Here is a 57,471-nt window from a genome sequence, read left to right on the forward strand (position 1 = left end):
GGCGAAGAAGCAACGGAAACCAAGAAGAAGGCGCCTGCCAAGAAAAAGGCTGCTGCCAAGGTTGACGACGCCGCTGAAGGCGAAGAAGCCGCTCCGAAGAAGAAGGCTCCGGCCAAGAAGAAGGCCACTGAGGCCGACGCCGAATAATCTTGGCTGGCGAAAGCTGAATGAATGGAAGGGCCGTGGCGAAAGCTGCGGCCTTTTTTTATGTCGAAGTCTCCGGTCTTAAAGAATTTGGGACGTCCGTCCCCCAATCAAGCAGAATGTGCAGACGGGAACGGCCCTTTCGCTTCGCCCTCAGGGCGGGAGCTTCGAGGAGCCATTTAACGAGGGGCTCGATGAGGTCTTTCGAAATAGGCGGGAGATTGCTGTGATCCACCGAGTTATACTTAAGTGGGGGCAATTCGTTTACGATCTTCCGCCGCTGTGACCTAACGCATTTGTTGACTTGTATCCCTTGCGTCTAACGGCTTAGTTGTATCTTCAGGGACTGAGGGGACCAATTCATGCCGCAAACAGAGTTCGTAGAATATCCGCACCAATCTAAAACTATCTTTATCCACTTTGACGTAGTTGATCACCACATTGAGTTGGAGACCTTCCTTGGAACGGCCATTGGAGCAAGGAACGTTGTTGAAGCTCTCAACACTGCGGTATTTGGAGGTGGCCTCGAATTTCAGATTGTCGTGCTACCGGCACAAGAGGGAACGTTTTTACAATCTCTAAAGATCGTGATCCCTGCGCTCGTCGGTCTTGTCGTTTTCCTAGACAGCGATACCCCAGCTGCGTTCGTTCGTGGCCTCACTGGAAAGTCACCGTCAGAATGGGCATATCAAGCGGGCGTATCTACATTAGATCTAATCGAAATCACTGCCAAAAAAGCTGAAGGAGCCGAAACTGGGACGAACGGCAGCTTTAGTGAAAGCTCCGGTTTCGCCCTCAATGAAAGGATTTGCGAGGCAGGTGCTACTATGCTTGCTGCGATGGCGCGAGCAAGTCTTGAGAAAGAGACTGACGAAATCATCTTATTGGGCGACGGAAAGGTCGAAATAAATGAGATACTGGAAGCCCGTGCTGATTTTTATCGAGCCTGCGTGTTCGACCGTGAGATTAAGCGCATAGGGTTTACACCATTTTCTGATTTTCCCGTTCCTCGTAGCGCTTTTCCCGGCCGTGCACAGAGACCTGCAAAGCGCGACGGCGAGGGTGATGAGGGTACGTGGCACACGGCGATTGAAGAGGTGTCAGTTAGCTCTCCTAATTGGGATAAAGAGGATCAGCACAGCCGCCAATGGAAGGGCAAAGACGTCTTCAATCGCACATGTTATTTCGTGATTGACGATGAAGTTTTTTGGGAACTCGCTGATCGTAAGCACCTACAGGTCGGTGTTTTGGATACCTTGAAAGTTCAGTGGATTTATCAAACCCTAGAAGGAAAAGCAAAAAACCGACAAGTGCTTCGGGTGCTTGCGATCAACGGCGAGATGCTCTCACCGGCGATGTCTCTGGAAGCCGTCATTGAAATCTTGAAGGAGCGCTCTGCGACCCTTGGACGTCAAGGCGGGCCTACGCTTTTCGATGATCTTGAAGATTGGGACAAATAGCACCCGAAACCGCTTAAAGCGCTTCGACTAAGTCCACTGTTCTTTTTAGTCGCAACGAAATCGTCGCGGTCCGTGTTTCGACGACAAGAACGTCAACCTTTCGGGGAACCTTCGGGTTACTAGACCGAGTGTTTCCGTCGCGGCGTGTGTCTTCGTCATCAACCCGCCGCGAGACTGGCCAAGGTCCTGGGCATCCACCCCGTCTACGCTGCCGTAAAGCAATATTCGTCCACCCTTCGATCACAATGCAGTGCAGCATGATTTTTTGCTGCATCTGCTCTTGTTCATCTCCCGTTCATCTGGCACCCTGCGCAGCATGATTTGCCTTGGCTGCCGGTGCAGCCGTCAAGGAAACATGGCCGCCAACGCGCGGCTGTCATCGCTGCCAAAACCTTTGGCCTTAAGCTTTTACCGTGCCTGCCGGGTTCACCCGGTGCGCCCTTAATTTGCCAGGGGACAAGATATGTCGCCACGAACGGGCTTCGCCCTGTTGTTCTCTCTGTTCGCCGCGATTGGCACCAACGCCCGTGCCGATGAGCCGGAGTTGATCTGGAAGCCGGTCAAGAATTCCGACCGTTCCTATACGGCGCGTATCGGTGCGAAGCTGCCGGTCGAGACGCCGATCCGGGCGGGGCTGGAAATGGGCATGAATGCCTCCAAGACAGGGCAGCTTGTCGATACGCCGGTTCGGCTGTGGGGCAATGTCACGCTGCTGGCGGAGCAGCTGCCCGGCGTTTCGCTTGCCCGTGATGTCGGCGTCCTCTTCAACGCGTTGACGGGGTCGAGCAGCGTTTCCATGACGTCGCGACAGAAACGCATCGTTACGCCGGAACTGGATATCGAGGCCAACCGAAATTTCACGGTGCGTTATGACGGCACGGCGCAGCAATGGAACGGCCTGGATGTATCGCAGTCGCTGCGCCTTTCCCGCTCGGAAACCGGCACGGCCTTCGTGCTGACGGGGGCAAGCCGCAACAGCTTCAACGAGTTCAGCAGCGGCGTCGCCGTGGAGCAGAAGATCGGCGATCACCTGACAGTGCGCGGAACGCTCGATCAGGGATATGCGGATCATTTTCGGCCGGGTGTGAGTGCGCGGTATAGTATTCGATGGTGAGGGGCGTCACCGGTTATCGTATGGATGAGCAGAAAGTGATGGACGTTCTTGCGTCGCATTCGGCGTCATCCTTGGGCTTGTCCCATGGATCTAATCATGTCGCATAAAATCGCGACGTTGCAGAGGCTCGGGACAGGCCCGAGCATGACGGAGGAGAGGTTTGCGCACATTGCAAACGATCTCCACCCGCAACAGCCAACCTCAATCCTTCTTCAGCTCACCCATGCGGTTCCACGCGTCGAGACCGGCAATCTTGTAGGCTTCGGCAAGCGTGGGGTAGTTGAAGGTGTTCTCTACGAAATACTCCACCGTACCCTTCAGGTTCAGCACCGCCTGGCCGATATGCACCAGTTCGGTGGCACCTTCGCCGACGATGTGGACGCCGAGCAGACGGCGGGTTTTCAGCGAGAAGATCATCTTCAGCAACCCGCTGTCGAGACCCATGATATGGCCGCGTGAGGTTTCGCGGAAATGGGCGATGCCGCATTCATAGGGAATGTGGCGTTCAGTGACTTCTTCTTCCGTCAGGCCGCAGGTGGAGATTTCCGGAACCGCATAGATGCCGTAAGGGAAGAACTGCGGCGGTTCACCGGCCGGTGCACCGACCGCGTGGCGGGCGGCGATACGGCCCTGTTCCATCGAGGTGGAGGCGAGGCTCGGAAAACCGATGATATCGCCGGCGGCGTAAATGTTCGGCACTGTTGTCTGGAAGGTCTCGGGATTGACCTTCAGGCGGCCGCGGCTGTCGGCTTCCAGCCCACAGGCGGAAAGATTGAGCGTATCGGTTGCGCCGACGCGTCCGGCGGCGAACAACACCGTCTCGGCTTTAAGGACGCGGCCGTTGCTGAGCGAAACGAGGCATTTGCCGCTGTCGTCGCGCTCCACCTTTTCCGCTTTCTGGCCGAAGATCAGCTTCATGTTACGGTCGCGCAACTGATAGGTGAAGTCCTCGACGATTTCCTTGTCGATGAATTCCAGCATGGTTTCGCGCGGTTCAACCACCGTTACCTGCGTGTCGAGCGCACTGAAGATCGTGGCATATTCGATGCCGATGACGCCCGCGCCGACAACGACCATGGAGCGCGGCAGTTCCTTGATCTCGAGTATCTCGTCCGAATCGAGCACTGCCGCGCCGTCGAAGGGAATATGCGGTGGCCGGTAGGGCCGCGTGCCGATGGCGAGCAGAATGGAAGCGCCGGTGACGTTCATGACTTCACCGTCGTTCTTCACCACCTTCACCGTGTTGGCATCGACGAAGCTTGCCGTGCCGCGAATGTGCTGCACGCGGTTGCGGGCGAACTGGTGTTCCAGCACCTCGACCTCGTGGTCGAGCGTGATCAGCAGGCGGCGGCGCAGATCGTCCGCGTCGATCTCCTGCTTGACGCGGTAGGAGCGGCCATAAAAACCGCGTTCGCGCCAGCCGGTGAGATTGAGCGCGGTTTCGCGCAATGTCTTGGAAGGGATGGTACCTGTGTGCACCGAAACGCCGCCGACGCGGCTGCCCTTCTCGATGACCAGAACCCTCTTTTCGAGCTTGGCGGCCTGGATGGCGGCGCGTCTTCCCGCCGGACCGCTGCCGATAACAATCAGATCGAACTGGTACATGAAAACCCCGGAACAGAATGTATTGCAATGACCGGATGTCGCATCCGGGATGGCGCTGCCGCGAAATGGTCGTGATGCCATTTTGACCAGGGGAAGTGATTCCCTTGTCAGCCTTGCACACAAGAGTGCAATGCAACAAACGCCTGCGTCAATCTGTAGCGCAATAATCTGACGGATTCGTAACCGTTTTGCCCGCTTGTCGTTTTGCGACGCAAAGATGCGCCTTTGCGCCCGGCACGGCCTTCGCCGTCGGGTTTTCGCGGTTTCAGACGGGTTGTGCCCGGTCACGCGCTGATTGGGGTTGGAGTGGACGGATGCTTGCGCGACCGGGCATTCCAGAAAGCCGTATTTCGCAAGAGGCAGTGCACGGCCTTTTGCGAAATGGTCCTGTCACCATGAACGTGCCACCGTTCCCACCACCAGGACCGTCCTTCGGTTTACGCCACGTCTGGCGTCTACCCGGCAGGACTGCATTCAAGATAGCAGGGTAAGGCGGGGCGGGGAAAAGCGGGGATGGATTTTCGCGCGCCGGTTCTTTCTCGTCAGTCTTCTTTCCGGGTCACATGGCGGTGAAGGGCGGCGAGGTCCTGCCTGAGTGCTGCCGGTTCGGCCAGTACCTTCACGTCGATCTTTTCGTGCAGAGACAGCACCTCAAGCTCGGCTTTCAGGTTCACCTCATAATCTTTGGCGGCTTCGAAACGGTCACGAGCGGCCTGCCGGTTCTGCGACATCATGATGATCGGCGCCTGAATGGCCGCGAGCATGGAGAGCAGAAGATTGAGGAAGATGAAGGGGTAGGGGTCGAAGGCCCGCGTCGTCAGCACGATGGTGTTGATGATTGCCCAGAACACCAGGAAAAAGCAGAAGCTGAGGATAAATCCCCAGGAGCCGCCAACCCTTGCAATGCTGTCGGCCAGCCTGTCGCCCAGGTTTGCCCCGGCGGAAAATTCCGCATTGGTGTCGGTCGAGACCAGCTTTTTCTGGTGCGACAGTTCCAGAATACGACGCTCGACCTCGCCGATTTCCCGGGAGGAGCGCTTGAAGTGCGAAACGATATAGTCGGAGATGTCTGACACGGTGCTTCTCGTGGTGCTGATGGTTCGGTAAGGCCCTGTCGAGATAAACCCGCATGGCAATGGAATTCAAACGATTTCCGCTGCCATGCCGTTTAGGCATCCAGCCCCATCAGACGGAGGGTGTAGCGTCATTTACCCAGTTGAAGCCGGGGAAGAAGCGCTCTCGGCCATATTGCTCGCCGAACATCATGTCGAATTGCAGCAGACGATAATTGCGCACCACGTCCGGAATGGAATTGGGTGAAATCGACCAGTCGGGCAGGGCCTTGCCATCCGTTGCCACCAGCATATGCCGGTCGACGACGGAAAACGCATCCTGCACTTCACCCAAAGTCCCCGTATAGAAGGGGTCTGAGAAACCGGCTGTTTTCAGTACGTGATAGGGCAGCAGCGCCGGGCTGATGGTGCCGATATTCTTGCGCACGCCCGTCTTCGAGGACCAGACGACGAGCGGCGTCTCGTGTTCCTTTTTCATGATTTCCAGCGGCGCGCGGCGGCTGGCCACCATGCCCGGCATGTAGCCGCTTTCCACGAATGTCTGGCCAAGCGGCGGCAGGTGATCGCCGAAGAGCACGATGATGGTTTCGCGCTCGCGCTTTTTTGCCCAGCGCATCAGCTTCAGAAGGGCGTCGTCGGCCTCCGCCACGCCCTGCGCATAGGTACCAAGCGCCTGCGATGCGGAAGCGGAAAGATCGCCCTCTACGCCGATGGTGTCGCTGGCATAACGGCCCGCCTCGTAAGGTCCGTGTCCCTGCAGGGTGACGGCGAAGAGGAAGAGCGGGTTGCGCGCATCGTCCGCGGCCACCATGATCTGGTCCATCAGCGCGTCGTCGGAGGCGAAGTTGCCGCGCTTTTCCATGGGCGGCAATGTCTCTTCCGAGCGGAACTCCTCGAAGCCGAAATTCCTGTAGACTTCCTTGCGGTTCCAGAACCATTCCTGAAACGGATGCATGGCGATGGCCGAATACCCTTCGCCACGGAAGAAGCTGGCAAGCGAGGGTACCGGGCGGCGGATATATTGCTGGTAGGGAATGCTGCCATAGGGCAGGAAGGCGTTGGAAAAACCGGTCAGCGCCTCGAATTCCACATTCGCCGTCATGCCGCCGAATTCCGGCGAGAACACGTTGCCGGATTGCTTGGCGCGGATGTTGGGCATCGGATCGGCAGAGAGCTTCACGTTTTCAAGCCGTGTCGGATCCCACAGCGATTCGCTCATCAACATGATGACATCAGGGTAATCGCCCGTGTTGGCGGCAAAGGCGGCGGGTTCCGAGGTCAGGTCCGCAATGCTGTTTTCGCCGTAACCCTGCGGCGCCGAGACGTTGGCCATGGGAATATTGAAGGCAAAGGCCATCAGGAAACCGTTATGGCGGTAATTCTCCTGTTGATCCCACATCATGGGGATGATGTTGAGACGATCGCGCACCCACGAATAATGCGAATAGTCCATGAGCGAGGCGAGGCCGGCCAGAAGCGGCAGCGCCAGCACAAGACCTGCGGCGCGTTCGCGCCAGCTCAAGCCCGGCGAATAACGCCGCGCCAGCAGCCACAGGGTGGAAAGGGCCGCAACCGTGGCGCAAAGGCCAAGGCCAACCAGCATGGCCGTCAGCGGCTGGGCTTTCAGCATGGTGGGCAGAAGCTCGAGGATCTGCCGGCCGAACAGCAGGTCGGAGGGATAAAGCGGATCGGAGAGATAGGTCTGTTTCTGCGCGGAAATCAGCCCTGTCAGCGCGCAAAGCGGCGCAACGGCGATGAGCGACAGGTAACGGCGGCCGAGGATGGAATCCAGCGCTACGAGCAGCAGCAGCACGGCGGCGATGGTGGTCATGCCGGGGCGGGCGGATGAGGTGAGGAAGGTGCCGACATCAACTAGCGAACCGCGGGCGATCCATTCCAGCGCGACGACAAGCACGACCGACGAAAACGTCAGATTGGCAAGCGTGTAGGCCTTGCCCGAAAGCTTGGAAAGGCTCCGCGTCCATGCAGGCGAAAAGACAAAATCAGCCTTTTCGGAAGCCGTTGTTTTTGGCGCCGAATTTCTCAAACTCATACTCCGGTATTACGAGGCGACACCGCGCAATTCGGGGAGGTGAATCGGGGCGTCGCAAAACTGTCATGTAACTGTCACATAAGCGCGATGAACGCGACATGAACTTTGCGGAGTGTGGCCGGTGCGGTGATAACCTTAGCGTGAATGCCGGTTGCGGCTTCATCCTATCAAGGTGGTGCGGCATGCAATTGCCGCGTTGCGGAGCGGGCACGGGCGCGGTATTGAAAAGCCATGAGCGACAGACACGACATCAAAAACCATCTTCGAATTGCCGTCGGGCAGTTCAATCCGACTGTTGGCGACGTGGCGGGCAATCTCGCCAGGGCGCGCGAAGCACGGGCCGATGCGGCGACGCAGGGTGCCGATCTCCTGCTTCTGACCGAGCTGTTCATATCCGGCTATCCGCCGGAAGACCTGGTATTGAAGCCAGCTTTTCTGAAAGCGTGCCTGAAGGCCGTGGAAGAACTGGCGGCGGAAACCGCCGATGGCGGGCCGGGCGTTGTCATCGGTTTTCCGCGTCAGGGCGAAACGGGCCGGCACAATTCGGTTGCGCTTCTGGATGGCGGCAAGATCATCGCGCTGCGCGACAAGATCGACCTGCCGAATTACGGCGAGTTCGATGAAAAACGCGTTTTCGCCGAAGGTTCGATCTCCGGTCCCTATAATTTCCGCGGTGTCAGGATCGGCATTCCGATCTGCGAGGAAATCTGGAACGATATGGGTGTGTGCGAAACGCTTGCCGAAAGCGGGGCGGAAATCCTGCTGGTGCCGAATGGTTCGCCCTATTATCGCGGCAAGCTGGATGTGCGCCATCAGGTGGCGCTGAAGCAAGTAATCGAAAGCGGCTTGCCGTTGGTCTTCGCCAATCAGCTTGGCGGGCAGGACGAGCTGGTTTTCGACGGCGCGAGCTTCGGTTTTAATGCCGACAAGACCCTTGCCTTCCAGATGAGCCAGTTCGAGGCGACCCTTGCCGTTACCGATTGGAAACGCACCGCAGAAGGCTGGCGCTGCGAGAGCGGTCCTTTCTCGAAAATCCCTGAAGGCGAGGAGGCGGATTACCGCGCCTGCATGCTGGGCTTTCGCGATTACGTCAACAAGAACGGCTTCAAGAGCGTTGTTCTCGGCCTTTCCGGCGGTATCGATTCGGCGATCTGCGCTGCGCTCGCTGTTGATGCGCTGGGCGAAGAACGGGTGCGCTGCATCATGCTGCCCTATCGTTACACCTCCGAGGATTCGCTGAAGGACGCAGCCGATTGCGCCAGGGCGCTTGGCTGCCGTTACGATATCGTGCCCATTGCCGAACCTGTGGATGGGTTCCTGTCGGCGCTTTCGGAAATGTTCGAAGGCACGGAAGAAGGCATTACCGAAGAAAACCTGCAGAGCCGTACACGCGGCACCATTCTCATGGCCGTTTCCAACAAGTTCGGCTCGATGGTGGTGACAACAGGCAACAAGTCGGAAATGTCGGTGGGGTATGCGACGCTTTATGGCGACATGAATGGCGGTTTCAATCCCATCAAGGACCTCTACAAGATGCAGGTCTACGCCATCTCCAGCTGGCGCAATTCCCATGTGCCGCCCGGCGCGCTCGGGCCATCCGGCGAAGTGATCCCCGCCAATATCATCTCCAAGGCGCCATCCGCCGAATTGCGACCCAACCAGACAGACCAGGATTCGCTGCCGCCCTATCCGGTGCTGGACGATATTCTGGAGTGCCTGGTGGAAAAGGAAATGTCGGTCGAGGAAATCCTCGCGCGTGGCCATGATATCGCGACGGTGCACCGGATCGAGCATCTGCTCTATCTCGCCGAATACAAACGCCGCCAATCCGCGCCCGGGGTGAAGATCACCAAGAAGAACTTCGGCCGCGATCGCCGTTATCCGATTACCAACCGATTCAGGGACAGGTAGTCGAAGGAGGGCATGGAGGGAGCTTGCTGGACCCCGAATTTAGTTCGGGGTGACGGAGTGCGGATGCTGCGGCTTCGCCATATATCGATGGCGAAGAAGCATCCTTTTCCTCCAACGGCGCGGACACGCCGCGCCGTCTCCCTATCTCGTTAAATAACCTGCCCCACATCGATGCGGTTACCATCCGGGTCTTCGAAAATGAAGGCCCGTAGGCCATAATCCTTGTCCTGCAGACTTTTGATGATGCGAAGCCCGTGGCTTTTGCAAAGCGCGTGCAGCGCGTCGGCGTCGCTGACCAGCATATGCGCCACATTGAAGGGGGCCGGTTTGTGCGTCGACTGCAATGTCAGGTGCAACTCGGCATTACCTTGTTTCAGGATCATGAAACCGACAGGGTTGCCGTTTTCGAAGGTCTTTTCGAAGCCCAGCACACGGACATAAAAGTCATGGGCCTTCTCGATATTCTTGACAGGAAGCATTGCGGCGATCCGACCGAAGCGGATGCCGTGATCGGCGATGGTGTTCATCGCGGAACCTCGGATCTGGGAGAAACGGGCAGGGGTGCGGGCGGTGCCGGAACGCTGCTGTTTTTTCCTATTTGAATTTGCAGGGCGGTGCCTGCGGCAATAGGATCATAATCACGGCGGTGGCGGATGCAAACGGAATGTTTGCGCCATTCAACGCTCCACGCCAGACGATCGACAGGCCCGGGAGGCAGCATGCGCAGTTCCATCGAAATCTTCAACATCCGCACTCGGCAGATGCGGGTGGTCTGGCAGACGCCGGAGCTGTTCGAGGCTCCGAACTGGTCGCCGGACGGGAAATACCTGCTTCTGAACTGCGACGGTCTGCTTTATCGCCTGTCACTTGCCGGCGACCCTTCGCCGGAAAAGGTCGATACTGGCTTTGCGACAATCTGCAACAATGACCACGGCATTTCGCCTGACGGTTCGCTTTATGCCATTTCCGACAAGGTGGAGTTCGGCAAGAGTGCCATCTATCTGCTGCCTTCGACGGGCGGAACGCCGCGTCTGATGACTAAGAACCTTCCGTCCTACTGGCACGGCTGGTCGCCGGACGGGAAAGGTTTCGCCTATTGCGGCATTCGCGATCAGGTTTTCGATATTTATTCCATGGACATAGACAGCGGCGTTGAGACACGCCTTACCCATGGTGAGGGCCGCAATGACGGGCCGGATTATTCGCCGGATGGAGAATGGATCTATTTCAACTCCAGCCGCACCGGCCAGATGCAGATCTGGCGCGTGCGGGTGGATGGCTCGGCCGTCGAGCGCATCACCGACAGCGCCTACGGCGACTGGTTTCCGCATCCGTCTCCCAGCGGTGACAAGGTCGTTTTCATCTCCTACGACGCCGAAGTCTTCGACCATCCGCGCGACCTCAACGTGCGCGTGCGGCTGATGGATATGGATGGCGGCAATGCCGAAACGCTGTTTGACCTTTTCGGCGGGCAGGGAACGATGAATTCGCCCAACTGGTCACCGGACGGGGATGAGTTCGCTTATGTGCGGTATTTTCCCGTTGGGTGATGCGGTAGGGAGTGCTTCAGCCGGCGCGCGTCGGCGCGGCGGCTGAAGGCCGCAATACGCAGGTGAGGTGGCCACGGTCACATTGCCGCATCGCTGCGCAAGATACTTGTATTAGCAATCTTTGTTGCTCATAAGCTTCTTCGTCAGGTGCCTGCCCTTTAGGGCGGGAGAATCGGGAATCCGGTGCAAGACCGGAACGTGCCCAGCGCTGTGAGGCGGATGCCCTTTTTCTTGATGCCACTGAATCCATTCGGGAAGGCGAAAGTGGGCGGATGAAGCCGAGTCAGAAGACCGGCCTGACAGGATAGACCAGACCGCGTGGACGGCGGCAGGTTGTTGCAGCAGCGCGTCGTGCAGGTGAAAACCGGAGCCGGTTTTCGTGGCGGCGCGCCAGCATTGTTGGGGATAGACGATGCCGACCGATCCACTCGCGACCAGTTCGCTCGACGCCGATGCATTCGATCACGCGCTTTCGCCCGCCTATCCGTTTTCCGAGGGTGAGCGAGAGGCGATCTACCGTGCCATCGAAACCCGCCGTGATGTGCGCGACCAGTTCCTTCCGGATCCATTGCCGGAAGATGTGGTCGAGCGCCTGCTGAAGGCGGCGCATTCCGCGCCCTCGGTCGGTTTCATGCAGCCGTGGAATTTCACGCTCGTCACTGACGGTGCGGTCAGGCAGGCAGCCTGGGTTGCCTTCAGCCGCGCCAATGGCGAGGCGGCGGCGATGTTCGAGGGGGAGCAGCAGGCGCTTTACCGCAGCCTCAAGCTTGAGGGCATCCGCAAGGCGCCGCTCAGCATCTGCGTCACCTGCGATCCGACGCGTGGCGGCAAGGTGGTGCTGGGCCGTACCCACAATCCGCGCACCGATGTCTATTCCACCGTCTGCGCCATCCAGAACCTCTGGCTTGCAGCGCGCGCCGAAGGCATCGGCGTCGGCTGGGTCAGCATTTTCCACGATAGCGACATTCGCACCATTCTCGAGATTCCCGACCACATCGAGATCGTCGCCTGGCTATGCCTCGGCCGCGTCGATACACTTTATACCGAGCCGGAACTGGCGGTGAAGGGGTGGCGCCAGCGCGTGCCGCTGGAGGAGCTGGTGTTTCGCAATCGCTGGGGTGGACGGTAAAGAGAAGACGCGACCGTCTTGTGAGTGAGACAGAGCGTTGCCAACTCCATACCGTGTGCCTGATGGGAGCTATTGCTGCGGCTGAATGCCCTTCAGCGCCGGGTTCTTCAGGTCGATCCGGCCTGTCTGGTCGGGCAGGAATTTAGGGCCGATGACGCGGACCCTGCTGTTGTTCGGGTCATAGTCGCGTTCCGGAACCGGTTGTTCCGGCGGCTTTGCGGCCTGCTGCAGTTCGGTGGGTTTTTTGGAGGTGTCACCTTGCGGTGATGGAATGGTCGTGATGCTTGAATAGGGTTTCTCAGCTTCCGGCCGCGCAGCCTCCTGCTGCTTCATCTCCTCGTGATAGGCGGCCATGTTGCAGGCGCAGCCTGGGGCTTTGGTTGAGGCATTTCGATAGGCAAAGGCGGTCGGCAGGTCCTTATAGGGCTTTCCTGTTTCAGCCGAGACCATGTCAGCCGTTTCCTGCTCCGTCATGGAGTGGAAATAAAGCTCCGTCTGCGTACCCGGACACATTTTCTGGCATTGTTCGGCCTGCGCACGGAAATCGAGCGGCGAGGCATTGGAAGCGATGGGGAAGAACGAGCCGTCGCAGGTGCGCACGCACAGCGTCCTGAGCCCGCCTTCAGCAGCGGCATTGGGGTAGGGCGAAAGCCCTGCCTGTCCCGGCGGATTGCTCTGTTCGCCGAAGGCGTCGGGGTAACGTGTCACATCGGGTGCCGTCGGCTGGCGCGCTTCCGTTTCCGGAATGGCGCTGCAGCCATTGGCGTCGAGTGCGGCGAGAATGCGCTGGCGTCTGATGTCGCTATCATCGCTGCCCTGGGCCGCCATGGCATAGTCGCGGTCACGGATGATGGCATCGCGTTCGCTCTGCGCATCCGCCATCGCGTCGCTGATCTCTGCGCAGAGTTCGGCATTCGGGCTGCCATAAACGGTGACGCTTGCGGATGAACAGCCGTAACGGCGCAGATCGTTCCTGATCCTGCGGATCTCGATGTTCTGGCGGGTGAGCGCATTGGCGTAACGCCGTACCTCGGCGGTGTTGCCGATGACACGCGGCGGTTCGCGCAGCTGCGCATAAAGCGTATCGCAGACCTGATCCGCGAAAGCAGCGGCCGGGGCGATGAAAACAAGGGGAAGCAGGAGGCCGATAATGCTGCGGCGCCGGGTCAATGGTGCGATCCGTTCGATGTCCCCGGCCGGTGGCGAGGGTGTTATGCTTCGGGAAATCCGTGTTTCAGGAAGATAACATAAGCTGTTGCCGCAATGCGGCAACAGCATGTTCAAAACTGCGTTAATACGCCTTCATCACACCGAAGGGTGCGATGCCTGCACGACGGCAAAGGCCGCCATGTTGACAACGCCGCGCGAGGTGACGCTGGGCGACAGGATATGGGCGGGAAGAGCCGTGCCAAGCAGGATGGGGCCGACATGCAGGCCCTCCGTCAGCGTGCGGGTGACGCCGAGCGTGATGTTTGCGGCATCGAGGTTCGGGAAGACCAGCAGGTTCGCTTCGCCGGTCAGCACGCTGTTGGGCATGGCGCGCTTGCGCAGCGCTTCCGAAAGTGCCGAGCCGCCCTGCATTTCGCCGTCCACTTCCAGTTCGGGTGCCGCTGCCTGCACGATCTTCAGGGCGCGGCGCATCTTGCGGGCGCTTTCCGAATCGCGCGACCCGAAATTGGAGTGGCTGGCGAGCGCGATCTTCGGCGTGATGCCGAAGCGGCGGATTTCCTTTGCCGCGAGAATGGCCATTTCGGCCACTTCTTCGGAGGTCGGATCGTTGTTGACGAAGGTGTCGGTGAGGAACAGCGCGCCCTGCTGGGTGATGAGCAGGCTGAGGCCTGCGAAAGAGCGAACGCTTTCCTGCTTGCCGATGATCTGGTTCACGTCGCGCAGGTGCCGGTCGTAGCGGCCTTCCAGACCGCAGATCAGCGCATCCGCCTCACCACGCTTCACCGACAGCGCGCCGATGACCGTGGAGTTGGTGCGCACGATGGTGCGGGCCGCCTCCGGGTTGATGCCGGCGCGGCCGACCAGGGCGAAATAATCATCGACGTAGTCGCGGTAACGCGGATCGTCTTCGGGATTGACCACCGCAAAATCGGTATTCGGGCGGATACGCAGGCCGAAGCGCTTCAGGCGCGTTTCGATGATCTGCGGGCGACCGATGAGGATCGGGATGCCGGTGCCTTCTTCCAGAAGCACCTGTGCGGCGCGCAGCACGCGCTCGTCTTCGCCTTCAGCAAAGATGATGCGCTTCTTTTCGGCAACCTTGGCGGCGTTGAAGACCGGTTTCATGATGAAGCCGGAACGCCAGACGAAGCGGTTGAGCTGGTCGAGATAGGCTTCGAAATCGCTGATTGGCCGGGCGGCGACGCCGCTTGCGGCGGCAGCACGGGCAACGGCCGGTGCGATGCGCAGGATGAGACGCGGATCGAAAGGCGAGGGAATGAGGTAGTTCGGGCCGAAGATCGGCGTTTCGCCGCTATAGGCCTTGGCGGCGACTTCCGAGACTTCCTCGCGGGCAAGCTCGGCGATGGCCTGCACGGCGGCCATCTTCATTTCCTCGTTGATCGTGGTTGCGCCGCAATCCAGCGCGCCGCGGAAGATATAGGGGAAGCACAGCACGTTGTTGACCTGGTTCGGGAAGTCCGAACGGCCGGTGCAGATCATCGCATCCGGGCGGGCAGCACGGGCCACTTCCGGCATGATTTCCGGATTGGGGTTGGCAAGTGCCAGGATCAGCGGATTTTCCGCCATGCGCTCCAGAAGTTCCGGCTTCAGCACGCCTGCCGCCGAAAGACCGAGGAAGACATCCGCGCCGTCGATCGAGTCGGCCAGAACCCGCTTGTCGGTCTTCTGCGCGTAAACTTCCTTCCACTCGTCCATCAGCGAGTTGCGGCCGTCATAAACGAGGCCCTCGATATCGTGGACCCAGATGTTTTCTTTCTTTGCGCCCATGGCGACAAGCAGATTGAGGCAGGCAAGGGCTGCCGCACCGGCGCCTGACGCGACGATCTTGACGCTCGAAAGCGATTTTCCGGCCAGTTCCAGCGCGTTGGTGACGGCGGCGGCGACGATGATCGCCGTGCCGTGCTGATCGTCGTGGAAGACCGGGATGTTCATCTTCTCGCGCAGCTGACGCTCCACCTCGAAACATTCGGGCGCCTTGATGTCTTCAAGGTTGATGCCGCCGAAGGTGGGTTCCAGCGCTGCGATGGTGGAGACCATGTCGTTGATGCCGGGCGCATCGATCTCGATATCGAAAACGTCGATGCCGGCGAATTTCTTGAAGAGGACGGCCTTGCCCTCCATAACAGGCTTGGACGCAAGCGGGCCGATATTGCCAAGGCCAAGCACTGCCGTACCGTTGGAAATCACTGCAACGAGATTGGCGCGGGCGGTATATTCCGCCGCCATTTCCGGATTTTCATGGATGGCGAGGCAGGGGGCGGCGACACCCGGCGAGTAGGCAAGCGCCAGATCGCGCTGGTTGCCAAGGGGCTTGGTGGCCTGGATTTCCAGCTTGCCAGGGCGCGGGTAGCGGTGGAAAAAGAGCGCCTGTTCCTCGATGTCGGCCTTTGCCGTGTTGGCGGGCGTGTTGTTCTTATCGTGAGAGGTCATGTCTTCCACCGTCATGTCTGGTTCAATTCCGGCCCTCTGAATACAACAAACTTTCCCGTGGTACAGCCGTTATTTGCCGCCCCCTTATGCAAATGCGGGCATGGCTTATTCGCGTTTTCGTGATGCCATCAGTCATATTCCATACAAAAACCGGCCATTGTCATGTTGCTGCAACACGAGTCTGGTTCTGAGAGGGAAGAAAGCCGCAGGGACGCAACCGAACAAGGGGATTAAATCCGTGGCCGGTCAAATTGAAACCAGACAGTTCAGAACGCTTTTCATTTCGGATGTCCATCTCGGTTCCAAGGCGGCCAAGACGGATTTTTTGCTCGACTTCCTGAAACATCACGAGGCCGATACGATCATCCTGGTCGGTGACATCATCGACGGCTGGCGCCTGCGCCGCAGCTGGTACTGGCCGCAGGGCTGCAACGACGTGGTGCAGAAGTTGTTGCGCAAGGCCCGCAAGGGAACGCGCATCGTTTACATTCCCGGCAACCACGATGAATTTCTGCGCGAGTTTCCGGGCATGCATTTCGGCGGTATCGAAGTGGCCGAGCGCATGATCCACGAGGCGGCAGACGGCAAGAAATACCTCATCATCCATGGCGACGAGTTCGATGTGGTGGTGCGCAATGCCCGCCTGCTCGCCTATCTCGGTGACTGGGCCTACGACGCGGCGATTGCGATCAACATCGTCCTTGCTGCGGTGCGCCGCCGCATCGGTCTGCCTTACTGGTCGTTCTCGGCCTGGGCGAAATTGCAGGTCAAACACGCCGTCAACTTCATCGGCGAGTTCCAGCGCGTAGTGGCCGACGAGGCGCGCCGCAACAATGTGGATGGTGTGATCTGTGGCCATATCCACCACGCCGTGATGGAAGACATGGACGGCATCCGCTACATCAACACCGGCGACTGGGTGGAAAGCTGCACGGCGATTGCCGAAAATGCCGATGGCACTTTCGAGCTGATCACCTGGATGCAGACGAGCGATGTCCCTTCGCAGACATCGGACGAGATGGAGCCGGTGGATATTCCAGGTCTGATTGGCAAGCACGCGGCCTGATTGGGTTGGTTCAACAGGCAGGGCGATCCCTAAGCGCGGGATGTTTCAGCTCTCTGTCGTCATCCTTGGGCTTGTCCCAAGGATCTGCAACCGATTGATTTCGCGCGACGTGGATAGATCCTCGGGACAAGCCCGAGGATGACGTCGAGTGTGAGGCAAGGCTGGTCATACAGTTTACGTGATACTGCAAAGACTATTGCGATGTGCGGCGTAGTGCTTTCACACGAAACCCGAACGACGGCTCTTATCCCCACAACGCCGGCTGCGGCGGATAAACCAGCGAACCCTCGTAAACGAGGCCCGGCTGCCGGTCTTGCCTGAGAATCAGCGGGCCGTCGAGATCGGAGAAGGCAGCTCCCTGGGCGGCCAGAACGGCGGGAGCCATGCCGAGCGAGGTGCCGAGCATGCAGCCGACCATGATGATGAAGCCTAGCCGCTCCGCCTCTGCCTTCATGACAAGTGCTTCCGTGAGACCGCCAGTCTTGTCCAGCTTGATGTTGATCGCATCGTAACGGTCGCGCAGGTCGGCGAGGTCCTTGGTGGAATGCACGCTTTCATCGGCGCAGATGGGGACCGGGTGGTCGATGCGGGCCAGGATGGCGTCCTTGCCGGCGGGAAGCGGCTGTTCGATGAGCGCGATGTTCAGTTCCGCTGCGAGTTTCAGATAATATTCGATATTATCGTCGTTCCAGCCCTCATTGGCGTCGATGATGATGCGCGCGTCAGGTGCTGCGGTGCGCACGGCCCGCAGGCGCGCCTCGTCATCCGCCGTTCCGGTCTTGATCTTCAGCAGCGGGCGGCCAGCGTTTTCCGCTGTTTTAGCCGCCATGGTCTCGGGGTCGGCAAGCGAGATGGTATAGGCGGTAACGAGCGGTTTTGCCGCGTGTCCGAGACTATGTTCGGCAGCACTTTTGCCACTCATCTTGGCTTCGAGGTCCCATAATGCGCAATCCACTGAATTGCGGGCCGCGCCGGGTTTCATCACCTGCTGCAATTCATGCCGTGTCAGGCCGCCGGCAATTTGCTCAGCCATTGCTTCGATATCGGCGATAACGCCTTCGATGCTTTCGCCATAACGCGGGTAGGGCACACATTCACCTCTGCCGGTAAAGGAACCATCGCGGATGGTGCACGTTACGACATCCGCATGTGTGCGAGTGCCGCGTGAAATAGTGAAGCTGCCAGCAACGGCGAAACGTTCTGTTGTGGCTTGAAGGTAACGGGGCATGTTTTTTCACTTCCTGACAGGCGTTAAAAGACACATGACGCCAAATTTATCGCGAATTGTCGGCTGTCACTGTGGCTTGCCGAAGGCCAAACCGTTATGAAACCTTTAAGAATCTCGTGACGGCTGCACTCGCTCGGAGCATTATGCAAGAACAGGATATACGGCAACAGGCGAACCCGGCCGCAATCACCGAAGACGGCGCCGTCTCCGGCGGCGGCCAGCGGTATGCCTTGAGCGGTTCCTGGCGCAACAGCAATCTTTCCGGCATTTTTGCACGCCTCGAAAACATCGAGAAAAGCGGCCCTGCCGGTCCGGTGGAGATCGATCTTTCCTCGGTGGAGGCAATCGACACGACCGGCGCCTGGGTCATCCGGCGATTGCGCGAAGATATGGAAGCGAAGGGCGTTACCGTCACGCTTACCGGAAACGAGCGAATCGAGGATCTGATCGGCCAATTGCCGGATAAAGCGGCGATGGAGGGCGAGCCTGCCGCCAAGGTGGGACTTGCCGAACGCTTCTTCTCGCCGATCGGCCAGGCTGTCGTCCAGAATGGTGCGGATTTCCTCGCGGGCATGTATATTCTGGGTTCTGCCGTGCGCGGCGCGCAGATGAAGCTCGGGCGCGGACGCGGCGTCTCGCCGGCGGCCATCGTCAACCAGATCGACCATATGGGCGTGCGCGCCGTGCCGATCATCATGCTGATGTCGTTTTTGATCGGCGCCATCATCGCCCAGCAGGGCGCCTTCCAGCTGCGTTACTTCGGCGCGGAAGTTTTCGTCGTCGATCTCGTCGGCATCCTGCAATTGCGTGAAATCGGCGTGCTTCTGACCGCGATCATGATCGCCGGTCGCTCCGGCAGTGCGATCACGGCGGAAATCGGCTCGATGAAGATGCGCGAGGAAATCGACGCGCTGAAGGTGATCGGTCTCAACCCCGTTGGCGTGCTGGTGTTTCCGCGTCTCGTGGCGCTGACAATCGCACTGCCGCTTCTGACCATCCTTGCCAATTTCGCCGCACTTTTCGGCGCCGCCATCGTCACGCTTCTGTATTCCGGCATCACCTTCGAAGTGTTTCTGTCGCGTCTGCATGGCGCGGTCGAGGAATCGACCATCGCCGCCGGCATGATCAAGGCGCCGTTCATGGCGCTGATCATCGGCATCGTTGCGGCGGTTGAGGGTATGAAGGTCGGCGGTTCGGCGGAATCGCTCGGCAAACACGTCACGTCGTCGGTGGTCAAATCGATCTTCGTCGTCATTCTGGTGGATGGCCTTTTTGCCATCTTCTACGCAGCCATCGATTTTTAAGGAGGGCGCGTTGGAAACTTTGGACCAGAAGCCGCAAGAGACAAAAACTGCAAAGGACGGTCGTGAGACGGTTCTTTCCGTCGAGGGCGTGACTGTCGGTTTCAACGGCAGGAACGTGCTTGAGAATCTCGATCTGGATGTCTATCGCGGTGAAATCCTCGGCTTCATCGGCCCATCCGGCGCGGGTAAATCCGTCCTGATGCGTGCGATCTTGAGGCTTCTGCCACGCCAGGCGGGTGCAATCCGCATTCTTGGCACCGATTACGACAAGGCCAGCGAAGACGACCGCATGATGCTAGACCAGCGGCTCGGCGTGCTGTTCCAGCAGGGGGCGCTATTTTCCGGCCTGACGGTGAAGGAAAACATCCAGCTGCCGATGCGGGAATATCTGGACCTGCCGAAAAAGCTGATGGACGAGCTTGCCTATCTCAAAATCGAGATGGTGGGCCTGAAGCCCGATGCGGGCGACAAATACCCGTCGGAGCTTTCCGGCGGCATGATCAAGCGTGCGGCGCTTGCGCGCGCGCTGTCGCTCGATCCCGACCTTGTCTTCCTCGATGAGCCGACATCCGGCCTCGATCCCATCGGGGCGGCGGAATTTGATATGCTGATCGCGCGCTTGCGCGATTCGCTCGGTTTGACCGTGTATATGGTGACGCACGACCTCGACAGCCTGTTCTCCGTCTGCGACCGCATTGCGGTGCTAGGGCAGAAGAAGGTGCTGGTGGAAGGGACCTTGCAGGACATGTTTGCCTGTGACGACCCCTGGGTTCAGTCCTATTTCCGTGGCAAACGGGCGCGCTCTGTCGTTCTTCCGGACGACAGACACGAAAATCCGGTGGAGTAACAAGAAGCATGGAAACCAAGGCGAACTACACCATAGTCGGAATTTTCACGCTGATCGTGATCGCCGCCGCATTCGGCTTCGTTTACTGGATGGCGGAATTCGGCCGGGGTGGACCGACGGCCCAGCTCGTGGTGCGTATTCCCGGCTCGGCAAACGGCCTTTCCGTCGGCTCTCCGGTACGCTTCAACGGTATTCCTGTCGGCACGGTGCGCGGTCTTGCGATCGACCGTGACGATCCGGCCTATTCCATCGCCTTTACCGAAGTGCAGGCGGACGCGCCGGTTTTCCCGTCCACCCGCGCCGTGCTTGAAATTCAGGGCCTGACGGGCGCTGCCTATATCGAGCTCTCCGGCGGCAACAAGGATGGTGAGCGCATTCTGCAGAAATCGGTGGAGAGCGGCGTTCCCGCCGAGCTGACGGCCGATCTTTCCAGCGTCACCAACCTTCTTGCCACCGCCGACAAGATCCTGAAACGCGCCGATGGCGCCATCGGCGAATTGCAGGGTTTCGTGCAGGATGCCCGTGGGCCGCTGACGCAGACGGTGCGTAACGCCGAGAAATTCTCCGATGCGCTGGCCGCAAATTCCGATGGTATCAAGAGTTTCATCGCCAGCCTCAGTTCGCTTTCCACCACCGTCCAATCGGTCTCGGTGCGCCTGGACGGCACGCTGACCGCTGTCGAAGATCTGGTGAAGGCGGTGGATGCCGGCAAGATCGATTCCATCCTGTCTAATGTCGACAAGGTGACGAAGGACGTCGCTTCCGCTTCGAGCGATATTCAGGGTATCATGGAAACGGTGCAGAGCACGGCGCGCAACTTCGAGGCGGCGAGCACGGAAGTGCAGACGGTGGTGAAGCGCGCGGATGAGCTTTTGGCGTCGGTCGATCCCGCAAAGGTCAGCACTGTGGTGGGTGATGTTTCCGCAGCGACTGCCGATGCGCGTGATGCCGTGGCGAACTTCAAGCGAATTGCCGACGATGTCGGCGCGCGCCGGGCCGATATCGACCAGGCGGTCTCCGATTTCACCGACATGGGCCGCAAGCTGAACCTTGCCTCAAGCCGTGTCGATGGCATTCTTGCCAAGGTGGACGGGATGCTTGGAACCGACGATGCCAATTCGCTGTTTGCAAAGGCGCGCGAGACTTTGACCTCGTTCAAGGCCGTGGCCGACAATCTCAATGCCCGAATCGGGCCGATTGCCGATAATCTCACGCGCTTCTCCAGTTCGGGCCTGAAGGATTTCCAGGCGCTTATCGGCAGCACGCGGCAGACGGTCGACAATCTCAACAATGCGATCACCAATATCGACCGCGATCCGCAGCGGTTGATTTTCGGCGGCGAAACCGTGAAACAATATGACGGCAGAACAAGGCGCTAAAAGGGGTATGGGCCAATGACACGATTGATGAACGGCCATAAGCGCCGTGCCCTGCTTCTGGCTCCGCTGCTTGCGGTTGCGATGGCGGGCTGTGCGGGAACCCCATCGAACGATACGTTCGACCTTTCCGTCTCTTCGGCGACTGTGACGCAGGGGCCGTCGCTCAAAGGCCGGCAATTGCTGATCGCCGATCCGACGGCGCTGAAAGCGCTTGATAGCGAAAACATCGTGGTGCGCCTTTCCGGCTCGGAAGTGCAATATCTCGGCAATTCGCAATGGAGCGACCGCCTGCCGCGCATGGTGCAATCCAAGCTGGTGCAAGCCTTCGAGGATACCGGCAAGCTCGGTGGCGTCGGCCGGCCGGGGCAGGGGCTGGCGATCGATTACCAGGTGGTCAGCGATATTCGCACCTTCGAAATCGATACGGCAAAAAACACCGCCGATATCGAGATTTCGGTGAAGCTCTTGAACGATCGCAACGGCACGGTAAAGGCGCAGGAAGTATTCCGCGCCAGCGCACGCGTCAGCGGTTCCGGAAATGCCAATTTCGTCAAAGCGCTGGATCAGGCTTTCGCCGCCGCCACCCGCGAAATCGTGGCGTGGACGCTGAAGTCGCTCTAAGTCTGACGACGGTCATTTCCGCTACAAGAGATTGCTCTATGCTGCGGGCGAGGCCTGTTGGTGACGGCCTTGCATTCAATGTTTCCGATCCGCGGGTCCGTCATGCGATTTCTGGTGTTGCTTTGCCTTTCCCTTGTTTCCGCCATGTGCGGAACGGGCACCGTTCTGGCAGCCGGTCTTCGGTTGATCGAGATTCCCTCGGCAGGCGGAAAGCCTTCCATGAGGGCGGCGGTGTGGTCGCCCTGCGCGGCGACTCCGGTGGAGACCCGCATCGGCCCCTTCGCTCTGCAAGCGGTGCGTGATTGCCCAGTTGTCGATGGGCAATATCCGCTCGTCATCATCTCCCACGGTTTCGGCGGTACGTATTTCAGCCATCGGGATACCGCGGCGGCGCTGGCGGATGCCGGTTTCATCGTCGCGGCGATCAATCATCCCGGCGATAACGCCATTGACATGAAGCGGGCAGGCGATCTTTCCGCGCTGACCGAACGACCGGCCGATATCGTCCGCCTGCTCGACCATATGCTGGCGAACTGGAACGATGCCCGTTTTATCGATGCCGGAAGGATCGGGGTGTTCGGATTTTCGCGCGGCGGTTATACGGCGCTGGTACTTGCCGGCGGCGTTCCGGATTTTCCAAATACCGGATTGCCGTGCCCTGATGGGCAGGCGGCGGTGTGTGCTCAGATGCTGGAAAGGTCTGCTTCGCCTGAGGACCGGGTCTACGATGCGCGGGTGAAGGCTGTGGTTGTTGCAGACCCCCTCAACGCCTTTCCAGGGCGGGCCGATCTGCGAGATATCAAAATCCCCGTTCAGCTCTGGAGTTCAGAGCGCGGCGGCGACGGTGTGGCGCCGGAGGATATTTTAGGGCTGCGCGACGACCTGCCGGCAAAACCGGACTATCAGACGGTGAAAGGGGCAGGGCATTTTTCGTTCATAACACCTTGCCCCGCCGAGATGGAAAAAGCCCTGGCCCAGATATGCGGCGATATTCCGGGGTTTGACCGGGCGGAGTTTCATCGTCGACTGAACAGCGAAGTCATCCGCTTTTTCACGGCTTCGCTACGCTGACGCACACGCCGGTGCCGCCGCCGATCAGACGGCGTCCTGCGACTGCCATTCCGGCAGCGGGAAAAGCCGGTCGTAGCCCCAGTTGAAGACGAAGGCATAGACTACGTAGAACAGCGCAAACGAGATATCCATCACCAGCGCCTGGGCAAGGCTGATGCTGAGATACCAGGCGATGAAGGGCATCAGCACGATCAGCAGACCCAGTTCGAACAGCAGGGCATGGGCGACGCGGATAGCGGGCGTCTTCAGCGTCGTGCCTTTCAGGCGCTGCATGGCATGGTCGAAGCCGAGATTGTAAAGATAGTTCCAGGCGGTGGCGAGCGTGGCGCTGACCAGGCCGACAATGCCGATATCTTCCATGGGCATGTGAAATACTAATGCACCCAGCGGCACGACCAGCAGAAGGCCGATAATTTCGAAGCTGAGAGCGTGACGGATACGATCGGGCAGGGAACGCAATTTATTCTCCGGTATGTGACCGGGCCGTCCCGCATGCTGTCGCCATAATGGCCGAGGTCGTCCTCTCGCAAAGCCATATAGCGGTTTCGGGCAAAATTTCAAGCCTTGGGTCATGGTTGGGTTTGGGAGCGCTCTTCTCAGCGGGAGCGGGATGAGGCGGCGAGGCCGGAGTTATGCGGCGAGACTTCGCCTTCATGCGACTATTCGTGCCACCATCTCACCGGCGTGGAGACGAAGCACGCGGCGGTGCCTTATCTTTTCAATTGTCCGCCGTTTCGCCGCTGCGGAACAAGAGCGGTGTTTTTTCGTTATCGCTCATGGAAGGAGGCGTGCCATGCAGCATAATTCTCCAGATGGACGAACGATAAAGGCCGCCAACGCGGCACAGGCCACGACTTACAAGCCTAGCCTCATTTCCCTGAAGGGAAGTTATGTGGCGATGATATTCCGCAGGCCGCTTTGCCAAAATCCGCTGGATTTGCGGAAAAAATAAAGCGGCACGCCTCACCCATTGCCACCGATGACGACTGCCGCAATGACAGAGAGCTTTAGATGTCTCTAAAGTGTGATTTTCAATCCGGACCGTCTCCCCTTAGATTGGGAGATCGCCACGAAAGCGAAGGGAGAATGACATGAAATCAGTTCTCATTATCGCCGCTGTACTCGGTTTTTCCGCCAGTGCAGCGTTGGCGGAGTGCGCAGGTCATGAAAAGATCAACGCTTCCGTTCCTGCTGTCGACCGTGAATTCAAAACTGCAAGCATCGTTCCGCCGACGGATCCGGTGGACAAGCCCATCGTCATACTGAAAAAGACCGATCGCCTTCCGGCGGCAACGGTTGCGACGACTGGCGAACCCGAAGCAGCAATGCAACGCATGCAATAAGACAAGACAATGATCGTTTCATTCTGAAAATCCCGTGTGTGAGGTAATCCGCACGGGATTTGCTTTTTGCCATCTAGCTGTCGAGTTTCAGCGACAATTGCTTCGGGCCTTCATTCTTTTTCAGCACGTAGAGCGGCCGGGCGATGATGACTTCCGTTCGCCGCTGCAATTCCCGTCTCCTCTCGAGCGCGCGCTCGCGCATATCGCGGGAGCGAGCGACCACGGACAGGGCATTTTCTATGGTTGCGTCTGCTGCGTTCATCGCTGACCTCCATAATGTTCACTTTATGTTCTCATTATCGGTCGCTTATGTCAACACTGTGGCAGCGATACTTAAAGGGCAGCTGAAATGCCCTGGAGATGGTCTGTGACGGGGACGCTACCGGCTGCATTGAGGGGGCAGGGCTTTGCCTGGAGCGTTTTCTCCCCTCGCGCTTGCGACGGAGCATCGAAGGCCCGTGCGGGCGCGACGGGGGATACTCCGGCCTGCTCAATCAATTTTCGGGATGCTTTGGCAATCATGCCGGGTGCCGATCGGCTCCGGCGGGCGGGAGGCTGTCAGGACAGGGGGCGTTGATCGGGTGCGGTGAGGCCGGGAAGCAGGTCACTCAGATGTTCACTGGCGAGCGCGACGATGGCAAGCGCGGCTTGCTGGCGGTTCCAGCCAGCGTCTTCCGCTTTTTCGATCAGCCCTTGAATGGAGGGCTCCAGCGCGAACTGGCACTCGGCCTGATAGTCCATGGTATCGATAGAAAGCGATGGAGAATTAATTGCGGCCCGCATCGTTTGGTCTCCCTGTTTTCCGCCATGCACGTCGTTAAGCGACGCACAAATCGGAAACATGCACATTCAGAGGCCTATGATATCGGGCAGGCCCGTATATCAATGGCAGCGAATCCCCCAGCAGGCGGGACGTTAACGGCAAGTCTCGATGGCTGTCAACGAACGTCCGGTAGCGACGGCGTCGTCTTACCTATTTCAGAGCCTTCCGTTCCGGAAAGGTTTTCGTCTCCAGACCAGCAATGCCATGACATAAAGCGCAAAAAGCACGAACCATGTGACGGGCAGCACCATGAAAAGCGCCGCATAGGCACAACTTCCCTCGAAACAGGAACCGAGAAATCCGGAATCGGCAAGCGTACCCGACAATAGAAACGCACATACGCCGCTTCCGACTGCGCCGAGGGCGAAAAGCAATATGTTGACGATCAATCTCATCACGCCAATCATAGGCATGATTAAGACCGCTTTGCGGAGCGGGTGGCACTGCCGCGCTGATATTTCGTCGTTTCAGTAGATGTGTTGCAAAACCGGCGTTGCCGGAGCGGCTGATTTTTTTGAAGGCCGCTTGTTGGTGCAGGCCCCGCCATGATCGGGCAGGGCCGTTATTGCCGGATTCTTACTCGGTGATGGTATACTCGCCGAGTTCGCACAGGTTCTGCGTATCCTCGAGGTCTTCCAGCTCATCGCCCTGGAATTCGAAACGCATGTCGTATTTGCACACGCGGCGGCCATCGGCGATGGTGATCTCCATCGTTTCGCCCGGACCAAGCGCCTTCTTTCCGAAAACGTCGTCTTCCCAGTCATCGACGCCGACTGGCGAGGTGTAGAAGGCATTGAGAACGGAGTTCGTTCCGTTCTTCAGCGAAAAGACGAGGTCGTCCGCCTGCGCCGCACCCGCAACAGTCAACGTAGCCGCGAAAAACACCGCCGTTACCCATTTTGATGTCATAATATCCCCCTTTTGCGCCATCGTTCTGGCTGGGCAATGCATACAACCAAACCAGTGGCTTGCAATGCAAACTGCGGGTTTTGGTTAAATTGCGAAGGGTTCGTTATGGGTAACTTTTCGAGATATCCAGTCTATTTTAAATATTACAAATATATATAAATAAATATTTCCAATTTTTTTCCTTTATTTGTAATTTTATTTTTATGAAACCAATATATTATTTTTATATTCCGAAACTGTTTTTTTATTTTCAATTGTTTTGTCATTTATTTTGAGGTTTATTTTGATTTATTTATGATTTTTCTGTGTGTATCGTGGACTTTATTATTTTGTATATATCGATTGCTGAATCAGCGAAGAGTTTTTACTGACAAAAATATTTTTTCAAAAATGGCGTTAATTGGTGGATGGGCCAGGCTGATCGCTTTCCGACAGAGGATAATGGATTTGATCAAGCGCTCGTTTTTATTCTTCTGCGGCCTCAAGCTGCCGGGTATCGTGGCACTGGCCACCCTGTACGCGGGTTTTCTGACGCAGGCTTTGGGCCAGTCGCGGGTCTGCAACGATCCTGCTCCGGTCAGCAACCTCAAAGAAATGTTCGATGCGATTTACGCATGCTGGATGCCGCCGGAAGACACGGAGGGGCTTGTCGTGACGCTTCAGTTCATTCTGCATAAGGATGGGCAGATAAGGGGCAAGGTGGTCGTCACAGCCGCGCGCCCGCAGGAAGACAGTCCAAGACGGCAAGCCTTTATCGATTCCGCCATCGACGCGGTGAGGCGGGCAACGCCTGTTCCTTTCACCGAGGAATTCGCAAGCCGTATTGCCGGGCGGCCCTTGGGGCCGCGTTTTATCGGGACAAAAATCATACCCGAAACGAAGTTGTAGGTTTTCTTGGGAGCTAGGTCCGCTGTCGCGGCCGCATGTTTAGGCGCGCCGAATGCGAACTGTTTTATCAGTGCCCGGCGCCGAAGGCGATGCTTTAACTTAGCACCGCAACGTCTTGTCATTTTTGAAGAATTTGGTGGGTGATGTAGGGCTCGAACCTACGACCCGCTGATTAAGAGTCAGCTGCTCTACCAACTGAGCTAATCACCCGACCGACACCGTGTGGCGGTGTGAGGGGGGCTATAAAGGGGAAGTTTCGGCTTGTCCAGCGCGGAAATGAAATTTCTTCGATTTTTGTGACGAAAAAATTTCAGTCGCGCTGGAAAAGGCTGGAAATCCGGGATTTTACGGATTTTTTTCTTTTGCTATCCTCGCCGGAAGGCTCTGCCGATAACGATGAGGATGCAGGCGCCGATGAAGCCGGCGATGAGATAACCGATCCATCCGGTCAAAACGATTCCGAATACCGAGAGAATGGCGTTGGCGACGATGGCGCCGACGATTCCAAGTAGGATGTTCATGAAAACACCCATATTGCTTTTCATGAATTGTTCGGCGAGCCACCCGGCGACACCACCGATGATGATAGCTGCGATCCAGCCAATACCAGCAGATTCCATGATTTCCTCCCATGATTGCTGCACTATTGAAGGTGATGATTCTCCGGGTGAAAAGCAAGGTAAACTCCCGAAAACCTCGCTTTTTGCGGGTGGTTTTCCGCGCGGCAGGCGATAAATAGCCTGATGCTGGGTGAAGATATGAAAGGCATGGATGTGCGGTTGATGTTTGGCGGAATGATTGACGGTAGGCGGATGTTCGGCGGGCCTTTATCCGGCCGGCGGCGAAAGGCCGCCATGGCTGCAATAATGGTCGCGGTATTCACCCTCCTTGGCAGCTTTCTGTCGTCCGCAACCTTGGCGTCGGCGCAGGATGCGCCAGCGGCCGCACCAGTCGCTATCCAGGCTTCCATCGTCGAGCAGGCGCGCACGGATCTGGAAAAATGGAAGGCCGATATTTCGGCAATCGCCAAACAGGTGGAGGCGGGCGGCAGCGATGACGTGCAGCTGGTGGACCTGAAGGGACGCGCCGATACCATTGCAGCCGATGCTGCCGCCGCCAACACCAAGCTGCGGACCCGTCTGGACCAGATCAAGACGCGTCTCGACGCGCTTGGTGCTGCCCCGGCGGAAGGACAGCCGCCCGAAGCGAGCATGGTGACGGAGGAGCGCTCCCGGCTGACTGCGGAGCGCGCCGAGGTGAATGCCATTGCCGGCGAGGTGGAGAGCACTGCCACCAACGCCGCGCAGATTTCCAACAACATTACGGCGGTTCGGCGGGCGCTTTTTGCCGCGACCCTGTTCAAGCGCACCGAAGTCTCTTCCCAGACGCTGGGCGACGCCTCTTCCGCCTTCGTGAGCGAGCTGACCAATCTCAACAACGCCTTCAGCAGCTGGGCGGGTTTCGTCTGGAACTACAAACGCCTGCCGATGTTCGGGGCGGTGATGCTGTCGATCATGGCGGCGCTGTTGTTTCTGGTGGGCGGTTACCGCTTTTTCGGCAGCCGCATGGAACGGCGGGCCTTTTCCGGCGAGCCTTCCTATCTGCGGCGGCTTTCGGTGGCCTTCTGGTCAACCATGGTGCAGTCGCTGTCGCTTTTCCTGTTTCTGGTAACCTCGGCGTTTTTCCTCGATAATTTCAACGTGCTTCGTTCCGATATCGCGCCGATCCTGTTTGGCGCCATGGCAGTTACGGGCTTCGTCTATTTCGTGTCGCGGCTGAGCTACGCTATCTTTGCGCCGACGCAGCCGGAATGGCGTCTGTTGCAGGTTTCCAATCGCGGAGCGCACACGCTGTCCTCGGCCGTGCTTTTGATGGCGCTCGTCAACGGTCTCGATTATCTGTTCGGCACGATCAGCGAGACGCTCTATTCGCCGCTGATCGTCACCGTTGCCAAGAGCTTCATTGCCTCCATCATCATTGGCATCATCCTGCTCACCGTGTCGTTCCTGCGCCCGGTGATCGGTGAGGGGCAGGACTACGAGACCGGCAACCAGCGCCTGCCGCGCTGGCTGGTCATTCTGCTCAGGGTCGGCGGGCTTGTTCTCATCGGTGCCTGCCTGACGGGTTATGTGGGGCTGGCGCGGTTCCTTGCCACGCAGATCGTCGCCACCGGTGCGGTGCTCGCAACGATGTATATCGGCATTCTTTCCGGCAAGGCGATTTCGCGACAGGGCGCCTTTTCCGAATCCCTGGCCGGTCGTTATCTCGGGCGGCGCTACGGTCTCGGCCCGGTTGCGCTGGATCAGGCCGGTCTTGCGGCGGGGCTCGGCATCTATGTCATCGCACTCGCCTTCGGCGTGCCGCTCATCCTGTTTTCCTGGGGGTTCCAGCCGGGCGATATCGAAAGCTGGGCCTATCGTCTGCTGACCGGCATCACCGTCGGCAATGCCTCCATCTCGCTGATCGGCCTGTTCGGCGGCGTCCTTGTCTTTGCCATCGGCTACATCATCACACGCTGGTTCCAGAAGTGGCTGGACAACAACGTCATGGCGCGCGGACAGGTGGATGCGGGCGTGCGCAACTCGGTCAAGACCGGCATCGGTTATCTCGGTATCGCGGTTGCGGCCATTTTCGGCGTCTCTTCCGCCGGTCTTAACCTCTCCAGCCTGGCGCTGGTGGCGTCTGCCCTTTCGGTCGGTATCGGTTTCGGCCTTCAGAACATCGTCTCGAACTTCGTCTCCGGCCTCATCCTGCTGGTCGAGCGTCCCTTCAAGGTGGGTGACTGGGTGGTGACAGGCACGACGGAAGGCACCGTCAAGCGGCTTTCGGTGCGCGCGACCGAGATTGAAACCTTCCGCGGCCAGTCGATCATCGTACCGAACTCGGAATTCATCAATTCCTCGGTCGGCAACTGGACACACCGCAACCGTATCATGCGAGCGGAAATTCCCGTCTCCGTTGCCTATGAATCCGATCCGCAGCAGGTGATGGATATTCTGCTGGAACTGGTGCGCACCCAGCCGCCCGTACTGCGCAACCCCGAACCGCACGTGGAATTCCTTCGTTTCGGCGACTTCTCGCTGGATTTCGAATTGCGTTTCCACCTCGCCGATCTTTCGAATGGGCTTGGCGTGAAAAACGCGCTGAGGATCGCAATCCTGAAACGCTTCCGCGAAGAGGGGATCGCCATCCCGTTCCCGCAGCGTAACCTCAACATCCACGTGGAAGGCGATGCAAATCCGCAAATGCTGGCGGCGCTGCTTTCGGAAGAGGGTGACAAGGCGGTGGCGGCGCATACGGGCGCGGCGGCGCCTGCCGCGGCAACTGCACCGGAAAAGGACGCGGGCAAGGCGGGTGACAAAACCGTGGTGGAGCCGAAGGCGACGTTGAAGGCGGCCGGCAAGGACAGTTAATCTGCGGCTACCGCGGCTGCGGCGACGCAGCCGATACGGGCGTTGACGGGCGCGGGGAGTTATCCTCGCGCCCTATTTGCATTGTGGCGGATGAGACGCCGGGGGGAAACAAGGGTGACGTCCAGAAGACTGTGGATGGTGCGGACGTTGCCGCGACCACAGGCCCGCAGGGCCAGCAGCCGGCGGCCGAAAACATGGCCGGCAATGACAACACCATTCGCAGCACGAACAGTTCCGGCCTCTTTTCCGATAGCCAGTTTGCGAGGCCGCTCGTCATAGGCTTCAACAGCGTTTCCATCGGTATGCGCAACAGCACGCCCGCATGGCTGGACGCCGCGGCAAAAGCTGCCGCTGGCAAGGACGTAAAAGACCGCGCCAAGATTTGTGCATCTTCGCAGGAGGTTGCGAAATGAGACTGGCTATTTTTCTCTTCGGTATGTTTTTTCCGTTTCTGGCAAATGCGCAGGATGTGGTTCGCCCGTCTGCGAGTGGAGATATTGCGCAATTCAACGATGATTGCATTTATCGTATTCCACCTTGCAGCAAGGATGATGGTGGCGGCGTTTTTCCGCCGCCACCACCTCCGCCCGGTGGCGGCGGCGGGATACACAATCTGCCAGGCGGTCCTGTCCTCAAGAACTCGATTATCGTTCCCGGCAATGACGTTATAAAGGGGTTAAACTTGGACGGCCCGGATGTGCGGGGAATGCAATTGCAGCTTCAGACCAGATAGACGGTTTATCCGGCGCTTCAGGCTCCAATCCGTCTTGGCTGACACTTGATCTGTTCCGGTTGGTATTTTCCCATATGTGCGCCACCGTCGTCTTCAAAAGGCGACGGTGGTTTGAATCCCGCCTCCAGCGACGGCATTTTCGCCCCTGTCGCAGCACCCTATGGCCATGTCGCAATCAGGCGGCTGAACGGCCGCCGGGCGCTTCATATTCCATCCCATCGATTTGGCAGCACGACAGGCAATGCCGGCGCTTTTTAGGGGTTCTGTAAATGAAGACACATGCACGGGCGGTGGTGATCGGTGGCGGCGTCGTCGGCGTTTCGACGCTTTATCATCTTGCCAAGAAGGGCTGGAGCGACAGCGTCCTTATCGAGCGCAAGGAACTGACCTCCGGTTCCACCTGGCACGCAGCCGGTCTTTTGCCGCTGTTCAACATGAGCTACTCGGTCGGCCAGATCCACAAATATTCGGTGAAGTTCTACGAGGAGCTTCAGGAAGAGACCGGCATGAATGTCGGTTTCTCCAAGGTCTCCAACATTCGTCTCGCCCGCACCAAGGATCGCTGGGACGAATATATGTATTATGCCGGCATTGCCGAGACCATCGGTGTGCGGGTCAACATGCTGACGCCGGAGCAGGTGAAGGAAATCTGGCCGCTTTGCGAGACGGACGGCCTGCTGGGCGCCATCCAGCACCCCGATGATGGTTATATCCAGCCCGCCGACCTGACGCAGGCGCTGGCGAAGGGCGCGCGAGACCGTGGCGCCACCATCTATCGCAACACCACCGTCACCGCCATCGAGCAGCTGGAAGACGGTCACTGGAAGGTCACGACGGATAAGGGCGAGATCATCGCCGAACATATCATCTCCTGCACCGGCTCCTTTGCCCGCAAGACCGGCGAGATGGTCGGCATCAATATTCCGGTCATCCCGGTTGAGCACCAATATATCGTCACCGAGCCGCACCCGGCCATTCTGGAGCGCCGCCGTCAGGGTCTGCCGGAAATGGGCGTTCTGCGTGAATCGGATTCGGCCTGGTACATGCGCGAGGAGGCCGGCGGTCTGATCCTCGGCCCTTACGAAGTCGGCGCTCCGGTCTGTTATGTCGACGGTCCCTCTGACGATAGCGAATATGAGCTGTTCCAGGAGGAACTCGACCGGCTTATGCCGCATATCGAAACGGCGATGGTGCGTGTTCCGGCTTTCGGCGAAGTCGGTATCAAGAAGGTCTATAACGGCGCTATCGCCTATACGCCTGATGGCAACCCGATCGTCGGTCCGGCACCGGGCCTGAAGAATTTCTGGCTGAATGAAGGCCACTCGTTCGGCATCACCGCTGCCGGTGGTGCTGGCTGGCAGCTTGCCGAATGGATCGTTGATGGTGAGCCTACACTCGATCTGATGGGTGTCGATCCGCGACGCTTCGGCCCTCACGCGACGGAAGGTTACCTCATTGCCAAGAATGAGGAAGCCTATGCCAACGTCTTCACCATGCATTACCCTGATGAAGAACGTTCCGCTGCCCGTCCGCTGAAGACGACGCCGGTTTACGACCGTCTGAAGAAGCTTGGCGGCGTGTTCGGTTCCGTTTACGGCTGGGAACGTGCCAACTGGTATGCGCCGGAAGGTTATGCGCTGCGCGAAGAGGACCTCGGCGTCGGTGCGGATGTCATCACCAGCCACAACTATGCGCCGCCACTGGATGATGGCCGTATCGTTGAGAAGTGGTCGTTCCGCCGCTCGAACTATTTCGAACATGTCGGCAACGAGGTGAAGAACGTCACCCAGAATGTCGGCGTGCTTGACATGTCGGCCTTCGCCAAGATGGAAGTTTCCGGTCCCGGCGCGCGCGCCTGGCTGGACAGCATTCTCGCCAATATCGTTCCGAAGAAGCGCGGCCGTATTGCGCTGACGCACCTTCTGACGCCGAATGGCGGCGTGAAGGTGGAGTTCACCGTCTATGAATGGGCGCCGGGCCGCTTCTATCTGGTGTCCGCCGGTGGTCTTGAGGCGCACGATCATGACGTGCTCCAGCGCCTTGCGCCCACCGACGGTTCCGTCGTGCTGCAGCCCATCACCCAGAAATACGGCGTGCTGGTGCTTGCCGGTCCGAAGTCGCGCGATCTCCTGAAGAAGCTGACCCGTACCAGCCTCGAGAACAAGGATTTCCCGTGGCTGACGGCGAAGCAGATCTCCGTGGGTGTGGCGACGGCGCATGCGCTGCGCGTCAACTTCGTCGGTGAACTGGGCTGGGAGTTGCACCATCCTATCGAAATGCAGAACTACATCTTCGACCGGCTGATGGAAGCGGGCGCCGAATTTGGCATCAAGCCATTCGGTATTCGTGCGATGGTGTCGATGTCGCTTGAAAAGTCGTATCGCAACATGGGTCGCGAGCTTTCGGTCGAATATAACGCCTATGAATCCGGTCTCGACCGTTTCCTGCGTCCGGAGAAAAACTTCATCGGCCGCGACGCGCTGGTGGCCTACAAGGAAGCCGGATTGAAATCGGTGTTCTCGACGCTGACCGTTTCGGGCAATACGGATGTCGATGCGCGTGGTTCTGAAGCTATATTCGATGCAGATGGCGCACTTGCCGGCCGTGTGACGAGCGGCGGCTTTGGCTGGCGTATCGGAAAATCGATTGCCCTTGCCATGCTGAAACCCGAATATGCCACGATTGGCACAAAGCTGAAAATCCGCATTCTTGGCACGCTTTATGACGCCGAGGTGGTGGAAGAAAGCCCCTTCGATACGGAAAACGCGCTGCTGCGCGCCTGAGGGATTTTCCTGGAAGCATTCGAAACACGGCCCTCCCTCGGGGGCCGTGTTTTCTTTTGGGTAAGCATGTATGCCGACTGTTTTCGGGCAAAAGTGTTATTAATGATTCTGAAAAATACGCCTGCTAATTTCCCGTGAAAGACGACGGGGGACTGGGACAAAATGAATTTTCTGGGCATTACGGGCATGCAATATTCGGGTGTGCCATTTACCAATTGCCGCATTTTGCTTGCGGAAGATACCAATGTGTTCACCCAGATGGTGAGCATGCGCCTGAAGGAATTGCTGGGCGTTTCCGTGGAGGTGTGCCGCAACTTCGAGGAGTTGCAGGCGTGCTACGAACACTCGGCCGAACCCGTGACGCTTGCGATTTCCAACATCAATCTTCCGGGGGCGGAGAATGGCGAGGCGCTGGAGTATCTGATCGATCTCTCGATCCCGACCATCGTTTTCACCAGCACGTTCCATGAGGCGACCCGCGAAACGCTGATCGCCAAGAATGTGGTCGACTACATTCTGAAAGACAATATCTTTGCCGTGGACATGCTGACGGAATCCATCTGTCGGTTCCTCACCAACCACCGCCACCATGTGCTGATCGTGGATGACAGCCCAACGGCGCGGGCGCTGCTTTCCAGCCGCCTCAAGCGTTATAATTTCCGCGTCAGCCTTGCCGATAGCGGTGCGAAGGCGCTCGAAATCCTGAAGGCCAATCCCGATATCGGGCTGGTGGTGACCGACTACAATATGCCCGATATTGACGGTTTCGAACTGACACGGCGCATCCGCACCGTACGCGGTTCGCACGAGTTGCGCATCATCGGCGTTTCCTCTTCCACCAACCGGCTTTTGTCGGCGCGGTTCCTGAAGGCGGGTGGCAACGATTTCATGCTGCGGCCCTTCATCGACGAGGAATTTTATTGCCGCGTCAACCAGAACCTCGACACGCTGGTGCAGATACAGCTGGCCAAGGCTGGCGTGAGACCGGCGGCCTGACCGGACTTTTCGTTGTCAAAGCCGCGATAAGTCAAAGCTGAGACTCGAGCGGCAGGAAACGCATGATGCCCGCGACGATCCGGCGGCTGATGGCAGCGTCCGGTTCACGCCTGTATGTCTTCGGCTGGCCGTGTTCTTCGGTCATCCAGACGATGCGATTGCCGTTGTCTATATCCAGCTCGAAGCTCATCGAGCGGCGGATCTCTTCGCTGAATATCTCGTCCATGCGCGCAACCAGCGGGGCTGAGGTGAAAACGACGCCCATTTCCGTGTTGAGAGACGCGGAGCGCGGATCGAAATTGAGCGAGCCGATATAGCCGGTCTTGCCGTCGCGGGAGAAAGCCTTGGTGTGGAGGCTCGCCTGTCCTGAACCGCGAAGCGTAAAGCTTGGCTGGTCCGCCTGTGCACGCAGTTCATGCAGTCGCACCCCGCCCAGCAGAAGCGGCTTTCGATACCGTGCGTAACCTGCGTGAACGGCGGCAACATCTGTTGCAGCCAGCGAGTTGGTGAGGATGGCAACCGAGACGCCGCGCTCGGCAAGGTTTGCAAAAATGTCCAAGCCCTGTTTGCCGGGAATGAAATAAGGGGAGGTGATGTGCAGGCTGTCATTTGCCGCCTGCATCAGCGGCAGCAGGCTCTCCATCAGGAAGTTGTGGCCGTTGCGGCGTTTTCCTGCTGCTTTTTCCGGCGGGTCGGCAAGCACGTCGGCTTCATCGACCCAGTGCAGACGGTCCGACATCAGGAAATGTCCGCTGCCATATTGGTTTTCGACGCGCTCGAGATAGGGTTTGGCAGCCTCGCTTTTCGGCAGCGCAGCAAGCTCGCGCCTCAACCTGGCAAGCTTGCTCGGCCTGCGCGCCAGAAGCGAGCGCACGGGAACGGAAACGGCGCTGTTCCAGTAGTCGTCGAAGATTTCGGTGGCATCCGCAACGATCCTGCCGAAACCAAGAATGTCGAAATCATGGAAATTGGCCCGTTCGGCGGCATCGAAATAGGCGTCGCCAATATTACGGCCGCCAACGATCGCGGCGCGTCCATCGGCAATCCACGCCTTGTTGTGCATGCGCCGGTTGACGCTGCGGAAACGCAGCACCAGTTCCAGGCTTCGATACAAGATGTTTTCCCGCGCCCTGGTTGGGTTGAAGAGCCGCAGCTCGATATTGGGATGGCTGTCGATGGCGTGGAAGATGCGGTCGGACATCGAGACGCCGAGATCGTCCAGAAGCAGCCTCACGCGCACGCCGCGATCAGCCGCGGCAATGACCTCGCGCATCATCAGCCGACCGGTCAGGTCGGCATTCCACATGTAATACATCAGATCAAGGCTGCGCCCAGCCGCCCGCGCCGATGCCATGCGCACTGCAAAGGCATCCAGATTGGAATGCAGCAGGCAGAGCGCGTTTTTCTCGTTCCAGCCATTCCTTATCGACTGCCAGTGGCGGTCGAGCCCGGTCGCATCCTCGGCAACGGGCAGGGCAGTTGAGGGGCGTTTGGGAATGGCCTTTTCCCGCTGCTTGCTGATGACAACAAACAGGGCTGGTCCGACGACCAGCAGCACCATGGCGATAAAGACCGTAAATGCAGTCACTTGTTTTGATCACTCCCGGCCTGAAGATTATCAGGCCGGGTGAAAACGCGCGAGCACATAAAGCGTTCACGGCAGAAGAGGGTGCGGGAGAAAAAGCCTGCCTTGCGAAGCGAATGCAGGAGGCGGGACTTGTGAATCACATAAGTCTATGCTTATCTGTTGTCATGACAGAGAATGATATTTTCCGGGCGCTGGCCGATCCGACACGCCGCGCTATTTTCGAAAAGCTCGCGGATGGTGCCCAGAACGCTTCCGCCTTGCGTGAGGGTTTCGATATCAGCCAGCCGGCCATGTCGCAGCATCTTGCTGTGCTGCGGGGGGCGGGGCTGGTCGTCGAACGGCGGCAGGGTCGTTTCGTCAATTACGAGGTCGATCCGGATGGGCTGACACGGATTGCGACATGGCTTGGCAAATACCGCGCCTACCGGCCGCAGCGCGTAGAAGCACTGAAGCTCTTGCTGAAGGATATGGATCAATGAACAGGGAACTGCCCGCAGCACCGAAACCCGGTATCGAGCTGGAATATGATCTCGATGAGCCGCCGCAAAAAGTCTGGCGTGCGATCAGCATTCCGGCCTTCCGTGAACACTGGTTGCCGAAGGAGGCTTTAGCTGAACCCGAGGCGATCAGGATCACCCCGGGGAAGGAGGTCTGTTACAGGATGCGGGATGACGTTCCGCCATTTCTGGAAAGCACCGTCACCTTCAGGATTGCACCCAACGCGAGCGGCGGCACCAGCCTGCTGGTCATTCATGAGTTGCCCATCACCGGTTCCGGTCGGATGACAAAGGCCGCCGCAAACCACAACCGTTCGCCCATCAAGCTCGCCGCCTGATCCACCACATTTCCTTACATTTTCAAACGACAGGAGTTCGCCGATGCGCGAAGCGATGCAACTCGTCCCTATGGTAGTTGAACAATCCGCTAGGGGAGAAAGGTCCTTCGACATCTATTCCCGGCTGTTGCGGGAAAGGATCATCTTTCTCAACGGTGAGGTCAACGACGCTGTTTCTGCGCTTGTCTGCGCGCAACTGCTGTTTCTGGAGGCGGAAAACCCGAAGAAGCCGATCCATCTCTACATCAATTCTCCAGGCGGCGTCGTGACCAGCGGTCTCGCAATGTATGACACCATGCGCTACATCCGCGCGCCGGTTCATACTCTGTGCATGGGGACCGCCCGTTCGATGGGCTCGTTCCTGCTTATGGCGGGCGAACCGGGCGCGCGGGCGGCATTGCCCAACGCCAGCATCCTCATTCACCAGCCGTCCGGCGGGTTTCAGGGGCAGGCGTCGGATATGCTCATCCATGCTGAAGAAATCAGGCAGACAAAGCACCGAATGACGCGGCTTTATGCCGAGCATTGCAAACGCAGCTATGACGAGTTTGAAGCGGCAATGGATCGCGACCGTTTCATGACGGTGGAAGAGGCACTGGAATGGGGTTTGATAGACCGCGTTCTGGACGTTCGCGAAGATGTGGCGGCGGCATGACTCAAATCGTCCCGGTTGGCGCATGGCTGGCCGGGACGGTTGATCAGATATCCAGATTATCCGCGAAGGCAGCGCGTTCCTGAATGAAGCGGAAGCGGGCATCCGCCTTGGTGCCCATCAGATTGTCGACCGCCTCGCGGGTGCCTTCGAAATCCACGTCGTCGATCTCGACGCGCAGCAGGGTGCGCTTTTCGGGATCCATGGTGGTTTCCTTTAACTGGGCCGCCATCATTTCGCCAAGGCCTTTGAAGCGGCCGATTTCGACCTTCTTGCCCTTGAAGACGGTTTCCATCAATTCGGCGCGGTGGGCGTCGTCGCGGGCATAGGCGCTCTTGGCACCCTGACGGATGACGTAGAGCGGCGGCACCGCGAGATAGAGGTGGTTGCCACGAATGAGTTCCGGCATTTCCTGATAGAAGAAGGTGATGAGCAGTGAGGCGATGTGAGCACCATCGACGTCGGCATCCGTCATGATGATGATGCGTTCGTAACGCAGATCCTCTTCACGGTACTTGGTGCGCGTGCCGCAGCCCAGCGCCTGGATGAGATCGGCGATCTGCTGGTTGGCCGAGAGTTTTTCACGGCTGGCACTGCCGACGTTGAGGATCTTGCCGCGCAGCGGCAGGATGGCCTGATTGGCGCGGTTGCGCGCCTGCTTGGCCGAGCCGCCAGCCGAGTCACCCTCGACGATGAAAAGCTCGGCATTCTCAGCCGTGTTCTGCGAGCAGTCCGCCAGCTTGCCGGGCAGGCGCAGCTTGCGCACCGCCGTCTTGCGGTTGACTTCCTTTTCCTTGCGGCGGCGCAGGCGTTCTTCGGCGCGCTCGATCACCCAGTCCAGCAGCTTCGCCGCTTCGCCCGGATTGCCGGTGAGATAATGGTCAAAGGGATCGCGTAGCGCGTTTTCGACGATGCGCTGGGCTTCGACGGTCGCGAGCTTGTCCTTGGTCTGGCCGACGAATTCCGGCTCGCGGATGAAGACGGAGAGCATGCCCGCTGCCGAGATCATCACGTCATCGGTGGTGATTTCCCTGGCTCGTTTGTTCTGGGTCAGCTCCGCATAGTTCTTCAGGCCCTTGGTGAGCGCGATGCGGAAACCGGCCTCATGCGTACCGCCTTCAGGCGTCGGGATGGTGTTGCAATAGGAATGGATCTGCGTGTCGCCGCCATACCAGGTCACAGCCCATTCCAGCGCGCCGTGGCCACCGGTCTTTTCGGTGCGGCCGGAGAAAATCTCGCGGGTGACGGTGAATTCCTTGCCGAGCGTGGCGGCCAGGTAGTCCTTCAGACCACCGGGGAAATGGAACACGGCCTTTTCGGGGATTTCGCCGCCGGCGGGCACCATGCCGGGATCGCAGCTCCAGCGGATTTCGACGCCGCCGAAGAGATAGGCCTTGGAGCGGGCCATGCGGAAAATACGGGCCGGTTCGAATTTTGCGTGATCGCCAAAGATCTGCGGGTCCGGATGGAAACGCACGCGGGTGCCACGACGGTTGTGCACGTCACCCAGTTCTTCGAGACCGCCGATCGGCGCACCGCGCGAAAAGCGCTGGCGGTAAAGCTTGCGGTTACGGGCGACTTCCACTTCCAGAAGATCGGACAGCGCATTGACCACGGAAACGCCGACGCCATGCAGGCCGCCGGAGGTTTCATAGGCCTTGCCATCGAACTTGCCGCCGGCATGCAGCTTGGTCATGATGACTTCGAGCGTCGACTTGCCCGGAACCTGCGGATGGTTTTCCACCGGAATGCCGCGTCCGTTATCGGTGACGGTGAGGAAACCCTCGGTATCGAGATGGACCTCGATGAAATTGGCGTGGCCTGCGACGGCCTCGTCCATGGAGTTGTCGATGACTTCGGCAAAGAGGTGGTGCAGCGCCTTCTCGTCGGTGCCGCCAATATACATGCCGGGCCGCATGCGCACCGGTTCCAGCCCTTCGAGCACGCGGATCGACGAGGCACCGTAGTCGTCACCGGAGGGGGACACGGGCGCTGGGGGCGGGGGCGTCGTAACGGCCGCAACGGCTGCTGGTTTCGGCTGCACGTTCACGTTCGCGGCTGCGGACACCGGGGCCTTCACGGGTTTTGCCGTGTCCTCGTTCTTTTCCGTTTCGCTGTTTGGTGCCACCGGAAGACCGGAGAAGAGATCGTTGCTATCGTCCATCATGTCCAAGGTTCAAAAAAGCGTGTCGTCAGAATTTCGCCAAGCGAATCAGTATGCCAATAGGGGCGAGTATAGCGCCAAACGTGCAGGGCGTGTGGCCTAACGCGGCGCACCCTATGCCACGACTATGTCAGGGTTTCGCAACAGGAGGATTGCGCTGCCGCCCTGGCAATGGCAAGTCTCGCAGCCACGAATGAACGGTTAACCAAGTCATGTCCACAGCTCATTTCACGTTTTGTACTCTTTTCTGCCTGACTGTTGCGGCGATGCCGGGCGGTGCCGGGGCGGCGGACGGGCCGCTGCGGCCGTTCAAGGACGAGCTGTTTTCCAGCCAGACAGTGCTTTCCACGGCCGATGGCGGCGCATCTGAGGTGATCGATTATCAGGAGATGCGCGATATCAACGGCCGCGACGAGGTACCGGAACGCCGGGTGAAGCGGCAATATGTGGATATGGCGCCCAAGACAGCGCAGGCGATGGAATCCGTGGCGGTTGAGGGCAGGGCGCTTGAGGTGGGCCGCGTCGGGCCATCATCCGGGCAGGCCTTCACCGTGATCTTCATTCACGGGCGCGGCGGCGACCGGCGGCTTGGCATGAACGACTATACGTTCGGCGGCAATTTCAACCGGCTGAAAAATCTGGCTGTCGCCAATGGCGGCACCTATTATGTGCCGAGCGTACGATCCTTCGATGCCAATGGCGTTGCCGACGTTTCCGCGCTGATCGCCTATGCTGCTAGCAAATCCGGCGGCAAGCCGGTGGTGTTGGCCTGCGCCTCCATGGGCAGCTTCATCTGCTACGGCATCAGCCGTGATAAGGCGACGGTCGGCAATCTCAAGGGCATGGCGATCCTTGGCGGCGCGGTCGATCCCGATTTTCCGAAGAGCGCCTTTGCGAAAGCCAAAAAGCCGGTGTGGTTCACCCATGGCAGCGCCGACAAGGTCTATTCCGCCGACAGCCAGGCGACCATCTTCCGCACCTTGCTGAAGGCGGGAGAGCCGGCGCGCTTCACGCTTTTTGAGACAGGCACGCATGGAACGCCGGTGCGCATGACCGACTGGCGGGCGGTTTTGAACTGGATTTTGAGCCGATGAGGTCCAGTTTTGGTTCGACAGGCGCGAATCTCGGCAAATTGACCGACGTTTTGAAGCTTATGACTGCTTTTTTGTACCAATTGTCATCAGCTGCGTTTAAGGAAATATTCCGGGATTTCCGGCAGGGTTTCTGTCGCGATTAGGGGCCGCCTGGCGGCTGAGGTAGGGGGTGTTCGCGCAAGCGGCTCTCCGAGACAAAGGGAATGGGATACGCATGACGCCGAATGTTCGACCGCTTGTAGCCGGAAACTGGAAGATGAACGGCACCCGTTCGTCGCTCGATCAGATCAAGGCCATGGCAGAGGGCGTCAAGGGCGCGCTTTCCGAAAAGGTGGATGCGCTGATCTGCCCGCCATCGACGCTTCTTTATGTGGCAACCGCGCTCTGCGACGACAGCCCGCTGATGATTGGCGGACAGGATTGCCACCAGAATGTTTCCGGCGCGCATACGGGTGACATTTCCGCCGAGATGATTGCCGATTGCTTCGGCACCCATGTCATCGTCGGCCACTCCGAACGTCGCACCGACCATGCCGAGACGGATCATCTGGTCCGTGCCAAGGCCGTTGCCGCCCATCAGGCCGATCTTATCGCGATCGTCTGCATTGGCGAGACGGCGGATGAGCGCAAGGCGGGCCAGACGCTCGATATCCTCAAGCGCCAGCTCGCCGGATCGCTTCCGGACGAGGCAACCGCCGAAAACACCGTCATCGCTTATGAACCGGTCTGGGCCATCGGCACGGGTCTGACGCCGACCACGCAGGATGTGCGCGAGGCCCATGCCTTCATGCGCGACGAGCTGGTCAAGCGCTTTGGTGATGAAGGCAAGACCATGCGGATTCTTTACGGCGGCTCGGTGAAGCCTGCCAATGCGCTGGAACTGATGGGTGTCGAGAATGTCGACGGCGCACTGATCGGCGGCGCGAGCTTGAAAGCCTCCGACTTCCTTTCCATCTATGCGGCATACGAGCAACTGACGGCTTGAGACACGCTTTCCTGCCACAGTGGCGGGAAAGGGGCTTGGAATAAGCCTTCGCCTCATGTAAAGAGCCGCGAAACCTTCTTTGTAGTGCTCCGCGCGGGGCATGGAATGGATTGTCATGCAGACCGTTTTGATTGTTATTCACCTCATGATCGTGCTGGCGCTTGTCGGCGTGGTTCTGATCCAGCGTTCCGAAGGCGGCGGCCTCGGCATCGGCGGCGGTTCGGGCTTCATGTCCGCGCGCGGAACGGCCAATGCGCTGACCCGCACGACGGGTATCCTTGCCGCGCTGTTCTTCGTGACGTCGCTCGGACTTGGTCTTCTGACCCGGTACGAATCGCGCCCGACGGATATTCTGAACCGTATTCCGGCCACGCAGGGTCAGGGCAACGGCATTCTCGACACGCTCGGCCCGGCACAGACGCCGGCAACGCCGGCTCCGGCTGAGAATGGCGTTCCGACCAACAGCGGCGCTGCAGCACCTGCGCAGACCACGCCTGCACCGGCCACTGCTGGTGAAGCCGCTCCGGCGCCGGCCAAGCCCGCCGATCCGAACGCAGTTCCGACCGGTCAATAAGCCCGGTTATGATTTAACGCTCCGGCAGGCCAAAAGCCTGCCGGTTTTCTTTTGTTCGCATTTCGACACATCCCATTGCCAATTCGTCAACAGCGAATTTGCAACAGCATGAAATTTGGGCTGGCGGAATCAGAGGTAAAAAGGTATCCGGTGAATCCCATGGCGCGATATGTATTCATCACAGGCGGCGTGGTCTCCTCTCTCGGTAAGGGCATCGCAGCTGCGGCACTCGGAGCATTGCTGCAATCCCGTGGTTATCGGGTGCGGCTTCGCAAACTTGACCCCTATTTGAACGTCGATCCCGGCACGATGAGCCCGACACAGCACGGTGAAGTGTTTGTGACGGACGACGGTGCCGAGACGGACCTCGACCTTGGCCACTATGAACGCTTTACGGGGCGTTCGGCGACCAAGACCGACAACATCACCACTGGCCGCATCTACAAGAACATCATCGACAAGGAACGCCGCGGCGACTATCTCGGCGCGACCGTTCAGGTCATTCCGCATGTCACCAACGAGATCAAGGATTTCGTGACCGAAGGTAATGACGAGTACGACTTCGTCATCTGCGAAATCGGCGGCACCGTGGGTGATATCGAGGCGATGCCGTTCATGGAGGCGATCCGCCAGCTCGGCAACGATCTGCCGCGCGGCACTGCAATCTATGTTCACCTGACGCTGATGCCTTATATTCCGGCAGCCGGCGAATTGAAGACCAAGCCGACCCAGCATTCCGTGAAGGAGCTGCAGGCGCTTGGCATTCATCCCGACATTCTGCTGGTGCGCGCCGACCGGGAAATCCCGGAAGCGGAACGCCGCAAGCTTTCGCTGTTCTGCAACGTGCGTCCTTCCGCCGTCATTCAGGCGTTGGATGTTGCCAACATCTATGACGTTCCGATCGCCTACCACAATGAAGGTCTCGATTCGGAAGTGCTGGCCGCTTTCGGTATCGAACCGGCGCCGAAGCCGCGTCTGGAACAGTGGGAAGAGGTCTGCAACCGTATCCGCACGCCGGAAGGCGAGGTAACGATTGCGATCGTCGGCAAATATACCGGCCTCAAGGACGCCTACAAGTCGCTGATCGAGGCGCTGCATCACGGTGGTTTTGCCAACCGCGTCAAGGTCAAGCTGGAGTGGATCGAGTCGGAAGTCTTCGAAAAGGAAGATCCGACGCCCTATCTCGAAAAGGTCAACGGCATTCTGGTGCCGGGCGGTTTCGGCGAGCGCGGTTCGGAAGGCAAGATCATGGCGGCGCAGTTCGCCCGTGAGCGCAACGTGCCCTATTTCGGGATCTGCTTTGGCATGCAGATGGCAGTCGTGGAAGCGGCGCGTCATCTGGCCGGCATCGAGAATGCCTCCTCCACCGAATTCGGTCCGACGGCTGAGCCCGTCGTTGGCCTGATGACCGAGTGGGTAAAGGGCAACGAGCTGGAGAAGCGCTCCACCAAGGGCGATCTAGGCGGCACCATGCGTCTCGGCGCTTACAAGGCAGCGCTGAAGAAGGACACGAAGATCGCCGAAATCTACGGTTCCACGGATATTTCCGAGCGCCACCGCCACCGTTACGAGGTGAATGTGGACTATAAGGACCGGCTGGAAGAGTGCGGCCTCGTCTTCTCGGGCATGTCTCCTGATGGTGTGCTGCCGGAAACGGTGGAATATCCTGACCATCCCTGGTTCATCGGTGTGCAATACCACCCGGAACTCAAGAGCCGCCCGCTTGATCCGCATCCGCTGTTTGCCAGCTTCGTCGAAGCGGCGGTGGAGCAGAGCCGGCTGGTTTGACGGTTTGAATGATACGGGGAGGGCCGCTTTTGCGGCCCTTTTTTATTGGGGTGCGCACAGAAAGCGTCAGGCCAGAAGGTTGTGCTTCCTCAGCCATGCCTCATACCATCCAGGCCATTCTTGCGTGGGGGTTCCGGGCTTGCCCATGCTGAAGCCGTGGCCACCAGAAATGATTGGGTGAAATTCGACATTCACATCCGCCTTCTCGCACGCCTGCTGCATGATACGGCTATTGGCGGGATTGGAAATCCGGTCGTCATCCGCCTGCGTGAGGAGGACCGGAGGGCAATCTTTGCTCACATGGCTTTCCACTGACCACTCTCGTGTTGCCTCGTCTGTCGGGTGCCTGCCGATAAGTGACCTCCGGGTCGATGTATGTTCATAGGGCGCTGCAAGCGTGATGACCGGATAGATCAGGGCCGCAACATCCGGCCGGGCTGATTGCCTGTCGATATCATCGACTGCTTCGTAAGACGCAAAAGCCGAGCGGGCGGCGGCCAACCCCATCAAGTGCCCGCCCGCAGAAAAACCAAGTGCGCCGATCCTGTACGGATCGATCCGCCGGTCCGAAGCGCGTGCACGCACCAGACGAAATGCGCGCTGCGCATCCTGAAGCGGTGCCAGCGGTCCAGCAGCCCATCCTTCAATCGGCAGACGATAGGTGAGGACAAAAGCATAAATGCCTCTGGCCGCGAGCCAGCGTGCGGCGGGATAGGACTCCTTGCCTTCCTCGATGCGTTTATATCCACCGCCACCTGCAATGATCATTGCGGAACCATTTGGCTTTGCGGGAGCGAACACCTCCAGGCTCGGTACGGCAATGTTGGTGACAGCGCCTTTTTTGCTTATATCCGGGACGCCGTTCGGACCACCGCCACCCGGAGGCGGGCCGGGCCAAAGTGAAATCCATTGCCTATCGCCTTGCGCAAGCAGACTTGGGACTTTCATGGCCGTGGCGAGGAACGCACCACCAAGAAGCAGGCTGCGGCGGCAGATCATGATGTCATCCTCAATCGTGCACCTGGTTTCGGCATTCTCTGCGGAAGAACAGCTTACGGGGACGATTTTAAAACACCAAGAGTGGTCAGTACCGGGACATCCCGATGCTTTGGCCCTACACCACGGTCTCATCGCTCATCCGTCAATCGAACAAACAAAAAACGGGCCCGAAGGCCCGTTCTCTATTCCAGCGATAATCTCGACCGGCTTACTTCGGGCCGATCATGTTTTCCGGGCGCACATACTGGTCGAATTCCTCGTTCGTGAGGTATCCGCCGCCGACGGCCTCGTCGCGCAGTGTCGTGCCGTTCTTGTGCGCGGTCTTGGCGATCTTGGCGCAGATGTCGTAGCCGAGCTTGCTGTTGAGAGCCGTGACGAGCATCAGCGAGTTCTCAACGCCCTTCCTGATGTTGTCTTCGCGGGCTTCGATGCCGACGACGCAGTTGTCGGTGAAGGAGACGGCGGCATCGCCCAGAAGCTGGACCGACTGCAGGAAGTTGTAGGCCATCATCGGATTATAGACGTTCAGTTCGAAGTGCCCCTGCGAGCCTGCGAAGGAGAGCGCTGCATTGTTGCCGAAGATGTGGGCGCAAACCTGCGTCAGCGCTTCCGACTGCGTTGGGTTCACCTTGCCCGGCATGATCGATGAGCCGGGTTCGTTTTCCGGCAGCGACAATTCGCCAAGACCGGCGCGCGGGCCGGAGCCGAGGAAGCGGATGTCGTTGGCGATCTTGAACAGGGCTGCTGCTGCGGCATTGATCGCGCCATGCGAGAACACCATGGAATCGTGCGAGGCAAGCGCTTCGAACTTGTTCGGCGCCGTCACGAACGGCAGGCCGGTGATCTTGGAAATCTCTTCGGCAACCTTTTCAGCGAAACCGACGGGGGCGTTCAGGCCCGTGCCGACCGCCGTGCCGCCCTGGGCAAGCTTGGAAAGTGCAGGCAGGGTGAGTTCGATATTGGCAATCGCCGAGGCGACCTGCGCGGCATAACCGGAAAACTCCTGGCCGAGCGTCAGCGGCGTGGCATCCTGCGTGTGGGTGCGGCCGATCTTGATGATCTTTTCGAACTGCTTGACCTTGGCTTCCAGCGCCGTGTGCAGGTGCTTGAGGGCCGGCAGCAGGTGGTGAACGATCTCTTCCACGCAGGCGATGTGCATCGCCGTCGGATAGGTGTCGTTCGAGGACTGGCTCATATTGACGTGGTCGTTGGGGTGAACCGGCTTCTTGGTGCCCATTTCGCCGCCGAGCATCTCGATTGCGCGGTTGGAAATCACCTCATTGGCATTCATGTTGGATTGCGTGCCGGAACCGGTCTGCCAGACGACCAGCGGGAAATGCTCGGTCAGCTTGCCGTCGATGACTTCCTGTGCAGCTGCGATGATGGCGTCGCCTACCTTGTTGTCGAGGCCTGCAAGCGCCATGTTCGCACGGGCGGCGGCCTGCTTGACGATGCCGAGCGCGCGAACGACAGAGGCGGGCTGCTTTTCCCAGCCGATCTTGAAGTTGCCGAGCGAGCGCTGCGCCTGCGCGCCCCAATAGCGATCGGCCTGAACTTCAATGGGTCCAAATGTATCGGTTTCCGTCCGTGTGGCTGTCATCAATCTTGCCTTTTTACTCGTTTTCCTCCGCCAAAACGGCACTTCGCCCGCCTTGCGCGCGCCGATATATAGAATCATCGCGCTGGCAATGAAAGCGTTGCGAGGCATGCCTGGCAGATATTTCCCTTGGGACAGGGCGATTTTGGCGCTCATCCTGCCCGGTTAAGAAAAAGACCTTGGCGTGTCATTTTTACTACGTCGATAAAAGCCTGGAAAACTCGGGTTTCATCGGCTTGGAACGGCTTGGCCAACCACGGCAAAGTGAATGAAATAAATAGAAATTTAACCATTCTCGCCAATTCTGGAAATTACGTTTTTACGGTTTTGGCCGTAATATGAGGTTCATTTCGGGTGCGTTCTGGACTTCGGCGTTTTCTTTTCAACGAGCCGTCTATCGGCTAGACAAGCATGAAACTGGATGCTCCGTCTTCGTTGGCGGCGCTGGGTGCTACGAGGATCAAATTGCAAGTCACATCTGGAAAAACATCGGCAGCGCTGGTGCTGGCTCTCGGTCTTTCCGTTTCCACCGCTCTTCCCGGCAGCGCCGGCGCGGTAACGCTGATGGACCTTTTGCGTGGCGGGCCTGGCAAGGTTGCGCGCGATCGCGGGGAAATGCCGCCAGCCGGTATCGTCACCTCGCCGCCGACGGTCGGACCGAGCGCCGATGCATCCGATCCCGAGCCTCTGCCGCGTGTTTCCGGTCCACGTTATTACGATTACAAGGCCGATACCGCACGCGCTGTGAACACCGCCAATTTCGGCGAGGGTCTTGCCAATGTGAAGTTCAGCGCCACCCCCGAAATCGGCAAGGCTCTGGAAGCCTATTACGGTGCCGGCGGCAAGGCGCTCTGGGTTTCGGAAGGCGAGCTGACTGCCCGCGCGAACGCCGTCATGGCGTTTTTGGAGACTGTTGGCGAAAGCGGCCTCGATCCGGCCGATTACAGCATTTCAGTACCCGCAAAGGACGTGACCGCCAGCATCAGCGCAGGCGCGAACGCATCCGGCACGCCGGTGGAAGTGGCTTCCGCATCGACCTCCGACGCCTATCAGCGCGCGCAGATGCAGTTCGAGCTTGCGCTTTCCGCCAAGGTCCTGGCCTATGTGCAGGATACGACGCGTGGCCGTGTCGATCCGAACCGGCTGTCCGGTTACCACGATTTCAAGCGCAAGACGGTGAACCTTGCGCCCGTGCTGAAGCTTGCAGGCCTCAGCCCCGATATCGCAGCCTATCTGCGCAGCCGTGAACCTTCGAACGCCGAATATCTGGCGCTGAAGGCCGAACTGGCCCGGTTGCGCAGCGAGGGTGATGCGGCCAACACGGTCAAGGTTCCCGCCGATCTGGTGCTGAAACCCGGCAACAGCAGCGGCGACATGGCGAGCGTCGTCAAGGCAATCGAACATCGCGCTTCGCCTGCCTTCAAGGCGGAACATGCGGCGATCATTTCCGGCTACCAGCAGACGCCGGATTATACGCCTGATCTCGTTGATCTGGTGAAGGCATTCCAGAGCGAAAACGGCCTGAAGGCCGACGGCGTCATCGGCCGCGCGACCGTGCGTGCCATGGTCGGCGAAAGCAACGACGCCCGGATTGCCAAGGTGCAGGTGGCGATGGAGCAGATCCGCTGGCTGCCGGCCGATCTCGGCCAGCGCTACGTCTTGATCAACCAGCCCGCCTTCATGGCCTATTACCACAATGACGGACAGGAACAGTTCGGCATGAAGGTGGTGGTCGGCTCCAAGGCCAACCAGACCTACTTCTTTCAGGACGAAATCCAGACCGTCGAATTCAACCCCTATTGGGGCGTTCCGCAGTCGATCATCGTCAACGAGATGCTGCCGAAGCTGCGCCGCGATCCGTCCTATCTCGACCGACTTGGTTATGAGGTACAGGTGGGTGGACGTGCGGTTTCTTCCACCAGCGTCAACTGGTTCGGCTCGACCAATGCCGTTTCGGTGCGTCAGCCGCCAAGCAGCGACAATGCACTGGGCGACCTGAAAATCCTGTTCCCGAATGCGCATGCCATTTACATGCATGATACGCCTGCCAAGAGCTTCTTCAACCGCGACATGCGGGCGCTGAGCCACGGCTGTATCCGTCTGGTCGACCCGCGCCGCATGGCGGCGGCGGTTCTTGGCACCAGCGTCGACAAGGTCAACGAGCAGATTGCAGCGGGCAAGAACCGCGCCGTGCAGGTGCCGGTGAAGATACCGGTCTACGTGGCCTATTTTACCGCCTGGCCGGACAAGGCCGGCAAGGTGCAGTTCTTCGACGACGTCTACGACCGTGACAGCTACGTCCAGAAGGCGTTTGCGGTAACGACGAAGGCGCGGGCCGCGTCGATTTGATAGAAATCTCATTGAGAAAAAGAAAGCGCCGGAAACGGCGCTTTTTTTGTTTCTGCGACTGCCAGTTACTATCGTAGCGACGATGCCGTAAAAAGCGTGAATGCCAGTTCGCCATCGCCGTCGAGCATGTTTGCGCTCAACAGCGCATCTTCCAGCGATGATTTGCGGATGAGGAGTTGGTAAAAGAATAGATGAACGAAAAGCGGCGTTGCCGCACCATCGGGATAGCCGTGTGAGGCTATGTAGGCGTGTGCTCGACCTTCGATGAATACTTTGGCGAAATCCTGCGAACCCGTGCAGCAGGCGGTGCTGAACACCACTGTGTCCCGCAGGTCGATGTTACCAGAGAGAATGTCGGCGTGCATGCTGCCGTCTTTCAGTTCTGTTCGGGTTATCTCCGGGTCGCACTCGCCGACGACTAGGCCGTTTTCATCGCCATGACCGCTGATGATGAGGTAGGGCGGCGGGCTATCGGGCTGTTTCAGGCAGACCAGAATGTCTTCCGGCGTGCCGGGGAGATAAAGCCTTACCGATGCGCCTAGGCTTTCCAGCATTGCCCTCAAAAGCAGGGCCTCGCCAGAATCGCCGACGGCGACAATGCCGACGGCGGTGCGAGGGAAAAGGAAATTGCGATCGACCATGGCGAGCCTGAGAGTGTTCCGATTTATGCAGCGGCGTTGCGTTCTGTCAGCAGCCTTCCCACTAGATCTGGCGTTAGCGTTGCAAAATCATCTATCACGACATCTGGTTCGAGTTCGGCCATCGGCACATCCGAATAACCGAAGGTGACGCCGATCGATGGGACGGCCGCATTTTTGGCGGCGAGAATGTCGTTGATGCTGTCACCCACCATGACCGAGCGCTGCGGGTCGCCGCCAGCCTTTTCGATGGTGCCGAGAATATGGCGCGCATCAGGCTTGCGGAAGGGGAAGGTGTCGCCACAGGTGATGGCGGCGAAATATCGGGTGAGATCCAGTTTTTCGAGCAGTGGAATCGCAAGGATTTCGGTCTTGTTGGTGCAGACCGCGAGCGTGATGCCAGCTGACGAAAGCGCATCCAGTACGCTGACGATGCCGGGGTAGGGGCGGCTGTCGCCGGGCATTTCCTCGCGATAATGGTCAATGAAACGCTCGTACAGCGGCTCCAGTTCGGCTTCCGGCAATTCTACCTGACGCAGCGCGAAGGCCCGCTTGATCATCACGCGCGCGCCCTGGCCGACGAGATGCGTCAGGTCGTCATAGGTAACGGGGGCAAGACCGGCTGCGGCGATGGTGTGGTTGAGGCTCGAAACGAGATCGGCGGCGGTGTCGACGAGCGTACCATCGAGGTCGAAGATGGCGAGCGGGGAGAGCGGGCGGGATGTCACGGGAACTGGCCTCTTGAGAGAATGCTTTTGGCGATGATATCGGTGCGTTCGTTGTGGCCAAGCCTAGGCAAACGGCTTTGTCTTTGCAACCGCACCACAACGTTCTGTTCGTTGCCTGCAAAAATGCTTTCGTTTGGCTTTCGACCCGTGTAAACAGCACGGCGACGACAAAGCTACCGGAGTTTCAGGCACATGGATGCCCGCCAGATGAAGATCAAGGCCGCCGAGGCCGCATTGTCCCATGTGCAAGACGGGATGCGACTTGGTATCGGCACGGGCTCGACAGCTGAGGAATTCGTCAGGCTTCTGGCGGAAAAGGTTGCTGCAGGCCTGAAGGTCGAAGGCGTGCCGACATCCGAGCGTACCGCGCGCCTTTGCGTGGAGCTTGGTGTGCCGCTGAAATCCCTCGATGAGTTACCGGAACTGGACCTTACCATCGATGGTGCGGACGAAGTGGATCACGGCCTGCGACTCGTCAAGGGTGGTGGCGGTGCGCTTCTGCGCGAAAAGATCGTGGCGGCGGCATCCGCCCGCATGATCGTCATCGCCGACCAGAGCAAGGTTGTGGAGACGCTTGGCGCTTTTCCGCTTCCCATCGAAATCAATCCGTTCGGTCAGGTGGCGACACAGATATCCATCGAGAAACTGGCGGCGCGGTCCGGCCTCTCGGGCGACCTGACGATGCGTTCGTCGGGCGACGGCGCCTTCATGACGGATGGTGGACACCTCATTCTCGACGCATCTTTTGGCCGTATTCCTGATGCAGAAGCGCTTGCACGCGAGCTGAACACTATCCCCGGTGTTGTCGAGCACGGACTTTTCATAAATTTGGCATCGCTTGCCATCATTGCGGGTCCTGAAGGCGCCCGCGTGATGCAGGCAGTATAACAGGAGCGAGATTTTCATGATCAAACTAGCGGGACTGGGCAAAGCTGCCGCTGCTTCGATCCTCATTTCCGGCATCGTGTTCGGTACTGCCGCACGCGCTCAGGAAATTTCGGAAGCGCATATCGCTGCCGCACGGCAGGCGATCGCCTCTCTTGGCGTTACTGACCGTTTCGATGATATCCTGCCGGGTCTGGCGGAACGTCTGAAGGCCGAACTCATTCAGGCATCGCCGAATGTGCAGGACGCGATCACCGCGACTGTCGACGCCAAGGCACTTGAGCTTGCGCCGCGCCGCGCCGATCTGGAACGCGAGGCAGCACTCACCTACGCGCGCGCCTTCTCCGTCGAAGAGCTGAACGCCATCTCCACCTTCTACAGCAGCGAAGCCGGCAAGAAGCTTCTGAAGGACGGCCCTATCGCCACGCGCGAACTGATGAAGGCTGCCGACATCTGGGCCGCGGGCATCAACCGCGATCTGAACACCTCCAGCATGACCGAATTGCAGAAGGTGGCCGGCGCTGATCTGAAGCCGCTTCCGGCCGATCAGGGCAACACCGGTGGCGCTCCGGCTCACAAGCCCTGAGTGAAATAGATAGAGCGTCGGGTCCCAAAGCTCACGTTCAGAAATATTCAAAGCCCGGCCGCAAGGTCGGGCTTTTCATTTGTGCGTCGCAGCACCTATATGTGCCATGAATACGCCACAGCCCGCCTTGAGGCCGATGGCACGTGGTTTTGATCAGGGGTTTTGACTATGACAGCTTATGACTACGATCTTTTCGTTATCGGTGGCGGCTCGGGCGGGGTGCGCAGCGCTCGCGTTGCCGCCTCACTCGGCAAGCGTGTGGGAATTGCCGAGGAATACCGTTACGGCGGAACCTGCGTCATCCGTGGTTGCGTGCCGAAGAAGCTGTTCGTTTATGCCTCGCAATTTCCTGAGCATTTCGAGGACGCCGAAGGTTTCGGCTGGAGCGTTGGCGAGCGTCGTTTCGACTGGAAAAAACTGATTGAAGCGAAAGACAGGGAAATCACCCGTCTCGAAGGGCTGTACCGCAAGGGTCTGGATAACGCCAAGGCCGATATTTTCGACAGCCGTGCAGAGCTTGTCGATGCGCATACCGTGAAGCTGACGAAGACTGGTGAGACCTTCACGGCCGAGCGTATCGTGATTGCCGTTGGCGGTACGCCGAACGAACACAAGGCGCTGCCCGGCCACGAGCTGACGATCTCCTCCAACGAGGCTTTCGACCTGGAAGAGCTGCCGAAATCGATCCTGATCGCTGGCGGTGGTTACATCGCCGTGGAATTCGCCAATATCTTCCACGGACTCGGTGTCGAAACGACGCTGATCTATCGCGGCAAGGAAATCCTTTCGCGCTTCGATCACGATATGCGCAAGGGCCTTCATGAAGCGATGGAAGCCAAGGGCATTCGTATCATTCTTGAAGACGTCATTCAGGAAGTGAGCAAGGACGGTGCGGGCGGCTTTGTGGCACGGACGAAGCAGGGCAACTCGCTGCATGTCGGCTTGGTGATGCTGGCGCTCGGTCGCGATCCGAATACGCCTGGTCTAGGCCTTGAAAATGCCGGTGTGAAGGTGGATGCGCGCGGCGCAATCATCGTCGATGAGTATTCGCGCACGAACGTTCCTAGTATCTTCGCACTGGGCGACGTCACCGATCGGGTACAGCTGACGCCGGTGGCGATCCACGAGGCCATGTGCTTCATCGAAACCGAGTACAAGAACAACCCGACCAAGCCGGACCACGAGCTTATTGCCACTGCGGTGTTCTCGCAGCCGGAAATCGGCACGGTTGGACTTTCTGAAGAGGAAGCGGGCAAGAAATACCCGGAACTGGAAGTCTATCGCGCGCAGTTCCGTCCGATGAAGGCAACGCTGTCCGGGCGTCAGGAGAAGACGATCATGAAGCTGATCGTCAATGCCGCCGACCGTAAGGTCGTCGGCGCGCATATTCTCGGCCACGAGGCGGGCGAAATGGCGCAGCTTCTCGGCATCACGCTGAAGGCCGGATGCACCAAGGACGATTTCGATCGCACCATGGCTGTTCATCCAACAGCGGCCGAGGAACTGGTGACGATGTATTCGCCAAGCTACCGCGTGGTGAACGGCGAGCGCGTGTAACGCCGTCGCTTGCGCGACGTGATCACGTCTCCGCTTGGCTCGCCACCACTTGAAAACCGTTGTTTTCCGGGTGGTGGCGGGTTTGTTAAATCGTTTGAATTGACTTTTATGCACGTTAAACGCCCAAAACGGGCGGAATGGGCCCGATGGCCCTGACATCGGCTATGCAAAGCCTGTGCTTGGAGCTATAAGCCGCTCAATTTTTCGAGGCGGTCGTGCACAAATGCGCGGGCGAGAAAAGGGTAAGGACATGGCACAGAATTGGACACCCGGCAGTTGGCGGCAGAAACCGATCCAGCAGGTTCCCGAATATCCTGACGCGGCAGCGCTTGCGGCGACGGAAGCCACGCTTGCGACCTATCCGCCGCTGGTTTTTGCCGGTGAAGCCCGCCGCCTGAAAAAGCAGCTTGCCAATGTGGCAGACGGCAACGCCTTTCTGTTGCAGGGCGGCGATTGCGCCGAAAGCTTCCTCGAGCATGGCGCGGATAATATCCGCGACTTCTTCCGCGCTTTCCTGCAGATGGCTGTCGTCCTGACCTATGGTGCGCAGCTGCCGGTGGTGAAGGTCGGTCGTATTGCCGGTCAGTTCGCCAAGCCGCGCTCTTCCAACGTGGAAGTGCTCGATGGGGTGACGCTGCCGTCCTACCGCGGCGACATCATCAACGGCATCGAGTTCAATGAGACCTCGCGTGTGCCGAACCCCGAGCGACAGCTCGACGCGTACCGCCAGTCGGCGGCGACGCTTAACCTGCTGCGCGCTTTCGCAATGGGCGGCTACGCCAACCTTGAAAACGTTCACCAGTGGATGCTCGGCTTCATCAAGGACAGCCCGCAGGCGGATCGTTACCGCAAGCTGGCTGACCGGATTTCCGAGACCATGAACTTCATGCAGGCAATCGGCATCAGCGCAGAAAACAATCCTAGCCTGCGCGAAACCGATTTCTTCACCAGCCACGAGGCTCTGCTGCTCGGTTACGAAGAGGCGCTGACCCGCGTCGATTCGACCTCCGGTGACTGGTATGCCACGTCTGGCCACATGATCTGGATCGGCGACCGCACGCGTCAGCTCGACCATGCGCATGTGGAATATTTCCGCGGCATCAAGAACCCGATCGGCCTGAAGTGCGGACCGTCGCTGACGCCTGATAATCTGATCGAGCTGATCGACGCACTGAACCCGGCAAACGAGGCCGGCCGTCTGACGCTGATCTGCCGTTTCGGCCACGACAAGGTTGCCGACAGCCTGCCGAAGCTTATCCGTGCCGTGGAGAAAGAGGGCCGCAAGGTCGTCTGGTCGTGCGATCCGATGCATGGCAACACCATCACGCTCAACCACTACAAGACGCGTCCGTTCGAGCGCATCCTGTCGGAAGTCGAAAGCTTCTTCCAGATCCACCGCGCCGAAGGCACACATCCGGGCGGCATCCACATCGAGATGACCGGCAAGGACGTGACGGAATGCACCGGCGGCGCGCGCGCCGTGACGGCAGATTCGCTGTCGGATCGTTACCACACCCATTGCGATCCGCGTCTCAACGCCGATCAGGCACTGGAACTGGCTTTCCTTCTGTCCGAGCGCATGAAGAGCGGCCGTGACGAGAAGCGTCTGGCAATTGCTACTGCCTGACAGAGGCAGATCAAACAAAAAAGCCGCCGGATACTGCCGGCGGCTTTTTTTATGGTTGTCGGCCTGATTACTGGACGAGTGCCGGCTGCTGACAGCGAACGTCGGTGACGCGCACATCGGCTTCGCCGATCTTGACGCCGAGTACCAGCAGCACATTGTAGAGCAGCTGATCCACGGGCGCCGTGACTGCCGCGAGCGTGTTGGCAAGCGCTGACTGGATGCCCGCCAGACCTCCCAGATCGATATTAAGGAAGAGAAGCCTGATATCCAGATTGAGGTTCTTCAGCAGTGAACTGACAAGAGTGGTAACGGTATCCTTCGTGGAAACACTCTTGATCTTGGCCTGGGTGATATCCGACTGGGTAAAGGTCAGCTTGGTCTTCGTCATGTTCGTGGCATTGATGAGGGCGCTGCCATTGATGGCGAGCAGGGCCGAATCCACGATCGCGGTCTTGGTGACGCGCGGATCCTTGCCGAAATTGGCAAAGGCCGTGGTATCGACATTGCCAAGCGCGATTTCTGCGACGCCGGGAACGACTTCGACATCGACCGTACCCTGTCCGCCGCCCGTGCAGCGAATGTCGGCGAGCCGCGCTTCGGCATGGGCGACTTCCACATAGAGCGGAATATTGACCTTCAGACCGGCAATCGCCTGAAGCCCGTCAACCACGACACTGACCGCCAGCCGGGTTTGTGCGGTGCGCACCACGGTGCCCTGGCCGCCGACGGCAAGCGACGGCGTTTCGACGGGTGGTTCACCGATGGCGAGCGTCGTCTTGACCGAGGCTAGACCGAGAAGATTGGCGTTGAGGTTGAGCGCCAGCTGGTTGCCGCCATTGCCTGCCACGGCGGCGGCGTTGAGGAGATCGAAGACGCCTGCGGTGACCTTGAGGTTTTCGCCGCTACCGATCAGCTTGTCCGAGAACGGGCCGAGATTGAGGATTTCTTCAAGCTTGAGCTTGATGTTGCTCTTGTTGGCGGTTTTTGCCAGCGTCTTCAGAATGTTGGCCACAGCCGGCTGCAGGCCGGTGGTCTTCGTCAGCGCGTCCAGGAATTTGCCGTAGGTGATTTCCGTCTTCAGGACATCCTTGTAGGTGCCGGCTGTCAGGTTGAGATCGACAGCCAGCGCTTCGACGACATGCAGCGCGTTGACATCAGCAGCCACAAGCGCCTGGTAATCCATAACCTTGAGCGAGACCGTGGTGCCGAGCAGGCCGCCGAGCAGGCTGTTCAAAATGCCTTCATCGAGGCTCGCCAGTCGCGAGCCCACCGAAAATGCCGCGATCTTTTGGGATGAGGCCGTTCCGGCCGCGGAAATCTTGGGCGGCGTGGTGAAGGCGGAGGCAAAGAATATCTGGCCCTTTTCGACGATATTCACTTTCATCGCATTGGTGGGAAGTGCATTTTCGACGAAACGCTGGCCGACAGGCAGGGTCGCGTCCGGCTCATAGTGACCTTTGACGACTTCGGCATAACCGTTGCTCTTGGCAAATTCGTTCAAGGGGTCGAAAGGTTGAAGACCGTCCACGGTCAAGAGGCCATTCGGTGTCTTGACCCCGAGATTCATGCCGTTGAGGGCGAAATATTGCTGGACCGCCTTTTCGGGATCAGCGGCATTGGCCGCCGCTGATATGGCGGCAAGATCGGCGGTCTGCTGCAATTGCCGCTTCTGCAGGGTCAGATAGCCGTAATCGACGCCAAGCGCCAATATGCCGATGAAAAGCGGTGCGGTAAGCCCGGCCGAGATGGCGATGTTGCCTG

Annotated in this window: 51 protein-coding genes, 1 tRNA gene and 1 riboswitch (2 of these 53 cut by a window edge); of the genes, 31 read left to right on the forward strand and 21 right to left on the reverse strand. The window is 58.9% G+C overall.

The features are described from left to right. From tig to FB593_RS01475, 3 genes are all read left to right on the forward strand, one after another. Positions 1-147, forward strand: the 3' portion of a protein-coding gene (tig, locus tag FB593_RS01465) for a trigger factor (protein ID WP_112497619.1). Its footprint begins 1,332 nt before the window's first position; only the last 147 of its 1,479 coding nucleotides appear in the window; the start codon falls outside the window, past its left edge; the stop codon is at positions 145-147. Positions 148-506: 359 nt separating this feature from the next. Next, positions 507-1,604: a hypothetical protein gene (locus FB593_RS01470; protein WP_111796366.1), complete on the forward strand. Its 1,098-nt coding sequence runs from the start codon at positions 507-509 to the stop codon at positions 1,602-1,604. 463 nt (positions 1,605-2,067) lie between these two features. After that, positions 2,068-2,718, forward strand: coding sequence for a hypothetical protein (locus FB593_RS01475; RefSeq protein ID WP_111796367.1), 651 nt, complete (start codon positions 2,068-2,070; stop codon positions 2,716-2,718). 201 nt (positions 2,719-2,919) lie between these two features. Here FB593_RS01475 and sthA read toward each other — a convergent pair whose 3' ends face one another. The 3 genes from sthA to FB593_RS01490 all read right to left on the reverse strand — a co-directional run bounded on the left by sthA (position 2,920) and on the right by FB593_RS01490 (position 7,449). Beyond that, the gene (gene sthA, locus FB593_RS01480; RefSeq protein ID WP_003515506.1) at positions 2,920-4,323 is read right to left on the reverse strand and encodes a Si-specific NAD(P)(+) transhydrogenase; all 1,404 of its coding nucleotides are present in this window, start codon (positions 4,321-4,323) and stop codon (positions 2,920-2,922) included. A 542-nt stretch (positions 4,324-4,865) separates the two neighbouring features. Beyond that, complete coding sequence (locus FB593_RS01485; RefSeq protein WP_145166275.1) at positions 4,866-5,399, reverse strand: DUF1003 domain-containing protein; 534 nt, start codon at positions 5,397-5,399, stop codon at positions 4,866-4,868. A 109-nt stretch (positions 5,400-5,508) separates the two neighbouring features. Further along, positions 5,509-7,449: an LTA synthase family protein gene (locus FB593_RS01490; RefSeq protein WP_162714051.1), complete on the reverse strand. Its 1,941-nt coding sequence runs from the start codon at positions 7,447-7,449 to the stop codon at positions 5,509-5,511. Positions 7,450-7,680: 231 nt separating this feature from the next. On the opposite strand from FB593_RS01490, the gene FB593_RS01495 reads away from it, so the two are divergent. Next, complete coding sequence (locus tag FB593_RS01495) at positions 7,681-9,360, forward strand: NAD+ synthase (protein WP_013636243.1); 1,680 nt, start codon at positions 7,681-7,683, stop codon at positions 9,358-9,360. Positions 9,361-9,509: 149 nt separating this feature from the next. On the opposite strand, the gene FB593_RS01500 is transcribed toward FB593_RS01495, so the two are convergent. After that, positions 9,510-9,887, reverse strand: coding sequence for a VOC family protein (locus FB593_RS01500; RefSeq protein WP_145166276.1), 378 nt, complete (start codon positions 9,885-9,887; stop codon positions 9,510-9,512). Between the two features lie 192 nt (positions 9,888-10,079). Between FB593_RS01500 and FB593_RS01505 the strand changes: the two genes are divergently transcribed. Next, positions 10,080-10,910 carry a TolB family protein gene (locus tag FB593_RS01505; RefSeq protein WP_112959160.1) on the forward strand — a complete coding sequence of 277 codons (831 nt, stop codon included), beginning with the start codon at positions 10,080-10,082 and terminating at the stop codon, positions 10,908-10,910. Positions 10,911-11,038: 128 nt separating this feature from the next. Further along, positions 11,039-11,225: riboswitch (cobalamin riboswitch) on the forward strand. A gap of 97 nt (positions 11,226-11,322) precedes the next feature. Beyond that, entirely contained in the window at positions 11,323-12,039 is a 717-nt protein-coding gene (bluB, locus tag FB593_RS01510) for a 5,6-dimethylbenzimidazole synthase (RefSeq protein WP_065660899.1), read from the forward strand. 69 nt (positions 12,040-12,108) lie between these two features. On the opposite strand, the gene FB593_RS01515 is transcribed toward bluB, so the two are convergent. Together FB593_RS01515 and FB593_RS01520 are read right to left on the reverse strand one after the other, a co-directional pair. Further along, entirely contained in the window at positions 12,109-13,209 is a 1,101-nt protein-coding gene (locus FB593_RS01515) for a DUF2865 domain-containing protein (RefSeq protein ID WP_065658610.1), read from the reverse strand. 135 nt (positions 13,210-13,344) lie between these two features. Further along, the gene (locus FB593_RS01520) at positions 13,345-15,660 is read right to left on the reverse strand and encodes an NADP-dependent malic enzyme (protein WP_003515491.1); all 2,316 of its coding nucleotides are present in this window, start codon (positions 15,658-15,660) and stop codon (positions 13,345-13,347) included. A 229-nt stretch (positions 15,661-15,889) separates the two neighbouring features. On the opposite strand from FB593_RS01520, the gene FB593_RS01525 reads away from it, so the two are divergent. After that, positions 15,890-16,726 carry a UDP-2,3-diacylglucosamine diphosphatase gene (locus FB593_RS01525; RefSeq protein WP_025593573.1) on the forward strand — a complete coding sequence of 279 codons (837 nt, stop codon included), beginning with the start codon at positions 15,890-15,892 and terminating at the stop codon, positions 16,724-16,726. A 244-nt stretch (positions 16,727-16,970) separates the two neighbouring features. Here FB593_RS01525 and dgcA read toward each other — a convergent pair whose 3' ends face one another. After that, positions 16,971-17,954, reverse strand: coding sequence for an N-acetyl-D-Glu racemase DgcA (dgcA, locus tag FB593_RS01530; protein ID WP_113473125.1), 984 nt, complete (start codon positions 17,952-17,954; stop codon positions 16,971-16,973). Between the two features lie 143 nt (positions 17,955-18,097). Between dgcA and FB593_RS01535 the strand changes: the two genes are divergently transcribed. The 5 genes from FB593_RS01535 to FB593_RS01555 all read left to right on the forward strand — a co-directional run bounded on the left by FB593_RS01535 (position 18,098) and on the right by FB593_RS01555 (position 23,176). Beyond that, positions 18,098-19,258 (forward strand): ABC transporter permease, encoded by a 1,161-nt coding sequence (locus FB593_RS01535; RefSeq protein WP_097102727.1) that lies wholly within the window; start codon positions 18,098-18,100, stop codon positions 19,256-19,258. Between the two features lie 10 nt (positions 19,259-19,268). After that, on the forward strand, positions 19,269-20,105 hold the full coding sequence (locus FB593_RS01540) for an ABC transporter ATP-binding protein (RefSeq protein WP_003515481.1): 837 nt from the start codon (positions 19,269-19,271) through the stop codon (positions 20,103-20,105). A gap of 8 nt (positions 20,106-20,113) precedes the next feature. Next, entirely contained in the window at positions 20,114-21,484 is a 1,371-nt protein-coding gene (locus tag FB593_RS01545) for an MCE family protein (RefSeq protein WP_003515479.1), read from the forward strand. A 15-nt stretch (positions 21,485-21,499) separates the two neighbouring features. Further along, a complete protein-coding gene (locus FB593_RS01550; protein ID WP_019566194.1) occupies positions 21,500-22,105 on the forward strand; it encodes an ABC-type transport auxiliary lipoprotein family protein in 606 nt (201 codons plus the stop codon). Between the two features lie 102 nt (positions 22,106-22,207). Beyond that, positions 22,208-23,176 (forward strand): alpha/beta hydrolase family protein, encoded by a 969-nt coding sequence (locus tag FB593_RS01555; RefSeq protein ID WP_111804590.1) that lies wholly within the window; start codon positions 22,208-22,210, stop codon positions 23,174-23,176. A 24-nt stretch (positions 23,177-23,200) separates the two neighbouring features. Here the strand turns inward: FB593_RS01555 and FB593_RS01560 are convergent, their stop codons facing one another. Further along, positions 23,201-23,635 carry a PACE efflux transporter gene (locus FB593_RS01560; RefSeq protein ID WP_111804532.1) on the reverse strand — a complete coding sequence of 145 codons (435 nt, stop codon included), beginning with the start codon at positions 23,633-23,635 and terminating at the stop codon, positions 23,201-23,203. Between the two features lie 632 nt (positions 23,636-24,267). Here FB593_RS01560 and FB593_RS01565 point away from each other — a divergent pair. Further along, positions 24,268-24,519: a hypothetical protein gene (locus FB593_RS01565; RefSeq protein ID WP_003515471.1), complete on the forward strand. Its 252-nt coding sequence runs from the start codon at positions 24,268-24,270 to the stop codon at positions 24,517-24,519. A gap of 73 nt (positions 24,520-24,592) precedes the next feature. On the opposite strand, the gene FB593_RS01570 is transcribed toward FB593_RS01565, so the two are convergent. From FB593_RS01570 to FB593_RS01585, 4 genes are all read right to left on the reverse strand, one after another. Continuing rightward, positions 24,593-24,781: a hypothetical protein gene (locus tag FB593_RS01570; protein WP_003515469.1), complete on the reverse strand. Its 189-nt coding sequence runs from the start codon at positions 24,779-24,781 to the stop codon at positions 24,593-24,595. Positions 24,782-25,077: 296 nt separating this feature from the next. Then, on the reverse strand, positions 25,078-25,302 hold the full coding sequence (locus FB593_RS01575; RefSeq protein ID WP_013636232.1) for a hypothetical protein: 225 nt from the start codon (positions 25,300-25,302) through the stop codon (positions 25,078-25,080). A gap of 195 nt (positions 25,303-25,497) precedes the next feature. Next, on the reverse strand, positions 25,498-25,749 hold the full coding sequence (locus tag FB593_RS01580; protein ID WP_019566197.1) for a hypothetical protein: 252 nt from the start codon (positions 25,747-25,749) through the stop codon (positions 25,498-25,500). A gap of 169 nt (positions 25,750-25,918) precedes the next feature. Continuing rightward, positions 25,919-26,251, reverse strand: coding sequence for a hypothetical protein (locus tag FB593_RS01585; protein ID WP_065658592.1), 333 nt, complete (start codon positions 26,249-26,251; stop codon positions 25,919-25,921). 342 nt (positions 26,252-26,593) lie between these two features. Between FB593_RS01585 and FB593_RS01590 the strand changes: the two genes are divergently transcribed. Further along, positions 26,594-27,139 (forward strand): hypothetical protein, encoded by a 546-nt coding sequence (locus FB593_RS01590; protein ID WP_321186257.1) that lies wholly within the window; start codon positions 26,594-26,596, stop codon positions 27,137-27,139. Between the two features lie 134 nt (positions 27,140-27,273). On the opposite strand, the gene FB593_RS01595 is transcribed toward FB593_RS01590, so the two are convergent. Together FB593_RS01595 and FB593_RS01600 are read right to left on the reverse strand one after the other, a co-directional pair. Further along, positions 27,274-27,349, reverse strand: a tRNA-Lys gene (locus FB593_RS01595). A 155-nt stretch (positions 27,350-27,504) separates the two neighbouring features. Further along, complete coding sequence (locus FB593_RS01600) at positions 27,505-27,759, reverse strand: GlsB/YeaQ/YmgE family stress response membrane protein (RefSeq protein ID WP_003515453.1); 255 nt, start codon at positions 27,757-27,759, stop codon at positions 27,505-27,507. A 123-nt stretch (positions 27,760-27,882) separates the two neighbouring features. Between FB593_RS01600 and FB593_RS01605 the strand changes: the two genes are divergently transcribed. The 5 genes from FB593_RS01605 (at position 27,883) to FB593_RS01625 (ending at position 35,064) form a co-directional block, all read left to right on the forward strand. After that, positions 27,883-30,552 (forward strand): mechanosensitive ion channel family protein, encoded by a 2,670-nt coding sequence (locus FB593_RS01605; protein ID WP_041694439.1) that lies wholly within the window; start codon positions 27,883-27,885, stop codon positions 30,550-30,552. 83 nt (positions 30,553-30,635) lie between these two features. Further along, positions 30,636-30,965, forward strand: coding sequence for a hypothetical protein (locus FB593_RS01610; RefSeq protein ID WP_321186258.1), 330 nt, complete (start codon positions 30,636-30,638; stop codon positions 30,963-30,965). Continuing rightward, positions 30,962-31,285, forward strand: coding sequence for a hypothetical protein (locus FB593_RS01615; RefSeq protein ID WP_035252119.1), 324 nt, complete (start codon positions 30,962-30,964; stop codon positions 31,283-31,285). Before FB593_RS01610 ends, FB593_RS01615 begins: the two co-directional genes overlap by 4 nt. Positions 31,286-31,554: 269 nt before the next feature. Continuing rightward, positions 31,555-34,068, forward strand: a complete 2,514-nt coding sequence (locus FB593_RS01620) for a GcvT family protein (RefSeq protein WP_003515448.1) — start codon at positions 31,555-31,557, stop codon at positions 34,066-34,068. 162 nt (positions 34,069-34,230) lie between these two features. Beyond that, complete coding sequence (locus FB593_RS01625; protein ID WP_003515447.1) at positions 34,231-35,064, forward strand: response regulator; 834 nt, start codon at positions 34,231-34,233, stop codon at positions 35,062-35,064. A gap of 31 nt (positions 35,065-35,095) precedes the next feature. Here FB593_RS01625 and FB593_RS01630 read toward each other — a convergent pair whose 3' ends face one another. Further along, the gene (locus FB593_RS01630) at positions 35,096-36,652 is read right to left on the reverse strand and encodes a phospholipase D family protein (protein ID WP_112752476.1); all 1,557 of its coding nucleotides are present in this window, start codon (positions 36,650-36,652) and stop codon (positions 35,096-35,098) included. Between the two features lie 164 nt (positions 36,653-36,816). On the opposite strand from FB593_RS01630, the gene FB593_RS01635 reads away from it, so the two are divergent. From FB593_RS01635 to FB593_RS01645, 3 genes are read left to right on the forward strand one after another with little or no spacing between them, the layout of a single operon-like run. Beyond that, positions 36,817-37,131 carry an ArsR/SmtB family transcription factor gene (locus tag FB593_RS01635; protein WP_145166277.1) on the forward strand — a complete coding sequence of 105 codons (315 nt, stop codon included), beginning with the start codon at positions 36,817-36,819 and terminating at the stop codon, positions 37,129-37,131. Next, complete coding sequence (locus tag FB593_RS01640; RefSeq protein WP_145166278.1) at positions 37,128-37,487, forward strand: SRPBCC family protein; 360 nt, start codon at positions 37,128-37,130, stop codon at positions 37,485-37,487. Before FB593_RS01635 ends, FB593_RS01640 begins: the two co-directional genes overlap by 4 nt. A 43-nt stretch (positions 37,488-37,530) precedes the next feature. Beyond that, positions 37,531-38,142: an ATP-dependent Clp protease proteolytic subunit gene (locus tag FB593_RS01645; RefSeq protein WP_013636224.1), complete on the forward strand. Its 612-nt coding sequence runs from the start codon at positions 37,531-37,533 to the stop codon at positions 38,140-38,142. Between the two features lie 43 nt (positions 38,143-38,185). Here FB593_RS01645 and parE read toward each other — a convergent pair whose 3' ends face one another. Beyond that, a complete protein-coding gene (parE, locus tag FB593_RS01650; protein WP_013636223.1) occupies positions 38,186-40,306 on the reverse strand; it encodes a DNA topoisomerase IV subunit B in 2,121 nt (706 codons plus the stop codon). 209 nt (positions 40,307-40,515) lie between these two features. Here parE and FB593_RS01655 point away from each other — a divergent pair, with 209 nt between their 5' ends. The 4 genes from FB593_RS01655 (at position 40,516) to FB593_RS01670 (ending at position 44,744) form a co-directional block, all read left to right on the forward strand. Beyond that, entirely contained in the window at positions 40,516-41,397 is an 882-nt protein-coding gene (locus FB593_RS01655) for a dienelactone hydrolase family protein (RefSeq protein WP_003515433.1), read from the forward strand. 214 nt (positions 41,398-41,611) lie between these two features. Further along, positions 41,612-42,382 carry a triose-phosphate isomerase gene (gene tpiA, locus FB593_RS01660; RefSeq protein ID WP_003515430.1) on the forward strand — a complete coding sequence of 257 codons (771 nt, stop codon included), beginning with the start codon at positions 41,612-41,614 and terminating at the stop codon, positions 42,380-42,382. Positions 42,383-42,497: 115 nt separating this feature from the next. Next, positions 42,498-42,956, forward strand: a complete 459-nt coding sequence (gene secG / locus FB593_RS01665) for a preprotein translocase subunit SecG (RefSeq protein ID WP_065687408.1) — start codon at positions 42,498-42,500, stop codon at positions 42,954-42,956. Positions 42,957-43,106: 150 nt separating this feature from the next. After that, positions 43,107-44,744 (forward strand): CTP synthase, encoded by a 1,638-nt coding sequence (locus tag FB593_RS01670; RefSeq protein ID WP_035198927.1) that lies wholly within the window; start codon positions 43,107-43,109, stop codon positions 44,742-44,744. A 66-nt stretch (positions 44,745-44,810) separates the two neighbouring features. On the opposite strand, the gene FB593_RS01675 is transcribed toward FB593_RS01670, so the two are convergent. Together FB593_RS01675 and fumC are read right to left on the reverse strand one after the other, a co-directional pair. Then, positions 44,811-45,743, reverse strand: a complete 933-nt coding sequence (locus tag FB593_RS01675) for an alpha/beta hydrolase (protein ID WP_113157799.1) — start codon at positions 45,741-45,743, stop codon at positions 44,811-44,813. A gap of 208 nt (positions 45,744-45,951) precedes the next feature. Further along, on the reverse strand, positions 45,952-47,343 hold the full coding sequence (fumC, locus tag FB593_RS01680) for a class II fumarate hydratase (protein WP_041694538.1): 1,392 nt from the start codon (positions 47,341-47,343) through the stop codon (positions 45,952-45,954). Between the two features lie 408 nt (positions 47,344-47,751). Between fumC and FB593_RS01685 the strand changes: the two genes are divergently transcribed. After that, positions 47,752-49,689, forward strand: a complete 1,938-nt coding sequence (locus FB593_RS01685) for a L,D-transpeptidase family protein (RefSeq protein ID WP_013636218.1) — start codon at positions 47,752-47,754, stop codon at positions 49,687-49,689. Between the two features lie 68 nt (positions 49,690-49,757). Here FB593_RS01685 and FB593_RS01690 read toward each other — a convergent pair whose 3' ends face one another. Both FB593_RS01690 and FB593_RS01695 read right to left on the reverse strand, forming a co-directional pair. Beyond that, complete coding sequence (locus FB593_RS01690) at positions 49,758-50,330, reverse strand: hypothetical protein (protein WP_145166279.1); 573 nt, start codon at positions 50,328-50,330, stop codon at positions 49,758-49,760. 23 nt (positions 50,331-50,353) lie between these two features. After that, positions 50,354-51,055, reverse strand: a complete 702-nt coding sequence (locus FB593_RS01695) for an HAD family hydrolase (protein WP_111799635.1) — start codon at positions 51,053-51,055, stop codon at positions 50,354-50,356. Positions 51,056-51,247: 192 nt separating this feature from the next. On the opposite strand from FB593_RS01695, the gene rpiA reads away from it, so the two are divergent. The 4 genes from rpiA (at position 51,248) to FB593_RS01715 (ending at position 55,710) form a co-directional block, all read left to right on the forward strand. After that, entirely contained in the window at positions 51,248-51,943 is a 696-nt protein-coding gene (rpiA, locus tag FB593_RS01700) for a ribose-5-phosphate isomerase RpiA (RefSeq protein ID WP_111796384.1), read from the forward strand. 16 nt (positions 51,944-51,959) lie between these two features. Continuing rightward, positions 51,960-52,526, forward strand: coding sequence for a DUF2059 domain-containing protein (locus FB593_RS01705; protein WP_013636215.1), 567 nt, complete (start codon positions 51,960-51,962; stop codon positions 52,524-52,526). A gap of 168 nt (positions 52,527-52,694) precedes the next feature. Continuing rightward, on the forward strand, positions 52,695-54,083 hold the full coding sequence (gor, locus tag FB593_RS01710; protein ID WP_065687335.1) for a glutathione-disulfide reductase: 1,389 nt from the start codon (positions 52,695-52,697) through the stop codon (positions 54,081-54,083). Positions 54,084-54,333: 250 nt separating this feature from the next. Next, positions 54,334-55,710 carry a class II 3-deoxy-7-phosphoheptulonate synthase gene (locus FB593_RS01715; RefSeq protein ID WP_003515403.1) on the forward strand — a complete coding sequence of 459 codons (1,377 nt, stop codon included), beginning with the start codon at positions 54,334-54,336 and terminating at the stop codon, positions 55,708-55,710. Positions 55,711-55,777: 67 nt separating this feature from the next. Here FB593_RS01715 and FB593_RS01720 read toward each other — a convergent pair whose 3' ends face one another. Next, a protein-coding gene (locus FB593_RS01720) for a TadG family pilus assembly protein (RefSeq protein WP_003515402.1) crosses the window boundary here: on the reverse strand, positions 55,778-57,471 show its 3' portion. It continues 46 nt past the right edge of the window; only the last 1,694 of its 1,740 coding nucleotides appear in the window; its start codon lies beyond the right edge, outside the window — the gene reads right to left on this strand; the stop codon is at positions 55,778-55,780.

Source organism: Rhizobium sp. SJZ105 (genome assembly GCF_007828365.1).
In the GTDB taxonomy this organism is placed as follows: Bacteria; Pseudomonadota; Alphaproteobacteria; order Rhizobiales; family Rhizobiaceae; genus Agrobacterium; species Agrobacterium tumefaciens.

What these genes read in the sequence shown, in the direction of transcription:
- secG (WP_065687408.1), top strand. Translation starts at nt 42,498, where the DNA reads ATGCAGACCGTTTTGATTGTTATTCACCTCATGATCGTGCTGGCGCTT.
- FB593_RS01585 (WP_065658592.1), bottom strand. Translation starts at nt 26,251, where the DNA reads ATGACATCAAAATGGGTAACGGCGGTGTTTTTCGCGGCTACGTTGACT.
- FB593_RS01565 (WP_003515471.1), top strand. Translation starts at nt 24,268, where the DNA reads ATGAAATCAGTTCTCATTATCGCCGCTGTACTCGGTTTTTCCGCCAGT.
- FB593_RS01555 (WP_111804590.1), top strand. Translation starts at nt 22,208, where the DNA reads ATGCGATTTCTGGTGTTGCTTTGCCTTTCCCTTGTTTCCGCCATGTGC.
- FB593_RS01645 (WP_013636224.1), top strand. Translation starts at nt 37,531, where the DNA reads ATGCGCGAAGCGATGCAACTCGTCCCTATGGTAGTTGAACAATCCGCT.
- FB593_RS01505 (WP_112959160.1), top strand. Translation starts at nt 10,080, where the DNA reads ATGCGCAGTTCCATCGAAATCTTCAACATCCGCACTCGGCAGATGCGG.
- FB593_RS01685 (WP_013636218.1), top strand. Translation starts at nt 47,752, where the DNA reads ATGAAACTGGATGCTCCGTCTTCGTTGGCGGCGCTGGGTGCTACGAGG.
- FB593_RS01615 (WP_035252119.1), top strand. Translation starts at nt 30,962, where the DNA reads ATGAGACTGGCTATTTTTCTCTTCGGTATGTTTTTTCCGTTTCTGGCA.
- FB593_RS01675 (WP_113157799.1), bottom strand. Translation starts at nt 45,743, where the DNA reads ATGATCTGCCGCCGCAGCCTGCTTCTTGGTGGTGCGTTCCTCGCCACG.
- gor (WP_065687335.1), top strand. Translation starts at nt 52,695, where the DNA reads ATGACAGCTTATGACTACGATCTTTTCGTTATCGGTGGCGGCTCGGGC.
- fumC (WP_041694538.1), bottom strand. Translation starts at nt 47,343, where the DNA reads ATGACAGCCACACGGACGGAAACCGATACATTTGGACCCATTGAAGTT.
- FB593_RS01575 (WP_013636232.1), bottom strand. Translation starts at nt 25,302, where the DNA reads ATGCGGGCCGCAATTAATTCTCCATCGCTTTCTATCGATACCATGGAC.
- FB593_RS01570 (WP_003515469.1), bottom strand. Translation starts at nt 24,781, where the DNA reads ATGAACGCAGCAGACGCAACCATAGAAAATGCCCTGTCCGTGGTCGCT.
- FB593_RS01620 (WP_003515448.1), top strand. Translation starts at nt 31,555, where the DNA reads ATGAAGACACATGCACGGGCGGTGGTGATCGGTGGCGGCGTCGTCGGC.
- rpiA (WP_111796384.1), top strand. Translation starts at nt 51,248, where the DNA reads ATGGATGCCCGCCAGATGAAGATCAAGGCCGCCGAGGCCGCATTGTCC.
- FB593_RS01625 (WP_003515447.1), top strand. Translation starts at nt 34,231, where the DNA reads ATGAATTTTCTGGGCATTACGGGCATGCAATATTCGGGTGTGCCATTT.
- FB593_RS01490 (WP_162714051.1), bottom strand. Translation starts at nt 7,449, where the DNA reads ATGAGTTTGAGAAATTCGGCGCCAAAAACAACGGCTTCCGAAAAGGCT.
- FB593_RS01690 (WP_145166279.1), bottom strand. Translation starts at nt 50,330, where the DNA reads ATGGTCGATCGCAATTTCCTTTTCCCTCGCACCGCCGTCGGCATTGTC.
- FB593_RS01600 (WP_003515453.1), bottom strand. Translation starts at nt 27,759, where the DNA reads ATGGAATCTGCTGGTATTGGCTGGATCGCAGCTATCATCATCGGTGGT.
- FB593_RS01715 (WP_003515403.1), top strand. Translation starts at nt 54,334, where the DNA reads ATGGCACAGAATTGGACACCCGGCAGTTGGCGGCAGAAACCGATCCAG.
- FB593_RS01580 (WP_019566197.1), bottom strand. Translation starts at nt 25,749, where the DNA reads ATGATTGGCGTGATGAGATTGATCGTCAACATATTGCTTTTCGCCCTC.
- FB593_RS01500 (WP_145166276.1), bottom strand. Translation starts at nt 9,887, where the DNA reads ATGAACACCATCGCCGATCACGGCATCCGCTTCGGTCGGATCGCCGCA.
- FB593_RS01635 (WP_145166277.1), top strand. Translation starts at nt 36,817, where the DNA reads ATGACAGAGAATGATATTTTCCGGGCGCTGGCCGATCCGACACGCCGC.
- FB593_RS01705 (WP_013636215.1), top strand. Translation starts at nt 51,960, where the DNA reads ATGATCAAACTAGCGGGACTGGGCAAAGCTGCCGCTGCTTCGATCCTC.
- FB593_RS01655 (WP_003515433.1), top strand. Translation starts at nt 40,516, where the DNA reads ATGTCCACAGCTCATTTCACGTTTTGTACTCTTTTCTGCCTGACTGTT.
- sthA (WP_003515506.1), bottom strand. Translation starts at nt 4,323, where the DNA reads ATGTACCAGTTCGATCTGATTGTTATCGGCAGCGGTCCGGCGGGAAGA.
- parE (WP_013636223.1), bottom strand. Translation starts at nt 40,306, where the DNA reads ATGATGGACGATAGCAACGATCTCTTCTCCGGTCTTCCGGTGGCACCA.
- FB593_RS01535 (WP_097102727.1), top strand. Translation starts at nt 18,098, where the DNA reads ATGCAAGAACAGGATATACGGCAACAGGCGAACCCGGCCGCAATCACC.
- FB593_RS01545 (WP_003515479.1), top strand. Translation starts at nt 20,114, where the DNA reads ATGGAAACCAAGGCGAACTACACCATAGTCGGAATTTTCACGCTGATC.
- bluB (WP_065660899.1), top strand. Translation starts at nt 11,323, where the DNA reads ATGCCGACCGATCCACTCGCGACCAGTTCGCTCGACGCCGATGCATTC.
- FB593_RS01605 (WP_041694439.1), top strand. Translation starts at nt 27,883, where the DNA reads ATGCTGGGTGAAGATATGAAAGGCATGGATGTGCGGTTGATGTTTGGC.
- FB593_RS01475 (WP_111796367.1), top strand. Translation starts at nt 2,068, where the DNA reads ATGTCGCCACGAACGGGCTTCGCCCTGTTGTTCTCTCTGTTCGCCGCG.
- FB593_RS01640 (WP_145166278.1), top strand. Translation starts at nt 37,128, where the DNA reads ATGAACAGGGAACTGCCCGCAGCACCGAAACCCGGTATCGAGCTGGAA.
- tpiA (WP_003515430.1), top strand. Translation starts at nt 41,612, where the DNA reads ATGACGCCGAATGTTCGACCGCTTGTAGCCGGAAACTGGAAGATGAAC.
- dgcA (WP_113473125.1), bottom strand. Translation starts at nt 17,954, where the DNA reads ATGCCCCGTTACCTTCAAGCCACAACAGAACGTTTCGCCGTTGCTGGC.
- FB593_RS01550 (WP_019566194.1), top strand. Translation starts at nt 21,500, where the DNA reads ATGACACGATTGATGAACGGCCATAAGCGCCGTGCCCTGCTTCTGGCT.
- FB593_RS01520 (WP_003515491.1), bottom strand. Translation starts at nt 15,660, where the DNA reads ATGACCTCTCACGATAAGAACAACACGCCCGCCAACACGGCAAAGGCC.
- FB593_RS01470 (WP_111796366.1), top strand. Translation starts at nt 507, where the DNA reads ATGCCGCAAACAGAGTTCGTAGAATATCCGCACCAATCTAAAACTATC.
- FB593_RS01495 (WP_013636243.1), top strand. Translation starts at nt 7,681, where the DNA reads ATGAGCGACAGACACGACATCAAAAACCATCTTCGAATTGCCGTCGGG.